This window comes from Parabacteroides sp. AM17-47 (assembly GCF_003434625.1).
Lineage (GTDB): Bacteria > Bacteroidota > Bacteroidia > Bacteroidales > Tannerellaceae > Parabacteroides > Parabacteroides distasonis.
The window spans coordinates 172,791-230,461 of record NZ_QTLI01000004.1 but is presented as its reverse complement, the minus strand read 5'-3'; the positions used below and the strand labels follow the sequence as shown (position 1 = coordinate 230,461).

The following is a 57,671-nucleotide window of genomic DNA, read 5'->3' as shown; positions in this document are numbered from 1 at the left end:
CCTTCTTCAACTGATCCTTTACTCGGTAACACCCTCCGTTATTTTTACAATCAATTGTTAAATCATTTAATAAATTCATATATCGCATATCTATCCATTCTTTTATCAATGGGGCACAAAAGTAAGTGAACTAGGGAAACTTTGCTAAAAAGACTATAACTTTACGGCAGAAAAGATAAAGAGACAACAACAAAGATTGAGAATGGACCTAAAAGAGAGACTATCAAGCCGCTGTCATATAGAGGATATCCATGAGATATTATTTTATGTACAAGGGAACCAAGAACGGAAAGCAGAGCTATACGATCTGATATTCGATCCGGATGATGCCGTTAGTTATCAAGCGTTATGGGTCTGTAGCCATTTCTCGACCAAGGAAAACGAATGGCTATATGATAAACAGGATGAGCTGATAAATGAAGTGCTTAGCTGTGAGCACTCCGGTAAACGACGCATTCTCTTGAACCTGCTTGTACGACAGCCCCAGACGAATCCCCCACGGGTAGATTTCCTGAACTTCTGCCTGGACCGGATGCTTTCAGCGAAGGAATTACCCGGTGTGCAAACGCTTTGCATGAAACTGGGATATGAGTTATGCCGCCCCATACCCGAGTTGCTACAGGAATATAAGACACTACTCGATCTGGCGGAACCCGATTTACTACAAATCTCTTTGCGAACCGTACATAAGAACATCTTAAAAAAATACGATAAAACATGAGAAAGATTTTCACACTATTCTTCTGTGCCGCCTCCTTGGCCACAGGACTAGCGCAACAAGAATCCTATTTTACCAATCCCGTGATCCACGGTGACGTAGCCGATCCTTCCATTATCCGGATCGACCAGACTTACTATATCACTGGCACCTCCTCGGAATGGGCCCCCTATTATCCGGTTTTCACCTCTACCGATTTGGTGAACTGGCAGCAAACCGGACATGTATTCGACGAGAAGCCGGAATGGACTAAATCCTCATTCTGGGCTCCGGAATGGTATCAGCATAAAGGGAAGGTATATGTCTATTATACGGCCCGGAAGCAATCGGATAACATCTCGTGCATCGGTGTCGCCGTGGCGGATTCACCTACGGGCAAGTTCAAGGATTACGGCCCGGTGGTAGAGTTTGGGAAGGAAGCGATAGACGCATTTATCTTGGAGGACAAAGGCAAACTTTACATCAGTTGGAAGGCTTATGGATTGGATAACCAACCCATAGAGTTATTGGCCTGTAAGTTGACGGACGATGGGCTTCGCCTAGACGGAAAGCCTTTCAGCCTGCTGCGTGACGATGAGCGTCAAGGTATGGAAGGTCAGCATTGGTTCAAGAAAGACGGATATTACTATATCATCTACTCCGTGAGAGGCTGTTGCGGCCCGCAGAGCGATTACGCCGTATCCGTGGCTCGCTCGAAAAAGCTGGAAGGTCCTTACGAGAAATACCAAGGAAACCCGATCTTGCACGGAAGCAAGGAGGTTCTCTCCATCGGTCACGGAACGATTACGACTACACCGGACGGACGCATGTATTACCTATGCCACGCTTACCAGCCGGGAAGCGGCTTCTACCAAGGTCGCCAACCTTACCTGCAAGAGGTGAGAATGGGCGAGGATCATTGGCCTCACTTCGTAACCGGGGAATACGCGAGCCGCACGCAACCCATGCCATTTGCCGAGTCCGCACAAGTGCCGGTATTCGATTTCTCGGATGATTTCACCGGTGCTACCTTGCGTCCCGAATGGAGTTGGAACTATCCTTACACGGATGTCAAGACCGAGATCAAGAACGGTAAACTATCTCTATCCGGAACACCGAAACCCGGCGTAAAGACCGGAGCGGCACTTTGTTTACGCCCAACCTCCCCGGATTACACGTTGGAAACAGCGATCGTAAACCGGAATGACAGTTGGAAAGGAATCACGATGTACGGAGACGCAAATAACCTAATCACCTGCGGATGCGCTGGAGACCGTTTGATATTGAAATATATCCTAGAGGGGAAAGAACATCCATTGGCCGATCTTCCTCTTCCCGCCTCGCCTTTATATCTACGGATGAAAGTGACCGACGGTACGCATAGCACGTTCTACTGGAGTAAGGACGGACAAGCATGGAACGAGATCGTCGGCGAAACTCTCTCCGCAAAAGAGACCCGGTCGTTGATCCAATGGGATCGTATCTCCCGTCCGGGATTGTATCAAGAGGGAGATCCTACGGCATCGGCCATTTACGCTTATTGTCTATTACAAAATGAATGATGGAATCTAAGTTTCACACGTTTGCCCAACCGATACAATCGATCCCCTTACCGGAACGATTCACGTATCCTTTTCACTATACACCGCATCCTCTATGCGTAATAGCGGCTGAGGAGACGCAGGCATACCTGAAAGAACGAACCGAATGGCGGGAAGAGTTACAAACCGGAAAAATGTTCGGCGTATTGGTGGTTCGTACTCCCGCCGGAGAGGTCGGCTATCTGGCCGCGTTCTCCGGTAACCTAGCGGGGAAGAATGTACATCCATTCTTCGTCCCCCCGATCTATGACCTATTACAACCGGATGGTTTCTTCCGGCAAGAGGAGGAGCGGATCAATGAGATCAATGCCCGTATCCGAACCCTGCAAGCCTCTCCAGCTCTCGAAGACGCACGGTCGAGGTTACAAAGCACGATCGAATACTGCGATTTCGTATTACAGGCCGCAAAAGACTTGATGAAAAAGAGGAAAGAGGAGCGCGACCGACTTCGGCAGTTCCCTCTCACGGAAGAAGAGACCGCACTTCTTATTAAAGAGAGCCAACACATGAAAGCCGCTCACAAGCTAACCAAGAAATCATTGCGGTCTATACTGGAGGAGGATCAAGCCAAGGTGGATCGGCTTGAGCAGGAGATCGAGCAACTGAAGCAAGAACGCAAGCGACGGTCGGCGGCCTTGCAACGCAAGTTGTTCGAACAATTCCGAATCCTGAACGCCCGGGGCGAGGTGAAGGACTTATGCGAACTGTTCGCCCCTACCTACCAAGGTGCGCCGCCTGCCGGAGCGGGTGAGTGCGCCGCCCCTAAACTCTTGCAATACGCCTACCAGCATCAGTTGGAACCGATTGCCATGGCTGAGTTCTGGTGGGGCGATTCTCCCAAGACGGAGATCCGGCACCATGGATATTATTATCCGGCTTGCAAAGGAAAATGCGAGCCGATCCTCCATCATATGCTACAGGGATTGCGGGTAGATGAAAATCCGTTATTGGCGGACTCTCACCAGGAGACGAAGCTGGATATCCTTTATGAGGATGACTATTTGTTGATCGTCAATAAACCGGCGGGTATGCTTTCCGTCCCCGGCAAGGGAGACGCGGACTCCGTCTATCACAGGCTGCATATCCTTTATCCGGATGCCACCGGCCCGATTATCGTGCATCGTCTGGATATGGCGACATCCGGCTTGCTACTCGCCGCCAAGACCAAAGAAGCGCATCAGAACCTACAAGCCCAATTCAAAAACCGAACCATCCAGAAAAGGTATATCGCCTTATTAGAGGGTGAAGTTCCCCAAGATGAGGGTGAGATCCGTCTCCCGCTATGTCCCGATCCTTTGGACAGACCTCGGCAAATCGTAAGCGAAGAATTCGGGAAACCTGCCTTTACACGCTACCGGGTATTGGAACGGACTTCCGGAAAAACCCTTATCGCCTTTTATCCCCAAACCGGACGTACCCACCAGCTACGGGTACACGCCGCCCATCCCCTAGGTCTTCATTGCCCCATCCTTGGCGACGAGCTTTACGGACGAAAGGCGGAACGGCTCTATCTGCACGCTGAATATCTAGCATTCACGCATCCTATCACTTTCGAGAGGATAGAGATACGTGCCAAGATTCCATTTTCTCAACACTAAAATTGTCTATTATATCCAATAACTAAACAGATACTAAAGATGAGAACTATCAGAAGTAAAATATTAATAGCCATGGGATGGGTAATGCTTATTAACGTCATTGTTTTAGGCTTCTTCGGCATCCCTACTGGTATACTACTGTGCGCCTTGATAGGACTAGCCTATGGAGTCTATAAACAAGATAAGCCTTTCCGTCTATATTCTTCTATCGCCCTGATTGCGACTATCGCCTTTTTCATCGTCTTCTATATACAACTTCAACATATGTAAATAACCGTATCAAATCCCTGTAATCATTATGGAAACAAATTATCAAAAGTTCTTGGCGGGCGAGTATTGCAACCATCTGGATCAAGAAGTCCTGCAAATGATCGTCCAGACGAAAAACCTACTCGCTCGTTTGAACGCAACCAATATAACCGACAGCGCTACAAGAGATGCCCTCTTACGCCAAATGCTAGGAAGCATTGGCAAGTATTCCAGCATTGATATAAATTTCCATTGCGAATGCGGGAAGCACATCTTTATTGGTGACAAGGTCATTATCAATATGAACTGTACGTTTTTAGACGATAATATTATCAAAATAGGAAATAACGTCCTCATCGCCCCCAACGTACAATTATATACGGCTACGCACCCGATAAATGCGAACGAACGCTTCGTGAATGATTGGGACGAACGATCGGGGGATTTATTTTTCAGGACAAAAGCCCTCCCCATCACCATTGAAGACAATGTTTGGATTGGTGGTGGAACGATCGTCTTACCCGGTATCACGATCGGGAGGAACAGCGTGATCGGGGCAGGCAGTGTAGTGACAAAATCCATTCCCACCTATAGCGTGGCCGTCGGTAACCCATGTAGAGTGATCAGAGAATTACCCAAAGAAGACTTATAAGAACTTGCCACCCATTAAAATCACCGGCATTTCCTAGGCGCTCCATGCCATGAGCATCCTAGGCAAAATACCTCTGTCAAGTCAAATCCGGACAGATCCGTAGTGGGATCTTTGGGAACGACCTCCCCATTCTCGTGAACATACACTAAAAGACGTTCCCCTGCCGCATTCTTTACATACATAGAAGGGATATCACACTGCGGACACCGATACTTTCTCATCATCTAATCTTTTCTTTATCTTTTTATAAACATACAAAAACGCAGGTATCAAGAATAAGTCAGCGGCAACCCAAGCCAACGGATCACCGAAGCAAACGCCCAAGAACCCAAAAGCGGGAACCGCATACAAGCTCACCAAGACACGTGCGATCATCTCTGAAACACCCGAGAGCATCGCAAGGTTGCTAAAACCTACCCCTTGTATCGCGTAACGCAAGATACACAGTAGCCCGACAGCCGGGAAGAACCAGCAAGAAATATGCAAAAACTGCTCCGTATAGTCCAGTATCTCGACCTCAGATGGAGCCACAAACAACAAGGCCAGCCAACGAGACCCCAGCATCAAGATCATCCATGTAGCGGCGGCATACGTAAGCATCATCAACGAACTCACTTTAATTCCCTGCAAAATACGCTCTGGCTTTCCCGCCCCATAATTCTGTCCGCAATACGTAGCCATGGCGATACCCAAACTCTCAAAAGCGCAAATGAAGAACATCTTGATACGGGCGGCGGAAGTAAAGGCAGCGACACAGGCCGTGCCCAAGGCGTTATTGGCGCTCTGCAACATGATACTGCCAATAGCGGTAATAGAAAATTGCAATCCCATCGGAACCCCCATCGCCAATAAGGTACGGGCCAGCCCGGCATGAAACCTTCGATCCTCAGAGGAAGTAGCCCGTAAGATCGGAAATTTCCGAAGCATATATAAATAACATAGAATGGCGGAAAGCCCTTGCGAGAAAACCGTAGCGATAGCCGCTCCCATCACACCCCATCCTAACCCCAAGATGCAGAATAAATCCAAGAAAACATTCAAGACCGTAGAGAACAGCAAGAACCAGAACGGAGTCTTGCTATCTCCCAAAGCCCGCATGATACTTGCCAACAAATTATAGAAGAATGTACAAGGAATACCGATAAAAGTAACAAACAAATATTCATAGGCCCCATCGAAGATATTCCCGGGTGTCTGCATCCCCCGCAAGATATCCCGGCAATAGAAACCGGAGATAGCGGCGATCACCACGGACATCACCGTAGCCAATTGCAACCCCACCGCCACATAACGGCGCATCGTCGCATAATCCCTCGCCCCGAACTTTTGAGCTACCGGGATGCCAAAACCAGCGCAACATCCGTTACAGAATCCCAGAATCAAGAAAATCACCGAGGTACTGGCTCCTACGGCAGCCAGCGAATTAATACCTAGAAATTTACCAACGATAGCGGCATCGATCAAAGAATAAGTCTGCTGAAGCAGATTCCCTAATAACAATGGCATCGTGAAACTGAATAGAAGAGGGAATACAGCACCCCTCGTCATCTCTTTTGAGTTTGCCATACATCTAAATTAAAAGGATAAACAAAGAGGATAGAAAAACTGATTAGTCATCGCAAAGGTAACAACCCTAAGGTAAAACGCAACTCTCTCCATCATTATTTCAAACCGGAATTCACATAAAATAACAATGCCCATCGTAAGGTCTTTACAATGGGCATCGTAAGGTGCTTAGAATGCCTATTGTAACAGGCTTACAATGGGCATCATGGTTTTCTTATTCCAACGAGAAAGAATACGGACGATCGCTATCTTGTATACCTCGCTGTTTATTAGGGGTATCACTCATTTGGTATTGGATCTTCGCGCCACCTAGCAACTGCTCGTGTGTCAAGAAATTGCGGGTGTAGGTCTTGCCGTTTACTTTCATACCCTTGATGTAACGATTTTCCCGATCGGCCTTGTCCGCTTGGATCAACACCTGCTTTCCGTTATCCAGATGGAGCTTTACGGATTTGAACAAAGGGGTACCTAATACATATTGGTCGGTACCCGGACATACGGTATAGAAGCCTAAGGCAGAGAACACATACCATGCGGAAGTCTGTCCGTTATCCTCATCGCCGCAATAGCCATCCGCCTCAGCGGTATAAAGTTTGTGCATGATCTCGCGCACCCAGTATTGGGCTTTCCAAGGCTCGCCGGAATAGTTGTATAGATACACCATATGCTGGATGGGTTGGTTGCCATGGGCGTATTGTCCCATATTCATTACTTGCATCTCACGCATCTCATGGATCATACCGCGGCTATCCATACCCAAACGACTAGGCATCTTGAAGACGGAATCCATCATGTGGTTGAATTCCTTCTTTCCTCCCATTAAGTCGATAAGACCTTGCGGGTCGTGGAAAACACAGAAACTCCAATGCCAGCTATTACCCTCGCAGAAATCACGGCTCCAGTCCGTACCTTTAAAAGAAGGGTTGAACTCGCCCTTATCAGAGCGTCCGACCATCAACTTATATTTTGGGTCGTACACATTCTTATAGTTGTTAGCCCGTTGCTTGAAGATATCGATCTCGCTTGCCGGCTTGCCTAGTTTCTTGCCCAAGGTATAAATCGTCCAGTCATTATAAGCATATTCCAAGGTACGAGCCACATTTTGTCCGATACCGATATTATTCGGTACATAACCCAGTTTATTATACTCCTCGTAAGCGACACGACCGGAAGCCGTTCTCGGCAGTTGGCTATTCGCGTCATGCTTCAAAGCTTCCCAAAGCGTCTCGATATCGTATCCTCTCAAGCCTTTGATATAAGCGTCAGCTACCACGGAAGCGGAGTTATTGCCGACCATACAATCCCGATGGCCCGGACTTGCCCATTCCGGCAAGAAACCGCTCTCTTTATAAGCGTTCACCAAACCTTCCTGCATCTTTTGGTTCATCTCCGGATACATCAGGTTCAAGAAGGGGAAAAGACAGCGGAACGTATCCCAGAAACCGGTATCGGTAAACATATAGCCCGGCAAGACCTTACCGTTATAAGGGCTATAATGCATGACTTGCCCTTTGGCGTCGATCTCATAGAAGCTACGAGGGAAAAGCAAGGAACGATACAAGCAAGAATAGAAAGTACGCAAGTTATCGATGTTCGTATCCTCTACCTCGATCTTACCTAATTCCCGGTTCCAGATTTCCTTACCTTTGGTCACTAGCTGATCGAAACCAGTATCTTCCACCTCACGCAAGTTCAACTCGGCCTGCTCGGTGCTGATGAAAGAAGAAGCCACGTTGGCATGCACCACCTCGCCGGCCTTTGTCTCAAAACCGATGATAGCGCCGGCATGGTTTGTCTTCACCTCCGACTCATCCAACTGGATCGCCCCGTTCTTAACCGTAGAGGAGAACGTGAATGGCTTATCGAATTGGATCACGAAATAATTCTTGAAGTTACGGGGAACACCGCCCGTGTTCTTCGTGGAATAACCGATGATCTTACGTTCCGCAGGCAATACCTTTATATAAGAGCCTTTATCGAAAGCGTCGATGACGATATACGCTTTCTTGGTTTCCGGGAATGTAAAGCGGAACTTAGCCGCACGTTCCGTCGGAACCAACTCGGTAGTCACGTCATGATCGGCTAGATAGACCCTATAATAATAAGGTGTAGCTACTTCCCCTTTGTGAGAGAACCAGCTAGCCCGTTTCTCCTCGTCGAAGACCAAGCCTTCGGTAGTAGGCATAATGGAGAACTGCCCGTAATCGTTCATCCACGGGCTCGGTTGATGGGTTTGCTTGAATCCCCGGATCTTATCCGCGTCGTAGCGGTAGGTCCAGCCGTTCCCCATCTCGCCGGTCTGGGGAGTCCAGAAGTTCATACCCCAAGGCATGGCCGTGGCCGGATAGGTATTTCCGGTAGATAATTCGTACTTGGATTGGGTACCGACTAACGTATTCACGTAGTCCACAGGATTCTCTACGGCGGAAAGCTGCATGCAGCAGGCTATCCCCATCGCTAAGATTCCTTGCTTGAAAAAAGATGTTTTCATGTTTATAAGAATATTAATATTGTCTGTATTGTAGAGACGGGGCGTGTCCCGTCTCATCCCTGCAAAATAGTAATTTAAGATACTATCAGTCTGTGGGAGACGGGGCACGCCCCGTCTCTACAACTTGGTGATTGTGTAGGCTGTAACGTTGGCCGCTTTCCGGACAAGTAGCGAATCCTTCGGAGTCAAATACAAGGCGATGGCCGTACTCGCTTACCCAACCGATCTGCCGCGATGGATTTCCTACGACCAGCGCATAAGCCGGAACATCCTTCGTTACCACCGCCCCGGCACCGATCATGGCATACCGCCCGACCGTATGCCCACAGATAATCGTAGCATTAGCTCCAATCGAGGCTCCCTTGCCAATCACCGTCTCCTTATACTGGTCTTTCCGAGAGATAGCGCTACGCGGATTGGTTACATTTGTAAACACGCAACTAGGCCCCAAGAACACATCATCCTCGCAAATCACCCCCGTATAAATAGACACATTGTTCTGTACCTTCACGTTATTCCCTAAGACCACGCCCGGCGATACGACTACATTCTGGCCGATATTACACGCCCTGCCAATCACGCATCCCGTCATGATATGGGAAAAATGCCAGATATGGGTTCCTTCCCCGATCTCACAACCGGCATCGATTACCGCTGTCTCGTGCGCTTGATAACTCATATCAATCCTCTTATTTATAGATTAGGAAAATAGTAGGCTTCTTGCTCAGATCGGGAACTTTACCCGCCCATTCCTTGACCGGGCGAGTATGGATATACTCATCCTCACAGGTTATATTCGAGGCGATACACAGTTTCGTAGACGGACGGCACGTACGGATCAACTCCTCGGCCAGTTTATTATTCCGGTAAGGAGTCTCGATAAACAATTGCGTCTGATGCTCGGAATAAATTCTTCCCTCCAATTTCTTGATCGTGTTCGTTCGCTCGGAAGCATCAATCGGCAGATAACCGTGAAAAGCGAAACTCTGTCCGTTAAAGCCCGATCCCATCACCGACATCAAGATAGACGAAGGCCCTACCAACGGTACCACCGGATAATCCTTCCGTTGGGCGATAGCCACTACGTCAGCACCCGGATCTGCGATCGCCGGACAACCCGCCTCCGAGATCACGCCTACGCTCTCGCCTTTCGCCAAAGGAGCCAGAAAACCAGCTACTTGTTCCGGTGAGGTATGTTTATTCAGCTCATAAAATGTCAAGTCATCGATCACGATCCCCGGCTCCACCTTTTTCAAGAAACGGCGTGCCGTACGCACGTTTTCCACGATAAAATGCCGGATAGATAAGATCACGTCACGGTTGTACTCTGGTAAAACACGGCGATGTTCCGTATCGCCCAAGGTAACTGGTATAAGGAAAAGAGATGCTCGCATACTGTTTGTTTTCCGCGAAAGTAGTACTTTTGCCGCAAACTAACAGAATAATCATGGCACTTCCTATTGATTTTATTACCCGTACACGGGCTTTACTTGGCGAGGAGTTCGATCGTTTAGAGGCAGCGTTAAACGCTGATGTTCCCGTAAGTATCCGTATCAACTCGATGAAAGGGACTCCCGCTCCCAAAGCAGGTGCTCCGGTTGCTTGGTGCGAAAGCGGTTTTTATTTGCCGGAACGGTTGTCTTTCACCTTCGATCCTCTATTCCATGCGGGGGCCTATTACGTGCAGGAAGCGTCTTCCATGTTTCTGGAACAAGCGATCAAGGCATACGTGAAAGAGCCGGTACGTTGCTTGGATTTATGCGCCGCCCCGGGTGGCAAGTCCACGCATCTGGCGAGCTTATTGCCGGATGGAAGCCTGTTAGTGAGCAATGAGGTGATCCGCAGCCGGAGTTATGTATTGGCCGAGAATATCGCTAAATGGGGCCGCCCGGACACGATCGTTATCAATAATGACCCGGAGGAGATCGGCGAGGCATTGCCTCATCTGTTCGACGTGATCGTCACCGACGTACCTTGTTCCGGTGAGGGCATGTTCCGGAAAGATACGGATAGCACAGGCGAATGGAGCGTAGATAACGTACGGCTTTGCGCCTCCCGTGGGCGGCGCATCATCCATGATATCTGGAACGCCTTGAAACCCGGAGGTATCTTGATCTACAGTACATGTACCTATAATACGGAAGAGGATGAGGAGAACATACATTATATAATAGAGGAGCTGGGAGCCGAGGCATTGCCTATCCCTACCCAAGAGGAATGGCAGATCACCGGCGCCCTCCGGTTTGAACATCCGGTTTACCGCTTCTTCCCGCATAAGACACGGGGTGAAGGCTTTTTCCTCGCCGCCCTCCGGAAAGCGGAAGGCGAGATCGAGGAGATTCGTGTCAAGTCCAAAGGGAAAAAAGAGCGAGGAAAAGCCGCTCCGTCCATCCCACAGGAGGCCCGTCTGTTCCTTTCGGATGAAACTTCGTTTTCTCTCGAATGGAACGGCAGTTTCCTTCGAGCGTATCCCAAAGCCCATTCGGATCTATTTTCACTCATCAATGCCAAGCCTTTACGGGTACTTTCCGCCGGTATTTGCCTAGGAGAAGCGAAAGGGAAAGACTTTATCCCGTCTCAAGAGCTGGCTTTAAGTACTGCCTTAACTCCCAACGCATTTCCATCCGTGGAACTGGAATGGGAAGACGCTATTAAATTCTTAAAGAAAGAGGCGCTCGTCTTACCCTCCGGCATAGATAAAGGATATGTGTTGGTACGCTACCAAAGACTTCCGCTAGGTTTTGTAAAGAACCTTGGCAACCGGGCCAATAACCTGTATCCGCAAGAGTGGCGTATACGGACGGGATATATTCCGGAGGAAATCAAACTATTTTTAGGACGATAAGACCACTATATAGGCATAAAGCCACACGTATATACGTATAAGACCACACTTACGTACGTGTAGGCCGATGCGTATATACGCATGAGGTTACGCCTATATACGTGAGAGAATCAATCCTAATCCACGAATCGCAACGTAAACAAGGCGGCCTCCATCCGGCGGATCAAGTTCGCCTTTTTTGATTCCGGGGCATAGACAAAGCTTTCCGCTACGATAACCCGCCCTTTTTTCTTGTCGAGCAGGGCATGGCTGACGAACGGGCCGCCCATCTTATCTCCTTCCATACGCCAAAGACCACGCAATACGCCGCGGTATTCGCCACGGTAGGTGATCGGCTCGTAAGAAAGCTCGAAGCGCTTCTCAGTCTTCATATAAGAATTCGGGAAAGAGCCCGGTACGTTCCGCCTCACAACAGAATCACGCATAGCGACCAGATAATCTTCGGTAAATGCCTCTTGAGCCGTATAGGGAAAACTATATACCAAGATATCAGTCCGTCCCCGATTTGCGTTATTCGAGCCCCAAAAGAAATCGGTCTCTTCCTTATAGGCCGACATATCTTCCGGCACGAACAGCGAAATACCGAAACGGGACTTCAACTTCTCATTGATCCAACTGCTATGGCTCTTAGAAAGTCCAACTATCCAACGTTCCCTTTCCACTCGATTGAAATGGTTGACCAACCGTCCTTCATTTAATAAAAGGAACTCGGTTAAAGCAGCGGTAGTCGGAGCATACAGAGTCACAACATTCTGACCGCTGGCCCATTCATCGGGACTCTCTCTTGTTCCAGCTTTCGTATACCGGTTAGGATCTACGGATACGATCAAGATATTTCGTACGTATCGTAATAAACCGGAAAAGCCCGATGGCTCCGAATAGGTGACACGCATAGATGCTTCCGCTTGAGGCAAAGCAGGAATCGGCGCTCGCAATTGTTCTTGCAGCAACTCCCCCACCTCACCATTCCATGCGTCTCGATCCATTACAACCACCACCTCGAAAGGCCATCCGGTAGCCCGCCGTAGCGAGGCCACCGGAGAGGACGAAGTCCAATCACAAGCGGAAAGCCCCACCACTAGGCTAAGGCAGATCCATAGTAGTACAGTTTGTGTTCTCATAGCATTCCTGATTATTCGTTCTTAAAAATTAAATCACACACCGCAAAAGTACAGGAAGGATCGTAAAGAGGAAAGAAATGGTACCGGACAAAACAAGCGAACATCAAACAACTAATAATCAAACATATAAACCACGCAATGGGAGATAAACGGATAATATTGCCGGACAATCACGACAAACAAAATAACTTTAAGCTTTATAATAAACGGACATAGGCATCCAAATCCGTCTTTTCATCCAAGCCTAGACGTTTTTTTAAACGGCCTTTCGATTTGGTTAACGCATCCGGAGTATTATTAAACACGGCTAGTTGCTCCTTTCGGGAGAAATTCCATTTGATCAAGCAACATATTTCCTGCTCATGGCGGGTAATACTGTATTTATTTCTCAGATCGGTTAAGAAGTTATTAAACAGAAGATCGGTCATACCAATAATCTCAGCCCATTCCTCTTTACTTGGATTCACATGGAGAGGATCATCTTTAAGGGCACATAAAAGCTTAGGTACATCCACATCTACTTTTCCGGTAGCATTGTCCAATAAGTTATTATCGCCGGAAAGAACAAGGATCTCTCTCTCCAACTGCTCCATCTTCTGGCGATAGGCCGTCAGCTCCGTCTCGATCCGGTCATAAGCCTCCGAGCGGATGACCAGAGAATCCCGTTCCCGCTCCAAGCGTACGACTTGCTCTTGATAGGAGGCTAATTGTTGTTTATAGCGATACATATTCGCTTTATTCTGCCGAATGCGAGAACGGACAGATTCATTTCTCTCCCGGATACGTCCCGTACGTACTCCCAACAAAAAGCTAAATACCACCGCCACGATCAAGGCTAAGCAACCAGCCCCCCAATCAACAAATCCCCAAAACTCCCCCATCCCGGTTACCGTATGGATTTATTTCTCAGATAATCATAGATAGCCAATTGCGAACGCACTTTTACCGGATTATCATCACACTTAAAATTATTACGTAACTCGCCATCCAAATAACAAGCTTTCACGTTGTCACTTAGCTGGATATTCAAGATATCGATTATCTCCCTCTTCAGATCCGGATCAAGGATCGGGAAAGCCGTCTCGATCCGTCGGTTCAAATTCCGACGCATCCAATCAGCCGAGGTAAGGAAAAGATCCTCCTGACCATCATTCAGAAAATACCAAACCCGGGAATGCTCCAAAAACATATCCACGATACGAGTAACCCGGATGTTAGCGCTATAAGGTTGGTTCGGTACCAGGCAACAAATCCCCCGGACAATCAGATCGATCTCTACCCCCGCCTCACTCGCATGATAGAGTTCCTCGATCATATGTTGGTCATGCAGTCCGTTCATCTTTAATATGATCCGTCCTTTTCGGCCTTCCCGCACATGCTCGATCTCCCGCCGAATCCTACCAGTCAATTCCGAGACCATATTGAAACGGGCCACCAACAAATGGCGGAAAGTAGGTTCTTTCATACGCCCTTCCAAAACAGCGAATACTTTATTGATATCCGTAATAATCTCCGTATTCGAAGTCAATAACGCCATATCCGAATAGATCTTGGCCGTCTTCTCATTGAAATTACCAGTACTCAAATAGGCGAAATCACGCCGTTTAAGTCCCTCGGACGTATCCTTCCGAAGAATGACCGCAACCTTCGCATGTACTTTCAAGCCCGGAATACTATAAATGATACGAATACCGGCCTGCTCCATACGCTCTGCCGTACTCATATTATTCTCCTCGTCGAAACGGGCTTTCAATTCCACAAATACCGTCACTTTCTTACCATTCTGGGCAGCGCTGACCAGCGTATTAATCACGGCCGAATTCTCTGCCACTCGATACTGGGTAATCTTGATCTCATCCACCTTCGGATCAAAGGCCGCCTCCATCAAAAAGCGGATCAAATAATCAAACGACTCATAAGGGAAATGCAATAAGATATCCCGCTTCTTCACGGCCTTGAATACCGACCCCATCTCATCAAGGAAAGGCACACGCATAGGCACCGGTGGCTGCTGCTCCAAATGCTTTCCTGCCGGATTCGGCAATTTCATCAAGTCCTGCAAATTATTATATCGTCCACCTAACACCAAGTCCTCCGACGTAATACCAAAGGCATCGCAAACAAAAGCCAGAAAATCACCCGGCATCGCTTGATCATACATAAAACGGCTCAAGGCTCCGATCTTGCGCTTCTTCACCTTCTTACGGATATTCTCCACGATATTCGCCCGGCTCTCATCATCCAAATAAATATCCGCATCCCGGGAAATCTTGATGCTGTAACAGCCATCAATAATATAACCGGGAAAAACATTCTGTAAATTCGCACGGATAATGTCGTCGATAAACATGATATAATATTTCCCGTCATGCTGAGGCAACTCGATAAAACGGGGAACTTTCGCATAAGGAATCTTCATCAACGCATAATGATACTCGGGTACGAAGCCCGGCTCATTCATCCGCTTGCTCCGCTTAATCATACGGATCACAAGGTAAAGCCGACGATCCCGGATGAACGTACGTATATCACCGGCTTGAATCATGACCGGCGACAGGAATGGGAAAACCTCCTCATTAAAGAAATTATGGACAAACTCTTCATGGAAAGGTTCCGGCTTCTCATTCTGGTATAAGTAAACATTCTGGCGATTCAATTCCGGCAATATCTTCTCCGAGAAAATACGGTAATAGTCCCGTTGCTGGCGGTTAACCTCCCGGGTGATAGCCGCCAAGGTCTCTTCCGCCTCAGCTGCGCTCTCCTCCGAATAATTCTTTTTCATGATTACCCCCCGGTGTTCCGCAACCCGGATCTCATAAAATTCTTCCAGATTCGAGGAATAGATAGAAAGGAACTTAATACGCTCATAAATAGGCAGCGTATCATCTTCCGCTTCCAGCAAGACACGGTAGTTAAACGACAACCAGCTTAAGTCCCGTTTAAAATATTGATATGAATTCTCCATAATATTCTTATCTTAGGCGTGTAAATATAGATACTTTCGAGCAATAAAAGAAATTGTTATGATTAAAGTTGGATTGCTTTCAGACACCCATGCGTACTGGGATGATAAGTACGCCGAATATTTTAAAGATTGCGATGAAATCTGGCATGCGGGCGATATAGGCTCCGATCTTTTGGCCGCGAAATTCGAGGCATTGAAACCTTTCAGGGCCGTATACGGAAATATAGACGGACAAGCCATTCGCCTGCAATATCCTAAAGTAGCTCATTTCAAGGTAGAAGACGTGAACGTTATGATGACTCATATCGGAGGTTATCCGGGCCGCTACAATCCCGAGATCCGCAAAGAATTATACGATACACGGCCAAATCTATTCATCTCCGGACATTCGCATATCCTGAAAGTAGTATTCGATCGAAGCTTGAAGTGTCTGCATATGAATCCGGGAGCGGCTGGAAAAAGTGGCTTTCATCAAGTACGTACCTTATTACGTTTCGTTATTGCGGGAAAGGATATCAAAGATTTGGAAGTTATAGAGCTAGGGAATCGGGCATTATAAGATGATTAGTTACCGCAACAGAAACTCTCGGCGAAAAGAATCGTATTTTGCAAATAAGCGAACTCTTTCTCAAAATATTCGCTAAACACCCCGGAGCTCAAGTTCTCCTCGATTTGTTTCGCTGTCCAAAGCTTTCCGCTACGGCGCTTACATTGATTTAATTGCTCTTCCGTACGTAAACAAATAACATAGAGAGATACCAAATGTTTCACCTTCTCGTTCTCAAATGTATAACGGATCAGGAAGCGTGGAGCAATTGATTTATCTTGCGCCAAACTTCCGAGAGTCTCTTTGACCGTGCTATCTATACTATGTCGGAAGAGCACGTAATTATGGAACGGATAATCCATCGTATCCGGAGAGACAAACTCATCCTTACTTCGTCTCACCAGATATAACATACCATTATAAACAACGGCGATACGCACGATCGGATGATAGTATTTCTTCGGTAAAGAGCGGCTGACCGAACGTGCGATACAACCGATCACCTTCCCATTGTCATTCAATACGGGAAGCCACATTTCCTTTTTCAAGCTACCTTGCATCAAGGACAAACGTATTTGCTCATAAACAATGACCAAAACACCGATTACCAATCCCAACTCCCGGTATAAAAAACGTTCGGTACGCATATTCTGCATCGTTTCCGGCAAGATACTATATAACAAGATGATGAAAAGATGCAACGTGTACAGGTTCTGTACCAACTGAGCGAGGAAATAAAATTCGTTCAAGGTAGTACGAAGCAAAGTACGTTTAAAAGAGGGACGTTTCGAATCGCGTATACGTTGTATGACCGTTCTCCTCGTGAACCCCACGATCGCTAACGCCACGACCAGTAATACTTCCGTGATAAGAGGAGAGTATATAAACAACACAGGTTCAAGCTTGAGACAAAGAAATACGGAATATAAGACCAATGTGCCCGCCGATGGCAGAAGCATAAATTGGTATACCTTATCCTTGCTCAACACCTGAAACAAAAAAATACAAACAAAACAGAAAGTAACCCCAATTATAAAAGATAATAAATAAGAAAAATAGTTATCCAAAAACATGAATAACAACAATGGCAATAAACCTATCGCCTGATTATCTAGACCTTTCTTTACTCTGTTCATTCCTTCCCCCCCTTTAGTCCACTTTTATATTAATAACAACAAAGATTGTCAAAAGTTCATGAATCATATATGCTTTTCCGCATGGTACGACGAGCGTACCAGCGGAGCGCTCTCTACTTTCTTAAAACCTTTGCCAACGGCTTGTTGTCTATAATATTCAAAGCATTCAGGAGTCACATATTCAGAGACGGGAATATTCTTGCGAGAGGGCTGTAAATACTGCCCGATTGTTAAAACAGAAACACCCGCCAGCAAAACATCATCCATTAATTCAAGCACCTCATCCTCGGTCTCGCCCAGTCCGACCATGATACCAGTCTTGGCTACCACACCCCGCTCAGCGATTCGTCGTAAAACGGATAAGCTCACGTCATACTTTGCGGCGCTACGCACTTGCGGACTGATACGGCGTACAGTCTCCATATTATGGGAGATAATCTCAGGCGCCGCATCCACGACCTGATCAACCAGATCCAATCGTCCTTGAAAATCCGGGATTAAGACTTCCACAGTCGTTTGAGGATTCACCTCTTTGATCGTACGGATCGTATTTACCCAATGAGAAGCGCCTAAGTCTGGTAAGTCATCACGATCAACGGACGTGATCACCGCATGCTTGAGATTCATTAAACGGATGCTCTCCGCTACATTCGCAGGCTCTTTCGGGTCCAACGGAAGAGGTTTACCCGTTAGCGTATTACAAAAACGACAAGAGCGAGTACAGATCTCACCACCGATCATGAATGTAGCTGTTCCCCGACTCCAACATTCACCCATATTCGGGCATTTACCACTTGTGCATATTGTGTGAAGGCAATGAGATTCAACAATACTTTTTGTCTTCGTGAATTGCTCATTTCCGCCAAGCCGGATCTTCAACCAATCCGGCTTTCTTAAATGCTGCGCCATGTCTTACAAATTATTGAATAAATAATTAGCCATCTTCGTATACAAATGGTAACGGGTATTACCACCGTATATGCTATGATTCCGATCTTTATAAACATGCATATCGAACTGCTTACCCGCTTGAACCAAAGCCTCGGCATATTCCATTGTTTGCATAAAATGAACATTATCATCGGCGGTTCCATGAACCAGCAATAACTTGCCTTGCAAGTTTTTCACCCGGCGTAACGGGGAGGTAGCCGCATAGCCCTCGAAATTCTCTTGCGGGGTACGCATGAAACGCTCCGTATAAACGGAGTCGTAATATTTCCAGTCCGTCGGAGGAGCCACGGCGATACCCACCTTAAACGTTCCGTTTCCGGTACTCAAGGCCATCAACGTGTTATAACCTCCGAAACTCCAACCCCAGATCGCAATACGATCCTTATCGATATAAGGTAACTTGCCCAACGCTTGCGCAGCCTCCACTTGGTCTCTGGATTCCAGCTCGCCCATTCTCAAATAAGTACATTTACGGAATGCCTCACCACGGGCACCGGTTCCACGACCATCCACACATACCACGATAATACCATTTGAGGCCAGATATTGCTCCCAATCGAAACCGTATTGATCCAATACTTGCTGGGAGTTAGGACCACTATATTGCGTCATCATCACCGGATATTTCTTTGACGGGTCAAAATCAGCGGGTTTTACGATCCAAGCGTTGAACTCATAATCCGAAGCCGTATGTACCTTCATAAATTCCTTCTTAGCAAAAACATATTCCTTCAGCTTACTCTTCAACGCGGCGTTATCTTGCAGAACACGTAGTTCCTTTTTGGTCTTCGTCTCATTCACCGTAATCTTCGCCGGGGTATTCGCATTGGAATAGGTATTCACGAAATAAGCGAAATTGTCACTAAAGACCGCCTTATTCATACCCTCTTCCGTAGAGAGTTTTGTCTTCACGCCTTTAGCGTCGATCTTATAGATAGAACGGCGGATCGGGCTTTCTTCGGCAGACTCGTAATAGAAAGTCTTCGTATTCTCATCCACGCCCAAGAACTTCGTGACATCCCAGTTCCCTTGAGTTACCTGACGTTGCATAACACCTGTCGGGGAATACAAATAAATATGAGAATAGCCATCTTGTTCACTCACATAGGTAAACCCATTGTTCAAGAACTGGATAGAAGTCAACCAATCAGAATCCACGTAGCATTTATTTTCCTCACGCAAGATCAAACGGAACACACCGCTCTTCGGATTTGCATAATACATATTGAATACATTCTGCTGGCGGTTCAATGTCATGATAGCCAACTGATCCGGATTCTGCGTGAAAGTAATGCGGGGAATATAGAAGTCACCTTCTACCGGGACCTTCATCTCCTTCGTGTCTTTGGTGACTACGCTATAAGAATGTACGGAAACCTTTGAATTCTTCTGCCCGGCCTTCGGATATTTATATTCGTAATACCCCGGATAAAGTCCCTCACCATACATCTGCATAGAATATTCGGGCACCTCGGACTCGTCAAAACGGACAAAGGCCAGATACTCGCTATCCGGAGACCACGCCATTAGATTTGTCACCGCAAATTCTTCCTCATACACCCAATCCGTGATGCCATTCAATATCTTATTCAACTCACCGTCCTTGGTGACTTGTACCTCCGTGTCGAAATCAAACTTACGTATCCAAATATTATTATCCCGTACATAAGCGCACATACGACCATCCGGCGAGAAAGTCGGGATCATTTGCTTACCCTTGGCATCGGAAATAGGCTTCACATAATTACGACGCACGTCATAATCATAAACCACCGCCTTAGTAGAGCGACGATAAATAGACTCCGTATCCCTCCAAACCAAGATATGATGCCCGGTACTGCTGATTGTATATCCATCAAAATCCGTAAAGGTACATTCACGAGCTTTACGGGCATTAAACAATGTATCCACAGGATTTCCCGTACGATAGGAATATTTAATGATCATACTCTTATCGGCGTTCATGGCTGTGTAGTGTTCTCCATCCGGCAAGGATCGCATCTCTCCGATAGCCGTCACTTGACGAAATTTCCCATCGGTTATTTCTTTTAAGTCAACATGCTTGCTTCCGGTTTGTGCGGCCACACTTCCGAATACGGCCAACGAAAGCAATAAACTAAAACCTAATCGTTTCATTTATACTCTTATTATTTCTGTTTGAGACGCGAAGTTAGCATAAAAAACAATACCACTAACAGAGATTCTCTATTTCCTCAGTACAACATGTAGGACAGCCATTTTTATAGCCCGAAAAATACGGCAGTACTTACTTGCCCATAGAATATATACTGCAAGTGGCAAAGGATATATACTTACTTGGCCAAGTAAGTACTGCGTTTTCCGGTTATATAAGTTATGGCACTCATTAATTTCCGCAAGACAAAGAATGACTCCACCTTGAAAAAATAGCGACAACAGCCCTTACCGGTCTATTATCGCCATTCTAACGATGAAATAATAGTTATTATGAACCATTAGTTTTTAAACAATCATAAATCACAAAGTTCTATCTTAATGTTTTACAACGACATTCAATGTCTGCGCATTTTCATCCGCAGTCTTTACATGCAAAATATAAATACCGTTCAACAAAGAAGAAACATCGATATTCAAGTTAACAACACTTTCACCTTGGCCTTTCACCGTGTTTTGATAAACACAAGTTCCCGTACTACTATACAATCCTATACTATATGTCGAAGACATGCTCAATATGGGTCGCTGCTCCGTAGCCCCCATAGCAAACGCTCCATCCTGCAAAGTCTGCATTTCCGCATTTGGCGCAATCTGTACTTGCAATGTAGAGCTTACCGGATTCCGTAAAACAGAAAGGCTATAAGTTCCTGACACATAAAGCCATCCTATTACTTGCCATTCACCCCAACCATAACTATTGTGAGCACGAGCAGAAAGATAGCAAGAACGAGGAGTGCTCGAACGATATACTTTTACACTGGATTTACTTGAGTTTTGAGCAACAACAGACCAATCACTCGGATAATCACTCTTCCATTCATATTGATCGACGTTGTAACGAGAATCACAAGAGACAGCAGCAGTAAATGATTGATCATTATCTTTTCTGAAAGTTTCAACAGATGGTTTAGGTGGTACTGTATTATACGTAGGATCCGGATAACTATAATATCTTAATCCCGAGGAATTATAGGGACAGTCGTTTATTGAATGCTCAAAAAGCGGTGATTTTCCCCATTTAGATATCAAATATCCGCTTCGAGAAGATGTTACAGCTGAATGATCATCATTTGGGAAAGATACTTTACAGTATTTACCTGACGTATTGGTGGTTTGCACGAAGCTACCATCATTCCAAAACGCATCATCCCCTGGAGTATTGATCCAAACATAACTATGCCCTTCAGAACAATACCAAGCATAGGCATGGCAATTGTAAGCGCAAGTTGCTTCTCCTTTGAATACGATTCGGTTATTATAATAACTCAACCATTCATTTTTATATTCATTTTTTTTAGAACTACTTAGCTCACCACTTGTTAATTGTAGCGCAGAAACCGCAGTGCCTTTTGGGGTATAAATAGTAGTATTGCTATATACCGCATTATCAGCAAAAGGTTGTATCGATCCACCCGCAATCAACAGGTCAATAGGATCACTATTTAATGCTTGGTTTGATTTTACAGTGGGATGCCCCAAGATCTTATTCATAAGAATCAAAGAAGATTGATAATCCGACGTAGAATATTCTACAGGATCTTCCATTTTTTGGTACAATTTCTTACGGGCTTCTCCCAACAAGTCCATACGATCAGTTTCACTCATTTTGTTGATAATCGCATCTTGAGCTAATAACAATTCAAAATAAGACCTTTTGAGAGACCAAGAAGTTTGATTGATAGCGTTGCTTTTAGGAGCCATCCTAGCTGCATCCATTTGCTTGTAAACAGATAACAACTCTACTGGTGCATCTGCTCGCTTCATCAATTCTTGTAATCCGTTAAAATTATGGATATTGATATCTATCCCGTCCTGTGGGTTATTGAATGCAGTAAAATAAAGCCAAGCAGGATAGTTCATACAAGTGATGACCAAGTCTTGAGTACTCATACTCACCAACTGGTCTTCCGGGATCTGCATAGCAGAAAAACGATCTTCTTCTGTGACTAAATTGCTCCATGTTTCCGTACCCGGTCTTACAGGGAAATTATAAACTTGCGCTTGTGATAAAACTGAAAGAACGCAAGCGATAGCGACAAATAAAAAACACTTTTTCATGGTATCATTATTTTATTGTGGTTTGTAAACCGCATGTTTATCCGTATCTTCTAAAGACAATATAAGTTTATTAAGATCTTTCTCAAACGGATACGTTTTCAGATCATTCGTATTACTACTGTGAATAGGAAACAAACTAATAGAGTCCGCATTTACATGATACGAATATGGAACAATATAAGAAGGATCAAAATTCTCATAAATAAGAGTACCACTATCCTTCCATGATTTAGAATCGGAGAAATAGAGTTTCCCCTTAGGACCGACACCAACATCATCGCTGCAACCGACAACACTAATGATTGTCATTAAAGCAACTAACTTAAACAAAAATTTCATTTTCATAGGCTTTCACTTTAAAAATGGTACAACATATATAAATTATCCCGATAATGACTCTAAAGCGTTTTTAGTAGCTTTGTAAAATAATAAAATCAACAACATTAAAATAGATCAACAAGGAACAAAGTCAAATACAGTATATCTATCTCATTAAATTTATCAACAAGACAAATATACTAAAATAGTAAAACACCAACAAAAAAAACATCAAAAAAAACAGGATTATGCTCTCGTCAAAACACGTACGTGTTTTCAGAAAAACATGTACGACTTTTTTGGAAAACACGTACGTGTTTTTCAAAAGACTTCTCTTACCTTTGCCCTATGGAAAAGACGAAACGATATTACGAATACGGCAAGTTCCTTCAGGAACGTTTTGACCATAAAGTACAGAAGATCTCCATCAACGCCGGCTTCACCTGCCCGAACCGAGACGGGGCGAAAGGATGGGGCGGCTGTACTTATTGTAATAACCAAACATTCAGTCCGGAATACTGCCATACGGAGAAAAGCGTTACCGAGCAATTAGAGGAAGGCGTACGTTTTTTTTCCCGCAAATATCCGGATATGCGGTATCTGGCCTACTTCCAAGCCTACACGAATACATACGACCGATTAGACTCTCTTATTCGCAAATATGAGGAAGCGCTTGCCTATCCCGGAGTGGAAGGATTGATTGTCGGCACTCGTCCGGACTGTATGCCGGAAGGTTTATTGGATTATTTCGCAGAGCTTTCCCAGCGAAAATTCGTCATGATTGAATATGGATTGGAAAGTACGCTTGATAAGACCTTAGTCCGCATAAACAGAGGGCATACCCACGAAGAATCGGAATCCGCTATCCGTCGTACGGCGGCAAAAGGTATTTACACCGGGGCACACCTGATACTCGGACTACCGGGAGAAAGTAGGGATGAAATATTACACCATGCGGATGTCTTATCACGCCTCCCGATCACGACACTTAAACTGCACCAATTGCAGCTAATCAAGAATACCCGCATGGCGAAAGAGTTCAAGGAAGATCCTTCTGATTTCCATTTATATACGGCTGATGAATATATCGAATTAGTGATTGACTTCATAGAACGACTGAACCCCTCTATCGTAGTAGAGAGGTTCGTATCACAATCCCCCAAAGAGCTACTGATCGCACCGGATTGGGGTTTAAAGAATTTCGAATTTACCGCTAAGGTAAATAAGCGGATCGAGGAAAGAGATACATGGCAAGGACGACTATTTCAAGTCTAAGGCGACATCACCATAAAAGGTAATAGCCTGTTTATTCACGGGTGTCACATTGATTGTCACCGAGCCATTCGGATAGACTTCCACCCGAAACATGTATACATCCTCTTTGGTCTTTACACGGAACTTGATTTCGGAACTACCTTTCTTTTCAGAGGTTTGCTCCTTCTCTGTCGCCACTTCTTTAAACGTCAAGCCCTCTCCACCACCATAAGGAGCAGAGTAAGCACGTCCAAAGTAAGGAAGATAAGACAGGATCGAGTCACCATGTATTTCCAATGAGTAGGGGGAAGTAAGATTGACGGATCTCCCGGCCATCGGTACGGCACGATCCACATCGATCTTAATACGACCGCTATCCACGATCTCCCTCACCACTCTCTCTTTTTGCTCCTTCCGCTCTTGCTTACTTTGAGCAAAAAGGGATTGCCCCGCACAAAAAAGGACAATCCCTAAAAATCCAACTAACCTTGTTAATCTCATAACCTTAATAAACTAAACACACTATTAATCACTCTATATAGTAAAGACAATCCTTCGGGTGAATAGTTTAATCTAAAAAGGTCAAATTAAGGCTGTTTATATTTCATTATCATATTAACGCAAATTATCCAAGATATAATCCTGTACGGTAAAATCTTTCCGTACGATCGTATCACCGGGCACACGTTCGTCTGTCGTGATCGCTAAATTCTCATCGCCTAAGACTTGACGGCTCAAGAAGCTCATGATATCGTATTGGTTCCGGGACATAGGGAGCCCAGAGATCTCATGCCCCGCATTCTCTACCTTATAAAAATAATAGGAAGCTTGAAGATTTTCCAGACTTTTCGCTACAGCGGATGATCCCCATAAACCGCCGAGGTTCTCCATAGCGGCTTGTTCAAAAGGAACGGTTTTATCCGCATCGCCATGGAATAGCATAATCGGACAAGGCATCTTTTCCCAATGTGGAGGAAGCACACCAGAGACCGCACCGGCATATGAGATCACACCGGCATAGTTGAAACCAGCCGGTAGCCTTTTCGCCAACTCATGTCCGTTACATAAATCATACTCTGCCTGCAATACCGTAATCGCCCCGGCACTCGAACCGCTCGCTACGATCTGCTCCACATCGATGTTCCAATCCGAGCTTTGGTTGATCACGAAACCGGTAGCATCATAAAAATCCTCTACCGCCGTATCGATCGCATGCTGCAAGGCTGCGATAAAGTCCATTGGAGAAGAGACTTTAGAAGGATCCAGATTCTTCAAGGTGGTACGATAATCCGTAGAAACGACCACAAATCCGTTTCGGGCGAGGAACTCGAAATAGGGAATATATCCTTTATCCGCCTTATCTCCCCCTTTAAACCCACCGCCAAAAGCAAAAATCATCACAGGCTTTTTTGAGGCGGGCGACATAGAAGTCAACTCATACTTGTCCAAGGACAATGTATCTGTCCCTTTTATAGAGAATACGAAATTCTCTTTTTGAACTTCCACATTCGCCACAGGTTTAGGCTGCATACAGGCGAACGAACAGACGATCCATAAAGCAAATAGCGAATACACCCAATTTCTGTTCATCTTATTTTCGTATTAGAGGTTATTTTGTTCCTTCCTTCAAACCATCCAAGAACTTATCCACTTTTTTGGCAGCGTCTTTCACGCCCGCTTTCATTTTCAATCCGGCGTATGTCGCTTGCAATTTAATGATCTCCGCTTTCTCATCAGCGTTTAACTCTTCCTCGAACTTGGCGTAAATATCCGTGGATAGATCCGAGAATTTCAGATCCGCCTTCTTCCAGTCCTTATCGGTATAATCAGCGGCCTCCATTTCCACCTTATCTACAAAATCACTAAACTCCTTCACATATGAATCCTTTGATTGGCAGGCGCTCAAAGCGAACATAACCAATAACATGAATAGTACTTTCTTCATCTTTTAATTAAAAATTAATTTGTTATACAACACAAATATATGCAAAAAGGTTAAACCCTTGTATATGTCGTATAACTTTACGTAATTTGCTATCCTATTTTCTTAATCAGATTAATAAATTTATGGAGAAAAAACATCAGTACCGAGGATTAACCAAACAAGAAGTAGAAGAGAGCAGGCGCCTTCACGGCGAGAATGTACTTACCCCGCCCAAGAAAGCTTCGTTATGGAGCCAATTCTTGGAGAAATTCGAAGATCCTATTATTCGTATATTATTAGTGGCATGGCTCTTGTCCATGATAATCGCTGGCGTACATTGCTGGGGACCTGAGGCGAAAGGTTTTACGGCCTTCTTGGAGCCGATCGGCATTTTCTTCGCAATCATGCTTGCCAGTTGCGTGGGCTTTTTCTTCGAGGTGAAAGCGAACAAGGCATTCGATATCTTGAATACAGTCAATGATGATATTTTAGTGAAGGTAATCCGTGACGGGAATATCTGCCAAATACCGAAAAAAGAGGTCGTCGTAGGCGATATCGTTGTTTTGGAGACAGGTGAGGAAATTCCCGCAGATGGACATTTGCTTGAAGCCATCTCCCTACAGATCAACGAATCCACACTAACCGGTGAACCGATTATCAGCAAGACAACAAACGAGGCGGATTTCGATACGGAAGCGACTTATCCGTCCAATGTAGTCATGCGAGGAACGACGGTCGTGGACGGACATGGCGTAATGCAAGTAGAAAAGGTGGGTGACGCTACCGGATACGGTAAGGTCTACGAAGGCTCGCAAATCGAGAGCGATGTAGAGACTCCTTTACAAATACAGTTGAAAGGCTTGGCTAGCGTGATCAGTAAAGCCGGATACACGATCGCCGGAGTGACGTTCATCGCCTTGACCGTAAAATTCCTTTTATCAGATAGTTTCCCCGGGATGCCGGCGATGGACATCATCGCCCATATCCTCAACTACTTTATGGTAGCGGTTACGTTGATCGTGGTATCCGTTCCGGAAGGATTACCGATGAGTGTCACGTTAAGTTTGGCCCTCAGCATGAACCGTATGTTGAAGACGAATAATCTTGTCCGCAAAATGCACGCCTGTGAGACCATGGGAGCGACTACCGTAATTTGTACGGACAAGACCGGAACGTTGACGCAGAACCAAATGCAAGTCTACCAAACGAATTTCTACAACCTGAAAGACCAAAAGCTTGGGGAGGATGAGTTAAGTAACCTGATCAAAGAAGGTATCTCCACGAACTCCACGGCATTCCTCGATTTCTCGGAAGAAAAGGTAAAAACCCTTGGAAACCCGACGGAGGCCGCCCTTTTACTCTGGTTGAACGGACAACACCAAAATTATCTGGAATTAAGAGAGAACGCTACGATCCTAGATCAATTGACCTTCTCTACGGAACGGAAATATATGGCTACAATCGTACAATCACCGTTACTCGGCAAGAAGGTACTTTACGTGAAAGGTGCTCCCGAAATCGTACTGGCCAACAGTAACCGGGTGGCGATAGACGGAACTTACAAACCGGTGGCGGAATGTAAAGCCGGCATCGAAAAACAATTATTGGATTACCAGAACCAAGCGATGCGTACGCTTGGCTTCGCTTACCAGATAATCGAGGATGGAATGGATGAGACCTTCTTCGTTGAGGGTCGTTTACATGATACGGATTTAACGTACCTAGGTATCGTCGCTATCTCCGATCCGGTACGTGCGGATGTGCCCCCCGCTGTTCAAAGTTGCTTGGACGCAGGTATCGACGTGAAGATCGTCACCGGAGATACACCGGGTACGGCTAAAGAAATCGGACGACAGATCGGTACGTGGAAAGCGAATGATACCGACCGGAACATTATCACGGGTCCCGCATTCGAGACGCTTAGCGACCAAGAGGCCTTGGATCGTGTCTTAGACTTGAAGATCATGTGCCGTGCCCGTCCTACGGACAAACAGCGTTTGGTACAATTATTACAGCAGAAAGGCGCCGTGGTAGCGGTTACCGGCGACGGGACAAACGATGCCCCCGCCTTGAAAGCGGCACAAGTAGGCCTCTCCATGGGTGACGGTACTTCAGTTGCCAAGGAAGCCAGCGACATTACGATTATCGACAACTCGTTCAGTAGCATTACCCGTGCGGTGATGTGGGGACGTTCCTTGTACCGGAATATCCAGAAATTCTTGTTATTCCAATTGACCATCAATGTAGCCGCTTGTTTGATCGTGCTATTGGGTTCTTTATTAGGTACGGAATCTCCTTTGACTATCACGCAGATGTTATGGGTAAACTTGATCATGGATACATTCGCTGCCGGGGCGTTGGCCTCTCTCCCACCGAATGAGCGAGTGATGAAAGATAAACCTCGCCGGAGCGGTAAGGATGGAGATTTCATTATCACCCGCCCGATGGCCTATAATATTTTCGGCGTCGGATTCGCTTTTGTCGTAATCTTGATGGGCTTGTTGTTCTATTTCCATGCGCAAGACGGTTTAACGCCGCATGATTTATCGTGGTTCTTCAGCTTCTTCGTGATGCTACAGTTCTGGAATATGTTTAACGCAAAGGCATTTATGGAAGGACGTTCCGCTTTTGCCAATTTAAAGGATAGTAAAAGTTTCTTGCTGGTCGCTTTACTGATTTTGATTGGTCAATACTTGATCGTCACTTTTGGAGGCGAGATGTTCAGCGTAATACCTTTGTCCTTGAAAGATTGGGCGATCATTATCGGATCTTCCTCTCTGGTTTTATGGATCGGTGAGTTATTCAGGTTATTCAAAAGATAAATATATATTGTACAACTTGTAGAGACAGGACACGCTCCGTCTCTACAACTGAAAATAGTACACCTATATGATATATCAACCTAGCTATAAATAGCTATTTCCTTATTCCATTTCGTTTTTTAACTTCGCATCTCAAATTATTTAAATCATGGAACATCTATTAGAATTAGCGAAAAGAAACCAAGAAAGAGCTTGGGAAGTGATCCGGCAAACCGACATTATAAATATCTGGAAATCTGTCGGGGCGGAAATAAACTTAGTAGGCTCCTTAAATATGGGACTACTCATGAAACATAAGGATATCGACTTCCATATTTACACCTCTCCCTTCCGTATATCCGACAGCTTCCAAGCGATGGCCCGACTAGCGGAGAACCCGCTCATTAAACGAATCGAATACGGAAACTCGCTCGATACGGAAGAACAATGCGTAGAGTGGCACGCATGGTTCCAAGATCCGGATAACGAACTCTGGCAAATTGATATGATCCATATCGTAAAAGGTTCCCGTTATGACGGTTATTTCGAGAAAATGGCCGAACGTATAACCGCCGTACTGACTGACGAGACCCGGCAGGCCATCTTAAAACTGAAATATGAGACACCGGATACAGTGAAAATCATGGGCGTGGAATATTACCAAGCAGTCATTCAAGACGGCGTGCGTACATATGCGGAATTAGAGGACTGGAAAAAACAACATCCAGTCACAGGCGTTATCGAATGGATTCCATAAGAACATTATTGGCCAAACCGTGAAGAATCGATCTCTTTCTTATTCTTCCGGTTCATCTTGCCCAATGTATACTTTAAGGTGAGCGATACAGAACGAGTATCCGAATAGATCGTCATATCACTCTTCTGGCTGGGATAATCAATATGCGTTTTCGCACGTAAGCCCTTTAATAAGTCCTCACCTCGTAGCATTACGCTTAATTTTTTCGGTATCGGGTTCCAGACAAGCCCTGCCGATACATTATAAATACCATCCACATCATAGATACCTTGTATCGAAGGCGCACTATAGCGAGCATTCACTTCCAGCGATAAGTTCTTCTTCTTTGATAAAGTAAACGTATTGAACAACATCAACTGCCCGAACAACTTTTTCCGATCAAACGGAATGTCGATAAATATTCCCTCATCTTGAATCAACAAGCCTGATGCCACGAACCGTGAGCTAACCGCCCCACCGATCCGAAACGGGATAACTGCCATCGCCCCGAAAGTATTATGCTTATCGAAATTAACCGATTGGTAATAGGCTCTCAACGCTTTCGTATCTTGATAATACAATTGGCGAATATAATTCACCTGATGATTGGCGAATAGTCCAAAAACATATTTCTTTTTCAAGATATAATTAGCCCTAGCCATATAAATACGTTCCGGTTCCAAATAAGGATTTCCCCGTACCTGACTATACACATTCAAATAAGAAACATTCGAGCTCATGGCCCAATACGCCGGATACTTCTTATCGCTGGAGAAATTGACTTGAAGCATATTCGATGGATCGATCGTATAACTCAAGTTCAATTGTGGATAGAGATTTACCCCAGACCATAAAGTCCATTTCCGGCCCACCGAATCAATCACCGCCTTATTATACTCCGCCGAAAGAGAAGCGCTCAACACCAGTTTCTTGCCAAAACGCTTAGAGAAACCGGCATACAATCCCGCCGTATACTCTTTTTCTTTTTGGGCAAACGTAGCTGACAGATCCTCCTGTTTATCTTGGTAGGTAAAGGAGCTATTATCCGTAAAGGATAACTGCACATTCGTGCCCGCGTTAATTTTCCATCCTTTTCCAAATACCCGTTCGAAGTTAACGAATACATTCGCCAAATGGATATTTTGCCGGGAGGTAGCCTCCACCTCTTGTTTCGTATCGGGATAATCCGAGATCATATATTGATCCCTGCGATCCTTATAATAGGTATAATCCACCCCTGCGTTCAAGTTCTTGGAATGTGCATAATTCAACCGTACATTTTGAAGATTCTTCGGGCCCGATAACTTATTATTACTTTCCGCATTCTCAATACCCACAAATAGAGTGTTCGAATATCGTTTGGAATTAGAATCCGTTATCTTGGCATAATAAGAAATATCCACCTCACGCCCCTTATCCATAAACCAACTGGCACTTGCCCCAATCGTATGGTTCATGGAACGACCTACCGCCATATTTTCTTGCAGGATCTCATAAGGACGATCCTTCACGATGGGATAGGCGTTCATATCCTCGGTTGAACGGGAATGGTTATAATTAGCGGAATAAGATAGATCCAGACTATATTTCTTTTTGGAGTAGGATAAATTCACTAATCCGGTTGGCGAGAAGTAGAAAGCTTGCTTTCCGGTCAAAGAGATATCGGCACTTAAATCCTCATTCACTTTCTTCTCCATAATGATATTTATACTACCTCCTTTTACGCCATATTTTGGAGGAGAGCTATACAAAAGCTCTATACTCTTTACTTTGCTGGCCGAGGTAGATTTCAGAAGCTCTACAATCTGGGACAATGACATTGAGCTTCTACGTCCGTTAATAATAATGTTCGTAGTAGGGACGCCGATGATACTAACGTTGTCCCCTTCTTTCACCAATCCGGGAATCTCTCCTAAAATATCAAATGCAGTATTCACCGGTTTGGCCCTGATCAAGTTAGGCACGTCGAAAGATAAGGCATCGTCCGTAACCGTAACCAAAGGACGCTCGGAAGTAACGTAGACATCCGGCAATTTTACCGTAATACTATCTTTCACCAAGATAACAGAATCCTTAGTCTGTGCATTTACAGCGACAAGAATATTCAGAAGCAACAAGAAAGGAACAATGGCAGTCTTCATAATATCAAGATTATGTTTATAATCCGCCAAATTAAAAAGAAAAAAGGAGATAAGCAACGAAGCTATCGAATATTTACGAATAAATCGTATATACACTAAAAATAAAGCAATTGCACCACACCTGCTTATACTATTAACCCGTTGGCGGAATTAAGTAACCGTGCTAAATCTTATAAAGATAAAAATCAGATCAAACCGAATGTGCCTTTAGTCTGATAATATTCATTCTACCTTATCCAAGGTAAAAGTAAAGATTAAAGTAGAACCTCCGGGGATACCGCTATAATCTCCATATCCATAACCTAGCGAAGCCGGGATAATCGCCTCCACGGTCTCATCCAGATGGATATTCAATAAGACACCGCTTAAGCCCGGGATAATGCCGTTCATAGAAAAACTTGATCTATCCAGTTTCTTTTGAAAGACTTGCCCGTCAATATACTTCCCTTCCAGATCAAGTAAATAAACCACTGAGATTGCGGAAGGTGTCGTTGTCCATTCATTCTCTTTCCGAATGATCCGGTATAAGGCGGTATCACCCCCTAGAACAACTTGCTTATATCTTAATTCACCCTTCTCATCTTTCTCTGTTTTCTTTTCCCAGATGTATTCCTTGTTTTTGTTGATATAAGCCAATTGCTCTTCCGAGAATTGAAGCTCATCATCCCCACAAGAAGTAAATCCCATCATCATGATCACTAAAAGTGACCATACATACATTGAAAGTGCTTTCATTCCGATTTCTATATAAAATTAAATTATGATTATTCTTGATTTCCGAGGCGCGAATATACAAATCCATTTTGTTATATCAACTAACTTTCCGTTCTTTGCATAAATATAGTAGTAACCAACTAATACAACATGAAACTAAATAAATTAATAGCGATCGCCACGATCAGCCTTCTGTCGGGAGGTATAAGCATGGCACAAAAAGCGTTGAATCTTGAGGATATAGTTGCCGGTAACATCATACAAACAAAAGGCATCGGAAGCATGACTTGGCTAAAAGACGGTGAACGTTATAGCCGCTTGGAAAATAATAAGCAAACCGGAGGCACGGATATCGTCGCCTATCGAGCGAAAGATAACTCCCGTGAAGTCATTATCCCCTCATCCCTATTGACGGACAAATCTACCGGAAGGCCTATCCCCGTACGTAGCGTCTCTTGGAGTGCGGATAATGAGAAAGTCTTGATTTATAACAATACCCGACGGGTATGGCGTTATGATACACGGGGTGACTATTGGGTATTAAACCTAAAGGACGGCGCTTTACGTCAATTGGGAAAAGGAATGCCGGAATCCTCCATGATGTTCGCTAAATTCTCTCCGGATGGCACACGTGTGGCCTATGTTTCCAACAATAATATATATGTAGAAGATATAGACTCCGGGAAAATCACGCAGCTAACAAAAGACGGAAGCGATACGATTGTCAACGGAACCTTCGATTGGGTATATGAGGAGGAGTTCAGTTGCCGGGATGGTTTCCGCTGGAGCCCGGACGGAAAGCATATCGCCTATTGGCAAAGCGATACGAAAGGAACGGGAGTGTTCGACATTATTAATAATGTAGACTCCATCTACGCAAAGGTAATTCATTTCCCATACCCCAAGGCAGGAACCACCAATTCAGCCGTAAAAGTAGGCTACGTTTCCTCTACCGGCGGGAACACCACTTGGATCGCCATACCCGGAGATCCCCGGAACAACTACCTGCCCCGTATGGAATTCATCCCCGAAAGCGACGAGTTGTTCATACAGCAACTAAACCGCCCGCAGAATACAAATAAGGTATGGATCGCCAAGATATCCGATAACTCGCTGAATAATATCTTCACCGATACGGATGCCGCATGGCTGGACACGAATGATAACATACAATGGTTAAAGGACAACCACTATTTCACATGGGAAAGCGAGCGTAGTGGCTGGCGGCATTTATACCGGATAAGCCGTGACGGAAAAGAGATACAACCCATCACCAAAGGTGATTTTGATTATATCTCGCCGGTCGGGACCGATCTACAAAAGGGCTGGGTCTATTTCATAGCCTCCCCGGACAATTTCACCCAACGCTACTTGTACCGGGCTAAAGCATTCGGCAATGGAGAAGTGGAGCGTGTAAGCCCCATGGAACAATCCGGACAGCACCGCTACAACATGTCACCCACCGGCAAATGGGCTATACATACGTATAGTAACGCCTCTACCCCATCCGTTATCGACATGGTTTCTTTCCCGAAACATCAATCCGTACGCATGCTTGAGGATAATGCCCAAGCCAAGGATCAATACGCCGCCTTAGGATTAAACCCGAAAGAATTTATCAAGGTCAAGTCCGGCAATCTAACCTTGGACGCATGGATGATAAAACCTGTCGATTTCGACGCATCCAAGAAATACCCGGTTATCATAGAGGTATACGGCGAGCCGGCGAGCGCCACCGTACAAGATGTATGGGGTAACGGAGATTTATGGCAACAATATATGGCGAACCAAGGCTATATCGTGGTGAGTATAGAGAACCGGGGCGCGAATACTCCTCGTGGGCGTGAATGGCGTAAATGTATTTACGGGGAAGTGGGCACTTTCTCCTCCGAGGATCAAAGCAGAGGTATTTTAGATATGGCCCGTCAATATCCGTTTATCGATGCCAGCCGGATCGGCATTACCGGATGGAGCGGCGGCGGCAGTCAAACCTTGAACTGCATGTTCCGTTATCCGAAAGTATTCCATACCGGTATAGCGATCGCTTTTGTCGCTGACCAGCGCCTATACGACACGATCTACCAAGAACGTTACATGAATACTCCGCAGAACAATCCGGAAGGCTACCGCAAAGGTTCCCCGATTACCTATGCCGAGGGACTGGAAGGTAATCTGCTGCTTATTCATGGTACGGGAGATGATAACGTGCATTACCAAAATTGCGAGATGCTGGTGAACAAGTTGATCAAGAACGGAAAGATGTTTACGCAAATCAGTTACCCGATGCGTAGCCATAGCATCAACGAAAGGGAAGGAACGACTCTTCACCTACGTAAGACAATGGCTAAATACTGGCTGGAGCATCTTCCGGCCGGTGGTAAATAGTTAATCCACGATTCAATGAAACAATTTTTATTGCGATTAGTGATCTTGGCAGGAATCAGTTTCCTGCCAACGGTGTCCAACGCCCAATTAAGGGAAAAGGCCGAAGAACTATTGTCTACGACATTAGGCAATGATCCGGAGGAACCAGTTACCCCAACCGATACGCTTTCGCTCGATGAGCAACATCGGCAGGATTCCATCAAGATGCAGGAGCTAGCCCTCCAGTTGCAAGAGATGAAACTAAACGAGATCTTACTGAAAGACGAGCTGGAAAACACGAAAAACAGCAACGCTACCGCCGACTCCCTAAAAAGGGCCGAGCAACGAAACCGTATCGATTCCCTTCGGGCACTGACTCCCGGCGTACCTGTAGTCGTAGAGGGGGATACCTTATTTCACCTTTACGCCAAGCGCGGAGGTCGCACTCCGGTTGACCGGGCTGAGGACATCCTCAATATCATGGTAAAGATCGGGACCTCGCATTCCTTGAAGAAGGATTCCATCTATATCTATGACAGCGAATACGTAACGGATATCATGTACGGAGATAAGGTTATCCTAAGTATCACCGATCAAGATGCCCTATGGCAAAATCTCAGTCGTATAGCCCTCGCAGAACAATATCAACCGATTATCCAAAACAAGATACAAGAGCTAAGGGAGCAACATAGTATCTTGCAGATAGCGAAACGGGTATTATTGTTCATCCTCGTAATTATCATCCAATATTTCCTGTTTAAGCTGACCAACTATCTGTTTAAGAAACTACGCAGGAAAATTATCTGGTTAAAGCAGAACCGACTCAGATCTATTACCATCCGGGATTATGAATTTCTCAACACACATCGCCAAGGACGCGTATTGATGTTTTTCACCAACGTAATACGATGGATCGTGTTACTAATCCAATTAACCATCAGTGTACCGATCCTTTTCGCTATCTTCCCGCAAACAGAAGATCTAGCCTTGAAGATATTCTCCTACTTGTTGGAGCCGGTAAAGATGATCTTTAAATCGGTAGCTTCCTATATTCCGAACTTGTTTATCATCTTGGTGATCTATTACTGTATCAAATACATCGTAAAAGGAATCCAATACATAGCCAACGAGATAGAGAGCGAGAACCTGAAAATATCAGGTTTTTACCCGGATTGGGCGCAACCGACGTTTAATATCATCCGTTTCCTGCTATACGCCTTTATGATCGCCATGATCTATCCTTATCTGCCGGGATCGGACTCGGGGGTATTTCAAGGCATATCCGTATTTGTCGGTTTGATCATATCGTTGGGTTCCAGTACGGTGATCGGAAATATCATCGCAGGGCTGGTCATTACTTATATGAGGCCCTTTAAATTGGGTGACCGTATCCAACTAAACGAGACGACTGGCAACGTGATCGAGAAGACTCCGTTTGTCACCCGTTTACGTACCCCTAAGAATGAGGTAGTGACCATCCCGAACTCCTTTATCATGTCCTCCCATACAACAAATTATAGCGTATCCGCACGGCAATACGGATTAATCATCCACAGCACGGTTACGATCGGCTACGACGTACCTTGGCGGCAAGTTCATCAATTATTGATCAATGCCGCCCGCCAGACCACCGGGGTATTGCCAGAGCCGAAGCCTTTCGTATTGGAGACCGAACTAAGCGATTACTATCCCTGTTATCAAATCAACGCTTATATAAAGGACGCCGATAAACTCGGGGATATCTATTCCGACCTGCATCAAAACATACAGGACGTATTCAATGAGGCTGGCGTAGAGATCATGTCACCGCACTATTTCGCCGGACGAGACGGAAGCGCTTCCACGATCCCGGCCTCTCCCTATCTGGATGACAGGGTAGAGCCTTCAAAGAAATAAATATTTCACGGTAAATAGTTAAAAATGATCCCTCACGAAACAAATCGTGGGGGATTTTATGTTATATGTCCAAACGTCACTAATAAAATAAATAATGGTAATGAAAAAGTATTTTATCGCAGTAGCGGCTATGGCATTTTTGGCCGCATGTAGCGGGAAACAAGCCCAAAAGGATGTACCCGTAGAAGTAGAGGAAGAAGAATTCGCCATAATGTCGGCGGCTCCGGACGCTCCGTCTCTGCCACTGATCCATTCTGTTAAGGCGACTCAACCGGCAAAACCCGTGAATATGAGAGATTCCTTGAAGGCTGATCCTAAAAAGGGACCGGTTATCCAAAAAAAGTATAAGGGAACCCTGACTTCTCCGGATAGCGTGAATGTAGATTATGACTTAACCTTGTATTATCAACAAGATAACGCAGACGAGGAAGGCGTATTCGAGTTGGATGCTCTTTATACCGTACCGGAAGCAGTAGCCTCAAGCACCGGAGCGGCGAAGAAAGCTCCTCAGAAAGCCATTACAACCGGTAAACAAAAAGTAAAGCACGGAGCTCCCGATGACGTTAGCGCAGTAATCTACGAGTTGATTCCTAGTGATGGCGAACCCGTCATTTATTTCCTAGTAGAAGGGGATAACTTGACCTTGATGAACGACGCGTTGCAAAAAGCGGCGGCAGATCTTAACTACACACTAAAACTTGTTCAATAATATAGGCAGCACATCTTTGTATATATAGATCACCCCGATAGTCTTACCGGATCGCCGGAAGCTATCGGGGTTTAGTTTTTATTTAAACCATCCTTAGCGGACCGATTATTTGATACCTAACTTGGCTTTGATCGCTTTAGGCAGGGCATCTTTATGAACCACGATATTCATGGTCTTATAACGGACAAATGCTTTGGAAGCATACCAAATACCGTTATACTTGTTGTTGGTTCCCCACGAGTTCTTCACCATATAATACTCGTTACCTTCTTGATCTTTGGCGATACCGTAAATCTGCATACCATGGTCGTCGGTCGTCTCATAATTATCATAAGCCAACTGGCGCTCTGCTTGCGTACACCATTTCTGAGGTTGCGGTTTTGTGTTCAGCTTCTTTTCCTCCGGTTTCAATTTCAACCAATGAGCCATATCGGAACCGCTCAACTCCTGTACCTTCTCATCATCAGGCATAACGGCCACTCCGTCACGAGTAAAACCAGATTCGCTCACGTCGGAACCCCAAGCGATCGTATACCCCGTATTAATCGCGTTATCAAAGACCTCCATAAACTCATCCAGCGGCAAGTTATACGACATACCGTGACGCCAGTTATCCTGAATCTCTAGCGGGAACTGGGTATAGAACGGATGATGCGCATAAGAAGTCAATGAGACATAATCCGAAGCCTTCAAACCTGTAGACTCGAAGAAAGATTTCGGTGTATATTCCTTCCCTTTATACGTGAATTTCTCAGGAGGAACCCCCAAGTAGATCTGATGTACGGCAGCGACCGCCTGCTTCCATAACATGGCGTTATTCTCATCAGACTGCAATTTGCGTAACTTTCCTTTGGCGATAGCGGCCACCATAGCGTCGGTCAAGGCGGAAAGCTCGGTATGGTTACTCAACGTATCGGAATACATTACGCCCGGGCGCATCTCCTCTTCCGGAACCAAGCCGAATGTTTCCATTCCATAGAGCGCGTCATAGAAAGATCCACCTTGCGAGAACGACACATCCCCATGCGTACGCACGGCAGCATCGGCACGATCCAGATAGGTGTTATATACCGTAAACATCTCGGATAAGTCATACTCACCCTTTCCCAGACGAAGCAACTCAGACTCCAAGAAAGCGTATGAGGAGTAGCACCAGCACGTGCCCGCACGATTTTGGTTCTTAACAGATGTAATCGGGTTCTCTTTCACGGTCGTGAACACGAATCCCTCCTCGCTCTCTTTCTTCTCCGTGTCCTGCGCTTGGATCGTAGCGGACAGCGTCAGAGCGAATAGCATGCTTGAAACTAGAATAGTCTTTTTCATGTAAAATTTTATATTAATATTAGTATTAAGTCCGTATCACCCGCAAATGTAAGTTTTTTATCCGTAGCTAACCCTACAAAGTCGTACGTATTTGAGATATTTTATCTAAGTTTGCCTCCTCAGGAAACATAATATATAACTAATTATCTGCAAAATGAGAATATCTATTATCGGTTCGGGTAATATCGGTGGAGCGATCGCCCGAGGTTTAGCGAAAGGAACCATGTTCAAAGCCTCTGATATCACTTGTACCGCCCAATCGGACGAGACCTTGGAGAAGATGAGAAAGATCGATCCGGACTTTATCTTGACCCATGATAACGTGGAAGCGGCACGAAACGCTGATATCATTATAATCGCCGTTAAACCTTGGCGTGTAGAAATGATTATAGATGAGATTAAGTCGGTGCTCGACTTCGAGAAACAAATGATCGTATCCGTAGCGGCTGGCGTGACTTTTGATCTGTTAAATACTTATTTGACCAAGAACACGGACTTCGATTGTCTGGCTACTCCCACGATCTTCCGGATTATGCCCAACACGGCTATCGAGGTGATGAGCAGCATGACTTTCGTCTCCGCCCGCAACGCCTCCAAGGAGCAAACGGATCTAATCATCCATATCTTCAACGAGCTTGGCAACGCCATGTTGGTAGAAGAACGGTTGATGGGCGCAGGAACAGCATTGGCTTCCAGCGGCATCGCTTTCGCCTTGCGTTATATCCGCGCGGCGATAGAAGGCGGCGTGGAATTGGGTTTCTATCCGAAACAAGCGCAAGAGATCGTGGTACATACCGTGAAAGGCGCCGTTGATTTGTTGCTCGAGAACAAAAGTAACCCGGAGATGGAAATCGATAAGGTAACGACTCCGGGCGGAATCACGATCAAGGGTCTAAATGAGATGGAACTTTCCGGTTTTACCTCTTCCGTGATCCGGGGACTGAAGGCCAGTAAATAAAAATAGGCAGACAAAGTAGTTTGCCAGCACCAATACGCCCCGAAATATGCTGACAAACTACTTTACCTGCCCTCGGCAGGTTTATGTTCTTTCCGCCTAGCCATTTCCATCTCCAACATCCGGAGTTCCCGGCTGGTCTGCCCCGCGACAGAAGTATTCTCTTCCGCACGCCGGATCAAATACGGCAGTACATCCCTTACCGAGGCGTACGGTACGTATTTGGTTACGTTATATCCCGCATGGGCTAAATTGAAGGAAATATTATCACTCATTCCCAATAGCTGCGCAAAGAAAACACGGGAGTCATCGCGGGCGATCCCCTTCTCGTCCATCAATTTCGCCAACTTATAATTACTCTCCTCATTATGAGTTCCCATAAACATCTCAAAACGATCTAAATGATCCATGGTGAAACGGACCGCCGCATCATAATTCTCGTCCGTGGCCTGCTTATCCTTACAAATCGGATCGGGATAATCCAACGCCGCCGCACGGGCACGCTCCGCTTCCATATAAGCCCCGCGCACGAATTTCACGCCGGCGATATAATCTCTCGCCACGGCGTTATCGTAGATACGACGCAGATAAGGCATCCGGTCATGACGATACATTTGCAAGGTGGCGAATACGATCGCACGTTTCTTGTTGAACTTACGCATCGCCTCATCGGTAAGCGCATCGATGGCATCTTGGAAACAATAATCCTCCGCATCCACTAAAATACGTACGTCGTTATCGTAAGCCCGTTGGCAAAGCGCCATAAAACGCTCGCGGAACTCGCGGAAATGCCGGACATCGTCTATCGTAAGCTCTTCCCGTTTCTCGGAAGCTTTGGCCAGTAACTCATCGGTCGTGATCGTGGATGGTTTGAATACGGCATAGGCCAGATTCGTATTTCCTTTCGCAAAATCTATCGAGCGCAAGGTTTCCTCGAAAGTCGCTTGTATGCCCTCCGGGGTCTGCTCGCTCTCCGCCGAATAATCGAGCGTCGATTTCACGTTGTATTTCATCAAGTGGTTGATGGCAGCGGAGCAGTCCTGCAAGGTCTCCCCCCCTACGAACTGTTTATATAAGGTAGGCTTCACCGCCCAAGCCAGCGGGAAATGTATTTTCAAGGCTATACTCGTGGCTACTTTAGCGCATTTTACCAACCAAGGATATTTTATCGTATTAAAAAGCCAATAAGCATTTTGTAGTTCTCCCCGCGACTTCGACGAGAAAGCGATCTCGGTATTATTAAAGTCTAACATATCGTATATAGATAAAGGTAACGTCATGGCGTAGAGACGGGGCGTGCCCCGTCTCCCCCCATAATCAGTTGGTTTTCTTAATTATGACAATTATTTCTCACCTAAGAACGGATACCCGTAGCTCGTCGGAGGAACCAAGCATTCCTTGATACAACGAGGATTCGTCCAGCGAATCAAGTTCAACGGGCCACCGGCCTTGTCATTCGTTCCGGACGCACGGGAACCGCCGAACGGTTGCTGGGCGATCACGGCGCCGGTCGGTTTATCATTGATATAGAAATTACCGGCCGAATAGCGCAAGGTATTGAATGCCTTATCAATCGCATAGCGATCACGGGCGAAAATAGAACCCGTCAATCCGTACGGAGAAGTACGATCACAAAGTTCCAAAGTCTCCTCATATTTAGCGTCGTCATATACGTAGATCGTAATCACCGGCCCGAAGATTTCCTCTACCATGCTCTTGAACATCGGGTCCGTGGTCTGGATAACCGTTGGCTCCACGAAATAACCAACAGATTTGTCCCCGTTACCACCAAAAAGAACCTCTGCGTCCGGAGACTGTTTTGCGTAATCGATATAACTCATGATGTTATCGAACGAAGCCTCATCGATCACGGCATTGACAAAGTTCGTGAAATCCTGCACGTCACCCATCTTGATCTCTTTCAGCATATCGCCCACGTAATCTTTCACCTCTTTCCAGAGAGAAGCCGGGATATAGGCCCGAGAACCCGCTGAGCACTTCTGCCCTTGATACTCGAACGCGCCGCGTACGATAGCGGTAGCCACATCCAACGCCGGAGCGGAAGGATGAGCGAAGATAAAGTTCTTGCCACCTGTCTCGCCTACGATTTTTGGATAAGATTTATAATGCCCCAAGTTCTCTCCGATCTGACGCCACAAAGTATTGAACGTAGAGGTAGAGCCCGTAAAATGGAACCCCGCCAAATCACGGCTGCCCGTAATCACCTTACCGATCACGCTACCCTGTCCCGGGATGAAATTCACTACGCCATCGGGCAAGCCGGCCTCTTGGAAAACCTTCATCAAGAAATAGTTCGAATGGATCGCCGTAGTAGACGGTTTCCATACCGCCACGTTGCCCATCATAGCCGGAGCCATATTCAAGTTGGAAGCGATCGACGTAAAGTTAAACGGCGTGAGCGAGAACACGAAACCTTCCAAGGCACGGTATTCCATACGATTCAATATACCCGTCTCGGAATAAGGTTGATCGGCATATACTTGACTAGCGTAGAAGGTACTGAAACGCAAGAAATCGATCAATTCGCAGGGAGCGTCGATCTCCGCTTGGAACGGATTCTTGCTCTGTCCCAACATAACCGAAGCGTTCAGGATATAACGATATTTCGTAGCCAACAACTCAGCTACACGAAGCATAATAGACGCACGTTCCACCCATGGAAGTTCTGACCATTCCTTATGCGCTTTCATGGCGGCGTCGATAGCCATTTGTACTTCTTTCTCGCCCGCCTTATGATAAGTAGCCAATACATGATGATGATCATGAGGCATAACGACCTTACCGGTATTACCCGTACGGATCTCTTTTCCGCCAATTACCAGAGGAATATCCCATTCCTCGGAACTTATCTGCGCCAACGCTTTCTTTAAGGATGCTTTTTCACTTGATCCGGGAGCATACGCTTTTACCGGCTCATTAATGGGTTTAGGAAATCTAAAAATAGCATTATCCATAATACTTCAGATTTTTTAAATGGTTATTCAATGAAACTTTCTGCTGTAAACGTAGCAAATTTATTTTAAAACAGTGGCGTATAAACGTTAATATATATCAACCAAAGATAAGCTCATTTCACGGTCTATACAATGATCTAAAAGGCCTCTCCCGAAAACAATCCGCGAAAGTTGTTTGTTACATTAACATATTAATCATCTTAAAGGAATAAAATTATGGCAATTAAAAGAGTTTGGATTGAGGAGGATTGCATCGCTTGCGGTACATGCGAGGGCATTTGCCCGGAAGTATTCACAGTTACAGATCGCTCACGTGTAAACGAAGGAGTTAATTTCGATGATTTCGAGGCGGGTATTAAAGAGGCTGCCGAAAGCTGTCCGGTCGAGGTTATCAAATACGAATAGACAAAAACACATTAACCCTTACTTTTCCTTCCTAGATAAAATCTCAGAATCATTGCGCAATCTATAATAACACGTTACCTTTGCCGGAGGTAAGGTTAATAACATTAACCTCTTACGGGAATAGAAAGAATCAAAATAAGAAATAAGAAGTAAAATGAGAAAATTAGTGTTACTGAGTTTTGTTATTGTCGCCTCTTTACAATTTTGCGGGGCGCAATCATTGGATAAGATGCAATGGTTCAACGAGCCGGAGCAATGGGAGATTAAAGACAAGTCGCTTTCCATGCAGGTCACTCCCCAAAGCGACTATTGGAGGATTTCCCATTACGGGTTTACGGTAGATGACGCTCCTTTTTATTATGCGACTTATGGGGGTGAATTCGAAGTGAAAGTCAAGATAACCGGCGATTACAAGCAGCGTTTTGACCAAGCCGGCCTAATGCTTCGTATCAATCATGAAAATTATATAAAAGCCGGTATAGAGTTCGTGGATGGTAAATACAACCTAAGCGCGGTCGTTACGCATAAGACCTCCGACTGGAGCGTTATCACCTTAGACAAAGCGATCCCTTATGTATGGATAAAAGCAGTCCGGAGATTGGACGCCGTGGAGATCTTCTACTCATTCGATGATAAGGAATACACCCTTATGCGTAACGCTTGGCTACAAGACAATATCCCCGTACAAGTCGGGTTTATGGCCGCTTGTCCCGACGGGAAAGGATTTAATGTGACATTCGAGCATTTCAAGGTAAAACACCTCCCGGATCAGCGCCGGTTAGAATGGCTAAAGAAAAATGCTGAATAAGTATTAGATGCTTATCTTTCAGACGCAGATGACACGGATTTACTATTCTTATCCGTATTATCTGCGTCATTTGTATTAAAAACAAGCCATACCTGTTAATTAGAAAAGAAAACAAGGGCTTTCACCTTCTTTTTGCTTTTTATTCCTATCTTTGGAGCGACATAATACAATAACTTCAGCAAAATGAACGAACAGATACAACAAATCGCGGAGCGTCTGGCCGGATTACGGGACGCACTGGAGATTACGCCGGAAGAAATGGCAAAGGTCTGCAACCTCACGACTGAGCAATATTTGCTGCTGGAAAGCGGCACGGTTGATATTTCCGTTAGCGTATTGCACCAGATCTCACAGGCTTATGGCGTAGAATTAACCACGTTGATGTTTGGCGACGAGCCTAAAATGAGTACGTACTTTATTACTCGTAACGGAAAAGGTGTTGCCGTAGAGCGTACGAAAGCCTATAAGTACCAATCATTGGCCGCCGGTTTCGTCGGACGTAAAGCGGACCCCTTCTTGGTAACCGTACATCCCAAACCAGAGGATGAGCCGATGTATCTCAATTCCCATCCGGGGCAAGAATACAATATGGTATTAAAAGGACGTCTGTTACTACAGATCAACAATAAAGATCTTATCTTAGAAGAAGGTGATAGTATTTATTTTAACTCAGAGCTTCCTCACGGTATGAAAGCGCTGGATGGGGAAAAGGTCAGTTTCTTGGCCGTCATTTTATAAACGATCAACAGCATGTTAGAAAGATTTATAGATAAAACGACGTTTGAGTCGCAAGAAGATTTTATTAAAAACTTCAAGATCAAGGTTCCGGAGAACTTCAACTTCGGATATGATGTGGTAGACGCTTGGGCGGAGGAAGAACCTGATAAGAAAGCGTTATGTTGGACAAACGATCATGGAGAGCATATTGATTTTACGTTTGCCGACTTGAAACGGTATACGGACCAGACGGCTTCTTATTTCCAATCCTTGGGGATCGGACATGGCGATATGGTGATGCTGATACTCAAACGCCGTTATGAGTTCTGGTTTTCTATCATCGCATTGCATAAATTAGGGGCTGTCGTGATACCGGCTACACACTTACTGACCAAGAAAGATATCGTTTATCGTGCGAATGCCGCCGATATCAAGATGATCGTTTGCGCCGGAGAGGAAGTGATAACGAAACATATCATAGAGGCTTTGCCGGACTCACCGACCGTAAAAAGTGTCGTATCCGTAGGGCCGGAAATACCGGAAGGTTTCGAGGATTTCCAACAGGGTATCCAAAACGCCGCTCCTTTCGTCCGCCCGTCTCACCCAAATAGCAATGACGATATCTCTTTGATGTATTTCACCTCCGGTACGACTGGAAACCCGAAAATGGTGGCCCACGACTTTACGTATCCACTGGGGCATATCGTGACCGGTAGTTTCTGGCACAACTTGCATAAAGACAGCCTTCACCTGACGATCGCGGATACGGGCTGGGGCAAGGCGGTTTGGGGTAAGCTATATGGGCAATGGATCGCCGGAGCGACCGTATTTGTTTACGACCACGAGAAATTCACGCCTGCTGATATGTTGCAGATGATACAGGATTACCGGATCACCTCGCTTTGCGCTCCTCCTACGATCTTCCGTTTCTTAATTCGTGAGGATATGACTAAATACGATTTATCATCCCTTCAATATTGCACGATCGCCGGCGAGGCCTTGAACCCCGCCGTGTTCGACACGTTCTATAAGTTGACCGGCATTAAATTGATGGAAGGCTTCGGCCAGACAGAGACTACGCTGACAGTCGCCACTTTCCCGTGGATGGAGCCGAAACCGGGCTCTATGGGTGTTCCCAACCCGCAGTACGATGTCGATTTATTGCGTCCGGACGGAAGCCGTGCGGAGGATGGCGAGCAAGGACAGATCGTGATACACACAACAAATGGCAAGCCTATCGGGTTATTCAAGGAATATTACCGGGACGCGGAACGTACCCGGGAAGCTTGGCACGATGGCCTGTATTACACGGGAGACGTGGCTTGGCGTGACGAGGATGGTTACTTATGGTTCGTTGGCCGCGCGGACGACGTGATCAAGAGTTCCGGCTACCGTATCGGGCCGTTCGAGGTGGAAAGTGCCTTGATGACTCACCCGGCGGTAGTGGAATGTGCTATCACCGGTGTCCCCGACGAGATCCGCGGACAGGTAGTAAAGGCCACGATCGTATTGGCGAAGGACTATAAGGATAAAGCGGGTGATGCCTTGATCAAAGAATTGCAAAATCACGTGAAACGTGTCACCGCTCCTTACAAATATCCCCGTGTTGTCGAATTCGTGGACGAACTGCCGAAAACAATCAGCGGAAAGATCCGACGGGTAGAGATCCGGGATAAAGATAATAAATAATAAATCATAACTTTCTTGAAAAGGATCGCTGTAAAAATAGGAAGTAATGTCCTGACCCGCAAGGATGGGACGCTAGATATCACCCGCATGTCCGCGTTGGTTGACCAAGTAGCGGACTTGCATCGGCAAGGTATGGAGATCGTCTTGATCTCCTCCGGTGCCGTGGCTTCCGGACGAAGCGAGATAAAGGCCGGCAAAAAGCTGGATCCCGTATCAGCCCGGCAACTGTATTCGGCGGTAGGACAGGCCAAGTTGATCAACCGGTATTACGAGTTATTCCGGGAGCATGGCATGACTTGCGGGCAAGTGCTTACTACAAAAGAGAATTTCGGGAGTCGTACGCATTACCTGAACCAGAAGCATTGCATGGAGGTAATGCTTGAAAACAAGGTGATCCCCATCGTGAATGAGAATGATACGATATCCGTAACCGAGCTGATGTTCACGGATAATGATGAGTTATCCGGCTTGATCGCTACGATGATGGGAATGGATGCCTTGGTGATTCTCAGTAATATAGACGGGATTTACAATGGAAATCCGTCGGACCCGGATAGTTCCGTGATCCGGGAAATCGAATGTGGGAAAACAGATTTGTCGGAATATGTACAGACTAGCAAATCATCCTTTGGACGCGGAGGTATGTTGACGAAATGTCATATCGCCCAAAAAGTGGCAGACGAAGGTATTGCGGTTATCATCGCCAACGGCAAAAAGGATAATATCCTTCCGATGTTATTGGCGGTGGATAGCGACACGGTCTGCACCCGTTTCATTCCGGCCTCGAAACCCGTCAGCAGCGTAAAGAAATGGATCGCCCACTCCGAGGGTTTCGCCAAAGGGGAAATACATATCAATAAAGGAGCCGAGGAAGCATTGACCGCCCCGAAAGCGACTAGCGTATTATTGGTTGGAGTAACCCGCATCGAGGGTGATTTCGAAAAAGATGATATCGTAAAGATAATGAATGAGGAAGGCGTGCAAATCGGCGTAGGCTGTACCGCCTATGACAGCGAGGAAGCACGTAAGCAAATAGGGCAACGGGATTTAAAACCGCTTATACATTATGATTATCTATATTTGGATTAAAAAGTATGAATGTAAAAGATATGCTGCGACAGGCATCGGATGCGGCTAAACAATTGATAACGCTATCGGATCAAACGATTATCGGGATCTTAAAGGAGACAGCGCAGGTTCTACGGACTCATACGGAGGAGGTACTCGCTGCGAATCGCCAAGATCTGGAACGTATGGACCCGGCAAACCCAAAATACGACCGGTTGAAACTGACAGAGGAACGGTTACAGGGTATAGCCGCCGATATGGAGAACGTATCGACATTACCTTCTCCATTAAATAAGGTCTTGAGCGAGACTACCCGCCCGAACGGAATGGTTATCCGAAAAGTAACCGTGCCTTTCGGGGTGATCGGCGTGATCTATGAGGCTCGTCCGAATGTTACCTTCGATGTTTTTTCCTTATGTTTCCGAAGCGGTAATGTTTGCGTGCTAAAGGGTGGATCGGATGCGGACTTCTCCAACCGAGCCTTGGTACGCATCATCCATTCTGTATTGGAGCGTCAGGGTATAAATCCGGCGGTATGCACTTTACTACCTCCGGATCGAGAGGCTACGGCGGAATTACTGGGAGCGGTCGGCTTGGTTGACTTAATCATTCCTCGTGGAAGCAGTTCCTTGATTCACTTCGTCCGGGAACACGCGAAAGTTCCGGTGATCGAGACTGGGGCTGGTATCTGTCATACCTATTTTGATCGCTCCGGAGATAAAGGCAAGGGACGTGAGATCGTAAATAACGCAAAGACACGGAGGGTCAGCGTATGTAATGCCTTGGATTGCTTAATCATCCACCGAGAACGTCTATCTGATCTTCCGTATATCTGTGGAAAGCTTCCGGACAGCAACGTAATCATTTATGCGGACGAACCGGCTTATGCCGCTCTATCTGAACATTATCCGGAGACGCTTTTACAACAGGCTAACGAAAACAGTTTCGGTACCGAGTTCCTCGATTACAAAATGAGTATCCGTACCGTATCCTCTTTAGACGAGGCTCTATCACATATCGCCCGGTACAGTTCAAAACATAGCGAAAGCATAATCAGCGAAGATCCGGAAACTATCCGGCGCTTCCAGCAATTGGTAGATGCCGCTTGCGTATACGCAAATGTATCTACCGCCTTTACTGATGGGGCCCAATTCGGATTCGGGGCGGAGATCGGAATCAGTACCCAAAAGCTACATGCCCGGGGACCGATGGCGCTTCCTGAATTAACGACTTATAAATACATCATAGAAGGAGACGGGCAGACGAGAATATAGGAACTCGCCTGTCTCTTTCTTCTAGAACAACACTTAAATCTAAACGAATAATGTCAACAGTAATAGATTCAAATATTTTCAATACTTTAGTTTCAAATACATTCTATTCCTGTCCTTTAGGAGGGGCTATCTATGATACGGAAGGAAATCTGATAGACTTGAATAAGGCGATGTTCGCTCATTTTTCCTTGGCGGATAAGCATGACTTTATTATAGAACATCTATTTAATAATATCGTACTAACCGATTCCTTGAAGTCATCTTTAAGAAAAGGTGACGCAATTATATGCGAAGAGCCCGTCACGTTTAAAGTAGAACCCATCTATACCGATGAACAGGGGCTTAGCGGGTATACGCTTTGGCTTACGCAGCAGGGAGAAAAAGAAACTGACAGGGAAAATAAACTATTGATGGGACAATTGAACGAGAGCCGGATATTGATGCGGCAAGCGTTGGAAGACGGTAAATTAGCCGCTTACTCATTCAGCTTCGACCGTTTCTCCACTTGCGACAAAAAGCATTGTAACCGCTGTTTTCAATTCTACGGCACGACCAATACTCTATTAGATAAAAACAGGTTTATATGTAGGGCTTTATCATCCGTACGTAAGCCCGAGGATAGTTTGGATTTCTTCTATCTGTTCAATAAAATCCGGGACGAGAAATTATCGTCTCACAACGTCACCTTCCACCTGAAGAATCAAGACGGGACTTATAAGATGTATGAAATATCGGGTAAAAGCATGGATATTGATGAAAGCGGCACCCCACATGTCATTATAGGTAGCATTATCGAAAAGGAAAACGACGAGCTAGCTATCGCGAATCATCAGAAATCCAAGGATCTTTCCCTATTGAAATCTACGTTTCTGGCAAATATGACGCACGAGATCCGGACTCCGTTAAATGCCATCGTCGGCTTCTCCGATATGTTAGGACTGGAAGATGATCCGGAAATGCGTGAACAGTATATTTCCATGATTAAAGAAAATAACACGGCTTTGCTCGAATTAATCAATGACACACTCGAGATGTCCAGAATCGAGTCCAATACGATCAATTGGTCATATGAGGATGTAAATCCGCTCGCTATCATGCACGATGTATACGAATACGCCTCTCCCCGCATATCCGAAAACGTACGGTTAATCTTGGATGATTCTCCAAACGTATCTCTTCACACGGATAAACATAAGCTTATGCTTATCTTGAAAAAACTACTTTCTAACGCCCTCCGATATACGGAGAAAGGAGAAATTCATTTCGGATACCAATCGTTGTATCCGGTCAGCGTGCAATTTTACGTGTCCGATACAGGCAACGGCATCCCGAAGGACAAACTAGGGCACATCTTCGAGCGATTCCTGCAATTGAACGAATTTGAACCGGGTACCGGATTGGGACTTTCAATCTGTAAAGGTCTGGTCACCGCCATGGGAGGTACCATTTGGGTGAACTCGGAGGAAGGGAAAGGTTCTACCTTCAGTTTCAAACTACCCATAACACCTCCGGATACGATCTCTTAAACAATTCCTTGGCCTTTCTAAAGGATAATTGACAAGTAGTCATTATCTTTGCCTTTAACAAAATATTATTGTAACAGATATGAGACATTTCACTTGCGTACAGGATTTAGGTGACTTGAAACAAGCGCTTAATGAAGCTTTCGAGATCAAGAAAGATCGTTTCCAGTTTAGTGAACTGGGAAAAAACAAGACGTTGTTGATGATATTTTTCAACTCAAGCCTACGTACCCGCTTAAGCACCCAAAAGGCTGCCATGAACTTAGGTATGAACACGATCGTTTTGGACGTTAACCAAGGTGCATGGAAGCTGGAAACAGAGCGAGGTGTTATCATGGATGGTGATAAACCGGAGCATTTGCTGGAAGCTGTTCCTGTAATGGGCTGTTACTGCGATGTGATCGGGGTCCGTTCTTTCGCACGCTTTGAGAATAAAGAAGATGATTATAACGAAAAGATATTGAGTCAGTTCATCGAGCATTCCGGCCGGCCGGTATTTAGCATGGAAGCGGCGACACGCCATCCGTTGCAAAGTTTCGCCGACTTGATCACGATAGAGGAATATAAGAAAACAGCTCGTCCGAAGGTAGTCATGACTTGGGCTCCTCATCCGAAATCATTGCCGCAAGCCGTACCAAACAGCTTTGCCGAATGGATGAACGCTACAGATTATGAGTTTGTTATCACTCATCCGGAAGGTTATGAGCTTGATCCTAGATTCGTAGGCAACGCTAAAGTGGAATACGATCAGAAGAAGGCTTTTGAAGGAGCGGATTTCATTTACGCAAAGAACTGGTCCGCTTATAAAGATCCGAATTACGGACAAGTAATCAGCACAGATCGTAGCTGGACCGTAGACGCTGAGAAAATGGCGCTTACGAATAACGCTTATTTCATGCATTGCTTGCCGGTTCGCCGCAATATGATCGTTACCGATGATGTGATAGAGAGCCCGCAAAGTATCGTAATCCCCGAGGCGGCAAACCGTGAGATCTCCGCACAAACCGTATTGAAGAAAATATTGATGGGATTATCTAATCTTTAGGATAGAGAGATAGGGTATTCTTTACGATGGGCATTCTTAGGTGTTTATAACAGGCATTCTTAACACCTAAGAATGCCCATTGTAAGCATCTAAGAATAGGCATCAAGGTTTTTCAATGTAAACGAGCCATCCCAACAATAAAAGAGTACTCCCCTACTCTTGTAGAAAAGTACTCTTTCTATGGCTGAAAACAAATCTATTAAGCCTCTCCTGTCGGACCTGCGAAGTCCTCAAAATTAGCTGTTTTGTTATTATTATTTCCTGCTTGAAGTTGCTCCCCAAATTTCTTGATATTGTCTTGCAAAGCGAATAACAAACGTTGAGCGTTATCCGGAGTTAAGATTACGCGACTTTTCACTTGTGCCTTAGGAGCTCCCGGAACCACCCGGATGAAATCTAGGATAAATTCAGAGCTTGAATGAGATATAATAGCCAAATTGGCGTAAGTTCCTTGTGCCATCTCTTCAGATAACTCGATCTGAATCTCGTTATTGGCAGGTTTGTTGTTTTCCATACTTTCTTCTTTTAAATTTATGGTGATTAAAAATTGCGAAGACAAATATACATATTTATTCTGGGTTACAAAGGGGTTGAAGACTATAAATGCAAAAACGACTACCTTCTCAGGCAGTCGTTTTCTAGTTGTGTTTTTAATTCTCAATTCTTTAGACCAATGTAAAAATACCTTTTGTGTTTGATATAATTGGTTTTGGCGTTTTAGTTAAGGTTTGTTTTGTCTAAGTGCTAATCTCTTTCACTTGAACTTTACAAAAGTAAGGGCTTTAGCAAAGACCACCAAATACTATATGTGCAATAAATAATACTATATCATCAACACTTGACACAAATCAATGTAAACATGCTTTAAATCATGTTTTAAATTATAAACCTCGAACGGGAATATTTCTCCCTGTACTCTGTAGGGGTACTCCCCCTACGCCGTTTGAATACCCGGTTGAAATTCGATAGATTATTAAAACCGCACCTGTAACATATTTCAGAAATACTGTCACTTGTATCGGTCAAACGGCATACCGCCTCGGCTACCCGGATCTCGTTCAAGTTATCGATAAATGTCTTTCCCGTCCACTTCTTCAAGAAACGCATCAATGAGGCATCGCTCATATTTGTTAACTTAGCCACTTCCGACAAGGTGATACGTTTTTGATAATTTTCGTGTAAATATAACATGATACTATCTAAACGATCGGTATCGTTATTATTATAGTTCTTTACCGTGTTCACGGCATTCAACCGACGGGCTGCTTTATCCAAAGATAGAATCTTAAGAATCTCGACCAAACGCAACAGGTTCTTGAAAGAATCCGGCTTGTTATCGTTCGACAACATTCTTAATTTATCTTGAATGCCAAGTATCATTTCCCGGCTGAAAACAAGACCACTGGAAGCGTTATCAAACATATCCTTCATGGTCTTGAAATGCCGTCTATTGATTAAGCTATCAAATAACGATTTATGAAATTGTATCGTTATCTCAAAGATCCCATTACACGGACACTTATGGTTCGAGTAAGCATGCTTCGTTCCTCCCGCGATCAACACCAAATCCAGATCATCGATTTCCTCGACCGAATCGCCAACTATCCGGATAGCACCAGCGGCATTCTCCAGATAGTTCAACTCAAACTCCATGTGTACATGTAACGGAAAATTAAACCCCGATTTCGGGCGTTGCATGACCAAGAAGCAATCTTCTGATGAAAGCGGGGTAGTTTCCTTCAATACGTCTACTTTCCCCATACACACAAAGCTTTTTTATTCGAGTATCAACGTACTGATTACCGGGCAATGGTCGGATGGGAACAGGTTATTCAACGTTTCAGTCAATACACCATGACGCAATACCTTGATATTCCCTTTCACGAAGATATAATCAATCCATTCACGCTTGTCGTAAGGGATCTTTCCAAAATCATGGAATGTCCATTCCGGGCCGTAAGTAAACCCTGCGATCGTGCGGGAATGAGTCAAATGACGAGGATCACTCGGATTAGTCAATACTTGTATCGGCTCATCAGAAGGCACGGCATTGAAATCGCCAGTCACGATTATAGGCAAATTCTCGGATAATTTCTTCGCTTGCTCCAGCACCAAAGAAGCTCCTTCATGACGAGCCACTTTCCCCATATGATCCAAGTGCGTATTCAAGAAAAAGAATTTCTTTCCCGTATTCTTATCTTTCAAGATCGCCCAAGTAGCAACACGCTCGCATGCGGCGTCCCAACCTTTCTTACCAACGGCATTTATATCTTCGGCTAACCAGAAATTACCGCTTTTCTCAACGGAGAAACGATCCTTACGATAGAAAATCGGAGCGTACTCCCCTTTCGTCTTGCCATCCTCACGACCAACACCCACATAAGCGTATTCCGGTAAACGATCAAGCAAATCATTCAGCTGATTATTCAAGACCTCTTGCGCACCGAACACATCCGCCTCATGGAATTTCACTAAATCAGCAGCGAAATCTCTTCTGAATTTCCATTGATTATCCTTATCACCCGAATTATCGTAACGGATGTTATAAGACATTACATTCATTTTCTCATCGTTGTTTTTAGCGAATAAGCAGCCAGTGGCAAATAAAGCCACCATTAAACAAAGTAAAATTCTCTTCATGATATTGATTATTATATGTTTCTTATATGTCTCAGTATTTATCTATGGTCTTTGTTACCTCGCAAAAATAAAGTTTATCCATTTATTAAGCAAATAAGGAAGAACAAAAAAGGCCGACAGATTGCTCTGCCGGCCTTTCTTTATAGTTTATTAAACGTTCCTATTCTTCATCATCTTTGTCCATGGCATTGAAATCAACCACGTTCTTGCGATTAGCGAAGATACGATCGAACTCATCCTTTGCGCCTACGATCAGCTTATCAAACTCACGCTGACCGGTACCAGCAGGAATCAAGTGACCACAGATAACGTTCTCTTTCAAACCTTCCAAACGGTCTACCTTTCCGTTGATAGCAGCCTCGTTCAATACTTTCGTCGTCTCTTGGAAAGATGCGGCGGACATAAAGCTGTTCGTCTGCAAAGCGGCACGTGTGATACCTTGAAGGATCTGGTTGGCTGTAGCCGGAATAGCGTCACGTACCTCGACCAGCTTAAGGTCACGGCGTTTCAACATACTATTCTCATCTCTCAACTTACGTGCAGTCACGATCTGTCCAGCCTGCAATGTCTGAGAATCTCCCGGATCGGTAACAACTTTCTTGCCCCAGATACGATCGTTCTCGTCCATTACCTCCAACTTATCAACAATCTGCTGCTCCAAGAAGCGAGTATCTCCCGGATCAACCACCTCTACCTTACGCATCATCTGACGAACGATAACCTCGAAGTGCTTATCGTTGATCTTCACACCCTGTAGACGGTATACATCCTGAACCTCATTCACGATATATTCCTGTACAGCCGTCGGACCTTTGATCGCCAAGATATCCGAAGGAGTGGTAGCACCGTCTGATAGCGGCATACCCGCACGGATATAGTCGTTCTCCTGAACCAATAATTGTTTAGACAGAGGAACCATATATTTCTTAACCTCACCCAACTTAGACGTTACGGTGATCTCACGGTTACCACGTTTGATCTTACCGAATCCTACCTCTCCGTCGATCTCAGATACGACAGCAGGGTTAGACGGGTTACGAGCCTCGAACAACTCGGTTACACGAGGAAGACCACCGGTGATATCACCGGCCTTACCTACGGCACGAGGGATCTTAACCAAAACCTCACCAGCTTTCACTACATCACCATTGTCTTTCACGACGTGAGCACCCAACGGCAAAGAGTAGTTCTTCAAGTAATTACCATTCTCATCCACGATATGAGCGGCCGGAGCCTTCGTCTTATCCTTAGACTCGATGATGATCTTCTCCTTCAAACCGGTAGTCTCATCACTCTCAACCTTGTAAGTTACGTTCTCTACCAAACTCTCGAACTCGATCTTACCGGAAACCTCTGATACGATTACGGCATTGAACGGGTCCCACTCGATGATCACGTCACCCTTCTTAATTGAGTCACCGTTGTTGAAGAACAACTTAGAACCATAAGGTATATTATGAGTCAACAACACGATCTTCGTGTTCGGATCAACAATGCGCATTTCAGCCAAACGGCTTACTACTACCAAATGTTTCTTTCCGCTCACCTCGTCTACCGCCTCAACAGCACGAAGCTCGTCGATCTCTAAAATACCATCATATTTAGATGTAATACTATTCTCTGTTGCGATGTTGGATGCGATACCACCGACGTGGAATGTACGCAACGTCAACTGTGTACCCGGCTCACCGATAGACTGCGCGGCAATTACACCGACAACCTCACCCTTCTGAACCATGCGGTTCGTAGCCAAGTTACGTCCATAGCACTTAGCGCAGACACCCTTCTTAGACTCACAAGTCAATACGGAACGAATCTCGACGCTCTCGATCGGAGAGTCTTGGATTGCCTTAGCGGCATCCTCACGGATTTCCTCACCGGAACGAACGATAACCTCGCCCGTAATCGGATGGATCACATCGTGAACAGATACACGACCTAAGATTCTCTCATACAAGGAAGCGATCACCTCCTCGTTATTCTTCAATTCCGTACAAACCAAGCCACGCAATGTACCACAGTCTTCCTCGTTTACGATCACGTCGTGAGAGACGTCAACCAAACGACGAGTCAAGTAACCGGCGTCGGCAGTCTTCAAAGCGGTATCAGCCAAACCTTTACGAGCACCGTGAGTAGAGATAAAGTACTCCAACACGGACAAACCTTCCTTAAAGTTAGAAAGGATCGGGTTCTCGATAATCTGACCACCTTCTGCACCACTCTTCTGCGGTTTCGCCATCAAACCACGCATACCGGACAACTGACGAATCTGCTCCTTAGAACCACGGGCACCGGAATCCATCATCATGTAGATTGAGTTGAATCCATCGTTATCCGCCGTTAATTGCTTAATCAAGATATTAGACAAGTTACTATTAACGTGTGTCCAAGTATCAATGATCTGGTTATAACGCTCGTTGTTGGTAATGAAACCCATATTATAGTTAGCCATGATCTGCTCAACCTCCTCATATCCCTTCTGAACCAACGCATCTTTTTCAGCAGGAATAAGCACATCGGCCAAGTTGAAAGACAGACCACCCTTAAATGCCATATAGTAACCCAAGTTCTTGATATCATCCAAGAACTGAGCGGTACGAGCTACGCCACAAGCCTTGATTACCCGACCGATGATGTCGCGAAGAGACTTCTTACCCAACACCTCGTTTACATAACCAATCTCTTTCGGAACAAACTCATTTACCATCAAACGACCTACAGAAGTCTCTACCATCGTCTTCACCAAGTTACCGTTCGCATCCAAATCCTCCACGTAAACATGGATCGGAGCATGGATATCCAACTTCTTCTCATTGTAAGCGATCGTAGCCTCTTCCGGACCATAGAAAGTCAAACCTTCGCCTTGTGTACCCTTGCGCAACTTGGTAATATAATACAAACCAAGCACCATATCCTGAGAAGGTACGGTAATAGGAGCACCATTCGCGGGGTTCAAGATATTGTGTGAAGCCAACATCAACATTTGAGCTTCCAAAACAGCCTCATTACCTAACGGCAAGTGAACAGCCATCTGGTCACCGTCGAAGTCGGCGTTGAATGCCGTACATGCCAACGGGTGCAACTGGATAGCCTTACCCTCGATCAATTTCGGCTGGAACGCTTGGATACCCAAACGGTGCAATGTCGGGGCACGGTTCAATAATACCGGGTGACCTTTCATTACGTACTCCAAAATATCCCAAACAACCGGTTCCTTACGGTCAACGATCTTCTTGGCAGATTTCACCGTCTTCACGATACCGCGTTCGATCAATTTACGGATAACGAAAGGCTTATAAAGCTCGGCAGCCATATTCTTCGGCAAACCGCACTCGTGCATCTTTAATTCCGGACCTACGACAATAACCGAACGAGCGGAGTAGTCAACACGCTTACCCAACAAGTTCTGACGGAAACGACCTTGTTTACCTTTCAAACTGTCGGACAAGGACTTCAACGGACGATTGGCGTCTGTCTTAACAGCGCTCGATTTACGAGAGTTGTCAAACAAAGAGTCCACGGCCTCCTGAAGCATACGTTTCTCATTACGTAAGATCACTTCCGGAGCCTTAATATCGATCAATCGTTTCAAACGGTTATTACGGATAATAACACGACGATATAAATCATTCAAGTCAGAAGTAGCGAAACGGCCACCGTCCAACGGAACCAACGGACGCAGTTCGGGAGGGATCACCGGGATCACCTTCATGATCATC

Annotated in this window: 47 protein-coding genes (1 of these 47 only partly in view); 22 read left to right on the top strand and 25 right to left on the bottom strand. The window is 45.4% G+C overall.

Annotated features, from left to right (window positions below):
* Positions 1-202 precede the first annotated feature (202 nt).
* From DW205_RS04695 to DW205_RS04675, 5 genes are read left to right on the top strand one after another with little or no spacing between them, the layout of a single operon-like run.
* Positions 203-721, top strand: coding sequence for a hypothetical protein (locus DW205_RS04695; RefSeq protein ID WP_121963062.1), 519 nt, complete (start codon positions 203-205; stop codon positions 719-721).
* Entirely contained in the window at positions 718-2,259 is a 1,542-nt protein-coding gene (locus DW205_RS04690; protein WP_121963061.1) for a family 43 glycosylhydrolase, read from the top strand. The genes DW205_RS04695 and DW205_RS04690 overlap by 4 nt, the downstream gene beginning before the upstream one ends.
* A complete protein-coding gene (locus DW205_RS04685) occupies positions 2,259-3,896 on the top strand; it encodes an RluA family pseudouridine synthase (RefSeq protein ID WP_005864251.1) in 1,638 nt (545 codons plus the stop codon). Before DW205_RS04690 ends, DW205_RS04685 begins: the two co-directional genes overlap by 1 nt.
* A gap of 39 nt (positions 3,897-3,935) precedes the next feature.
* Entirely contained in the window at positions 3,936-4,166 is a 231-nt protein-coding gene (locus DW205_RS04680; RefSeq protein ID WP_008778700.1) for a hypothetical protein, read from the top strand.
* A gap of 28 nt (positions 4,167-4,194) precedes the next feature.
* Complete coding sequence (locus DW205_RS04675) at positions 4,195-4,797, top strand: sugar O-acetyltransferase (protein WP_005854288.1); 603 nt, start codon at positions 4,195-4,197, stop codon at positions 4,795-4,797.
* Between the two features lie 20 nt (positions 4,798-4,817).
* On the opposite strand, the gene DW205_RS04670 is transcribed toward DW205_RS04675, so the two are convergent.
* The 5 genes from DW205_RS04670 to DW205_RS04650 form a co-directional block, all read right to left on the bottom strand.
* Positions 4,818-5,021, bottom strand: coding sequence for a hypothetical protein (locus DW205_RS04670; protein WP_005864247.1), 204 nt, complete (start codon positions 5,019-5,021; stop codon positions 4,818-4,820).
* Positions 4,990-6,363 (bottom strand): MATE family efflux transporter, encoded by a 1,374-nt coding sequence (locus DW205_RS04665; RefSeq protein ID WP_005864245.1) that lies wholly within the window; start codon positions 6,361-6,363, stop codon positions 4,990-4,992. The genes DW205_RS04670 and DW205_RS04665 overlap by 32 nt, the downstream gene beginning before the upstream one ends.
* Positions 6,364-6,577: 214 nt before the next feature.
* Positions 6,578-8,854, bottom strand: coding sequence for a GH92 family glycosyl hydrolase (locus DW205_RS04660; protein WP_005864243.1), 2,277 nt, complete (start codon positions 8,852-8,854; stop codon positions 6,578-6,580).
* A gap of 85 nt (positions 8,855-8,939) precedes the next feature.
* Positions 8,940-9,533, bottom strand: a complete 594-nt coding sequence (locus tag DW205_RS04655) for an acyltransferase (protein ID WP_005864242.1) — start codon at positions 9,531-9,533, stop codon at positions 8,940-8,942.
* A gap of 10 nt (positions 9,534-9,543) precedes the next feature.
* Entirely contained in the window at positions 9,544-10,248 is a 705-nt protein-coding gene (locus DW205_RS04650; protein ID WP_005864241.1) for an SAM-dependent methyltransferase, read from the bottom strand.
* A gap of 53 nt (positions 10,249-10,301) precedes the next feature.
* On the opposite strand from DW205_RS04650, the gene DW205_RS04645 reads away from it, so the two are divergent.
* Positions 10,302-11,699, top strand: coding sequence for an rRNA cytosine-C5-methyltransferase (locus DW205_RS04645; protein ID WP_005864240.1), 1,398 nt, complete (start codon positions 10,302-10,304; stop codon positions 11,697-11,699).
* Between the two features lie 116 nt (positions 11,700-11,815).
* On the opposite strand, the gene DW205_RS04640 is transcribed toward DW205_RS04645, so the two are convergent.
* The 3 genes from DW205_RS04640 to DW205_RS04630 all read right to left on the bottom strand — a co-directional run bounded on the left by DW205_RS04640 (position 11,816) and on the right by DW205_RS04630 (position 15,785).
* The gene (locus DW205_RS04640) at positions 11,816-12,820 is read right to left on the bottom strand and encodes a DUF4837 family protein (protein ID WP_005864239.1); all 1,005 of its coding nucleotides are present in this window, start codon (positions 12,818-12,820) and stop codon (positions 11,816-11,818) included.
* 197 nt (positions 12,821-13,017) lie between these two features.
* Positions 13,018-13,701 (bottom strand): hypothetical protein, encoded by a 684-nt coding sequence (locus DW205_RS04635; RefSeq protein WP_005864237.1) that lies wholly within the window; start codon positions 13,699-13,701, stop codon positions 13,018-13,020.
* 5 nt (positions 13,702-13,706) lie between these two features.
* Positions 13,707-15,785 carry an RNA degradosome polyphosphate kinase gene (locus DW205_RS04630; RefSeq protein ID WP_005864235.1) on the bottom strand — a complete coding sequence of 693 codons (2,079 nt, stop codon included), beginning with the start codon at positions 15,783-15,785 and terminating at the stop codon, positions 13,707-13,709.
* A gap of 58 nt (positions 15,786-15,843) precedes the next feature.
* Here DW205_RS04630 and DW205_RS04625 point away from each other — a divergent pair, with 58 nt between their 5' ends.
* On the top strand, positions 15,844-16,344 hold the full coding sequence (locus DW205_RS04625) for a metallophosphoesterase (RefSeq protein WP_005864233.1): 501 nt from the start codon (positions 15,844-15,846) through the stop codon (positions 16,342-16,344).
* Positions 16,345-16,349: 5 nt separating this feature from the next.
* Here DW205_RS04625 and DW205_RS04620 read toward each other — a convergent pair whose 3' ends face one another.
* The 5 genes from DW205_RS04620 to DW205_RS04600 form a co-directional block, all read right to left on the bottom strand.
* Complete coding sequence (locus DW205_RS04620; RefSeq protein ID WP_005864231.1) at positions 16,350-17,468, bottom strand: hypothetical protein; 1,119 nt, start codon at positions 17,466-17,468, stop codon at positions 16,350-16,352.
* A gap of 63 nt (positions 17,469-17,531) precedes the next feature.
* Entirely contained in the window at positions 17,532-18,377 is an 846-nt protein-coding gene (gene lipA / locus DW205_RS04615) for a lipoyl synthase (protein ID WP_005864229.1), read from the bottom strand.
* Positions 18,378-18,380: 3 nt separating this feature from the next.
* A complete protein-coding gene (locus tag DW205_RS04610; protein WP_005864227.1) occupies positions 18,381-20,555 on the bottom strand; it encodes a S9 family peptidase in 2,175 nt (724 codons plus the stop codon).
* A gap of 375 nt (positions 20,556-20,930) precedes the next feature.
* Entirely contained in the window at positions 20,931-22,673 is a 1,743-nt protein-coding gene (locus DW205_RS04605) for a T9SS type A sorting domain-containing protein (RefSeq protein ID WP_008778701.1), read from the bottom strand.
* A 12-nt stretch (positions 22,674-22,685) separates the two neighbouring features.
* Positions 22,686-23,018, bottom strand: coding sequence for a lipoprotein (locus tag DW205_RS04600; protein WP_005867279.1), 333 nt, complete (start codon positions 23,016-23,018; stop codon positions 22,686-22,688).
* Positions 23,019-23,339: 321 nt separating this feature from the next.
* Between DW205_RS04600 and DW205_RS04595 the strand changes: the two genes are divergently transcribed.
* On the top strand, positions 23,340-24,266 hold the full coding sequence (locus DW205_RS04595; RefSeq protein ID WP_005867278.1) for a TIGR01212 family radical SAM protein: 927 nt from the start codon (positions 23,340-23,342) through the stop codon (positions 24,264-24,266).
* Here the strand turns inward: DW205_RS04595 and DW205_RS04590 are convergent.
* The 3 genes from DW205_RS04590 to DW205_RS04580 form a co-directional block, all read right to left on the bottom strand.
* Positions 24,252-24,746, bottom strand: coding sequence for a DUF4251 domain-containing protein (locus DW205_RS04590; protein ID WP_005854264.1), 495 nt, complete (start codon positions 24,744-24,746; stop codon positions 24,252-24,254). The genes DW205_RS04595 and DW205_RS04590 overlap by 15 nt on opposite strands.
* Positions 24,747-24,860: 114 nt before the next feature.
* The gene (locus tag DW205_RS04585) at positions 24,861-25,835 is read right to left on the bottom strand and encodes a S9 family peptidase (protein WP_005867275.1); all 975 of its coding nucleotides are present in this window, start codon (positions 25,833-25,835) and stop codon (positions 24,861-24,863) included.
* 19 nt (positions 25,836-25,854) lie between these two features.
* Positions 25,855-26,190, bottom strand: a complete 336-nt coding sequence (locus DW205_RS04580; protein ID WP_005867274.1) for a DUF6565 domain-containing protein — start codon at positions 26,188-26,190, stop codon at positions 25,855-25,857.
* Positions 26,191-26,312: 122 nt separating this feature from the next.
* On the opposite strand from DW205_RS04580, the gene DW205_RS04575 reads away from it, so the two are divergent.
* Positions 26,313-28,991, top strand: coding sequence for a calcium-translocating P-type ATPase, PMCA-type (locus DW205_RS04575; RefSeq protein ID WP_005867270.1), 2,679 nt, complete (start codon positions 26,313-26,315; stop codon positions 28,989-28,991).
* A 148-nt stretch (positions 28,992-29,139) separates the two neighbouring features.
* On the top strand, positions 29,140-29,727 hold the full coding sequence (locus tag DW205_RS04570; protein ID WP_048927535.1) for a hypothetical protein: 588 nt from the start codon (positions 29,140-29,142) through the stop codon (positions 29,725-29,727).
* Positions 29,728-29,732: 5 nt separating this feature from the next.
* Here the strand turns inward: DW205_RS04570 and DW205_RS04565 are convergent, their stop codons facing one another.
* The gene (locus DW205_RS04565) at positions 29,733-31,847 is read right to left on the bottom strand and encodes an outer membrane beta-barrel family protein (RefSeq protein WP_005867266.1); all 2,115 of its coding nucleotides are present in this window, start codon (positions 31,845-31,847) and stop codon (positions 29,733-29,735) included.
* 222 nt (positions 31,848-32,069) lie between these two features.
* Positions 32,070-32,582: an FKBP-type peptidyl-prolyl cis-trans isomerase gene (locus DW205_RS04560; protein ID WP_005867264.1), complete on the bottom strand. Its 513-nt coding sequence runs from the start codon at positions 32,580-32,582 to the stop codon at positions 32,070-32,072.
* A gap of 129 nt (positions 32,583-32,711) precedes the next feature.
* Here DW205_RS04560 and DW205_RS04555 point away from each other — a divergent pair, with 129 nt between their 5' ends.
* The 3 genes from DW205_RS04555 (at position 32,712) to DW205_RS04545 (ending at position 37,530) form a co-directional block, all read left to right on the top strand.
* Positions 32,712-34,946, top strand: a complete 2,235-nt coding sequence (locus tag DW205_RS04555; RefSeq protein ID WP_005867262.1) for a S9 family peptidase — start codon at positions 32,712-32,714, stop codon at positions 34,944-34,946.
* A gap of 15 nt (positions 34,947-34,961) precedes the next feature.
* Positions 34,962-36,821, top strand: coding sequence for a mechanosensitive ion channel family protein (locus DW205_RS04550; RefSeq protein WP_005867260.1), 1,860 nt, complete (start codon positions 34,962-34,964; stop codon positions 36,819-36,821).
* A 100-nt stretch (positions 36,822-36,921) separates the two neighbouring features.
* On the top strand, positions 36,922-37,530 hold the full coding sequence (locus DW205_RS04545; protein WP_005867258.1) for a hypothetical protein: 609 nt from the start codon (positions 36,922-36,924) through the stop codon (positions 37,528-37,530).
* Between the two features lie 105 nt (positions 37,531-37,635).
* Here the strand turns inward: DW205_RS04545 and DW205_RS04540 are convergent, their stop codons facing one another.
* Positions 37,636-38,853, bottom strand: a complete 1,218-nt coding sequence (locus tag DW205_RS04540) for an aminopeptidase C (RefSeq protein ID WP_005867256.1) — start codon at positions 38,851-38,853, stop codon at positions 37,636-37,638.
* 154 nt (positions 38,854-39,007) lie between these two features.
* Between DW205_RS04540 and proC the strand changes: the two genes are divergently transcribed.
* Entirely contained in the window at positions 39,008-39,811 is an 804-nt protein-coding gene (gene proC / locus DW205_RS04535) for a pyrroline-5-carboxylate reductase (RefSeq protein WP_005867255.1), read from the top strand.
* Positions 39,812-39,873: 62 nt separating this feature from the next.
* On the opposite strand, the gene DW205_RS04530 is transcribed toward proC, so the two are convergent.
* Complete coding sequence (locus DW205_RS04530; protein ID WP_005867254.1) at positions 39,874-41,061, bottom strand: proline dehydrogenase family protein; 1,188 nt, start codon at positions 41,059-41,061, stop codon at positions 39,874-39,876.
* A 90-nt stretch (positions 41,062-41,151) separates the two neighbouring features.
* Positions 41,152-42,783, bottom strand: a complete 1,632-nt coding sequence (gene pruA, locus DW205_RS04525; protein WP_005854238.1) for an L-glutamate gamma-semialdehyde dehydrogenase — start codon at positions 42,781-42,783, stop codon at positions 41,152-41,154.
* Positions 42,784-42,999: 216 nt separating this feature from the next.
* Here pruA and DW205_RS04520 point away from each other — a divergent pair, with 216 nt between their 5' ends.
* From DW205_RS04520 to DW205_RS04485, 8 genes are all read left to right on the top strand, one after another.
* On the top strand, positions 43,000-43,188 hold the full coding sequence (locus DW205_RS04520; protein WP_005854237.1) for a ferredoxin: 189 nt from the start codon (positions 43,000-43,002) through the stop codon (positions 43,186-43,188).
* Positions 43,189-43,342: 154 nt separating this feature from the next.
* The gene (locus DW205_RS04515) at positions 43,343-43,996 is read left to right on the top strand and encodes a DUF1349 domain-containing protein (RefSeq protein WP_005854236.1); all 654 of its coding nucleotides are present in this window, start codon (positions 43,343-43,345) and stop codon (positions 43,994-43,996) included.
* A gap of 183 nt (positions 43,997-44,179) precedes the next feature.
* A complete protein-coding gene (locus tag DW205_RS04510) occupies positions 44,180-44,734 on the top strand; it encodes a helix-turn-helix domain-containing protein (RefSeq protein ID WP_005854235.1) in 555 nt (184 codons plus the stop codon).
* 12 nt (positions 44,735-44,746) lie between these two features.
* A complete protein-coding gene (locus tag DW205_RS04505) occupies positions 44,747-46,402 on the top strand; it encodes an AMP-binding protein (protein WP_005867253.1) in 1,656 nt (551 codons plus the stop codon).
* Positions 46,403-46,417: 15 nt separating this feature from the next.
* Positions 46,418-47,491: a glutamate 5-kinase gene (proB, locus tag DW205_RS04500; protein ID WP_005854230.1), complete on the top strand. Its 1,074-nt coding sequence runs from the start codon at positions 46,418-46,420 to the stop codon at positions 47,489-47,491.
* 5 nt (positions 47,492-47,496) lie between these two features.
* A complete protein-coding gene (locus DW205_RS04495) occupies positions 47,497-48,744 on the top strand; it encodes a glutamate-5-semialdehyde dehydrogenase (RefSeq protein WP_005867252.1) in 1,248 nt (415 codons plus the stop codon).
* Between the two features lie 50 nt (positions 48,745-48,794).
* A complete protein-coding gene (locus DW205_RS04490) occupies positions 48,795-50,270 on the top strand; it encodes a HAMP domain-containing sensor histidine kinase (protein ID WP_005867251.1) in 1,476 nt (491 codons plus the stop codon).
* A 79-nt stretch (positions 50,271-50,349) separates the two neighbouring features.
* Positions 50,350-51,312 (top strand): N-acetylornithine carbamoyltransferase, encoded by a 963-nt coding sequence (locus DW205_RS04485; protein ID WP_005867250.1) that lies wholly within the window; start codon positions 50,350-50,352, stop codon positions 51,310-51,312.
* Positions 51,313-51,511: 199 nt separating this feature from the next.
* Here DW205_RS04485 and DW205_RS04480 read toward each other — a convergent pair whose 3' ends face one another.
* From DW205_RS04480 to rpoC, 4 genes are all read right to left on the bottom strand, one after another.
* A complete protein-coding gene (locus DW205_RS04480) occupies positions 51,512-51,826 on the bottom strand; it encodes a DUF3467 domain-containing protein (RefSeq protein WP_005854225.1) in 315 nt (104 codons plus the stop codon).
* Positions 51,827-52,188: 362 nt separating this feature from the next.
* Positions 52,189-53,073 (bottom strand): AraC family transcriptional regulator, encoded by an 885-nt coding sequence (locus DW205_RS04475; RefSeq protein ID WP_005854224.1) that lies wholly within the window; start codon positions 53,071-53,073, stop codon positions 52,189-52,191.
* A 15-nt stretch (positions 53,074-53,088) separates the two neighbouring features.
* Positions 53,089-53,952 carry an endonuclease/exonuclease/phosphatase family protein gene (locus tag DW205_RS04470; RefSeq protein ID WP_005867247.1) on the bottom strand — a complete coding sequence of 288 codons (864 nt, stop codon included), beginning with the start codon at positions 53,950-53,952 and terminating at the stop codon, positions 53,089-53,091.
* Between the two features lie 160 nt (positions 53,953-54,112).
* Positions 54,113-57,671, bottom strand: partial view of a DNA-directed RNA polymerase subunit beta' gene (rpoC, locus tag DW205_RS04465; RefSeq protein ID WP_005867246.1) — the 3' portion only. The gene runs 737 nt beyond the window's last position; 3,559 of the gene's 4,296 nt are visible here — the last part of the coding sequence; its start codon lies off the right edge, out of view — the gene reads right to left on this strand; the stop codon is at positions 54,113-54,115.

Coding starts and splice junctions, on each gene's coding strand:
- DW205_RS04650 (WP_005864241.1), bottom strand. CDS start 10,248: ATGCGAGCATCTCTTTTCCTTATACCAGTTACCTTGGGCGATACGGAA.
- DW205_RS04530 (WP_005867254.1), bottom strand. CDS start 41,061: ATGTTAGACTTTAATAATACCGAGATCGCTTTCTCGTCGAAGTCGCGG.
- DW205_RS04585 (WP_005867275.1), bottom strand. CDS start 25,835: ATGAACAGAAATTGGGTGTATTCGCTATTTGCTTTATGGATCGTCTGT.
- DW205_RS04630 (WP_005864235.1), bottom strand. CDS start 15,785: ATGGAGAATTCATATCAATATTTTAAACGGGACTTAAGCTGGTTGTCG.
- DW205_RS04690 (WP_121963061.1), top strand. CDS start 718: ATGAGAAAGATTTTCACACTATTCTTCTGTGCCGCCTCCTTGGCCACA.
- DW205_RS04560 (WP_005867264.1), bottom strand. CDS start 32,582: ATGAAAGCACTTTCAATGTATGTATGGTCACTTTTAGTGATCATGATG.
- DW205_RS04675 (WP_005854288.1), top strand. CDS start 4,195: ATGGAAACAAATTATCAAAAGTTCTTGGCGGGCGAGTATTGCAACCAT.
- DW205_RS04480 (WP_005854225.1), bottom strand. CDS start 51,826: ATGGAAAACAACAAACCTGCCAATAACGAGATTCAGATCGAGTTATCT.
- DW205_RS04495 (WP_005867252.1), top strand. CDS start 47,497: ATGAATGTAAAAGATATGCTGCGACAGGCATCGGATGCGGCTAAACAA.
- DW205_RS04575 (WP_005867270.1), top strand. CDS start 26,313: ATGGAGAAAAAACATCAGTACCGAGGATTAACCAAACAAGAAGTAGAA.
- DW205_RS04635 (WP_005864237.1), bottom strand. CDS start 13,701: ATGGGGGAGTTTTGGGGATTTGTTGATTGGGGGGCTGGTTGCTTAGCC.
- DW205_RS04670 (WP_005864247.1), bottom strand. CDS start 5,021: ATGATGAGAAAGTATCGGTGTCCGCAGTGTGATATCCCTTCTATGTAT.
- DW205_RS04515 (WP_005854236.1), top strand. CDS start 43,343: ATGAGAAAATTAGTGTTACTGAGTTTTGTTATTGTCGCCTCTTTACAA.
- DW205_RS04565 (WP_005867266.1), bottom strand. CDS start 31,847: ATGAAGACTGCCATTGTTCCTTTCTTGTTGCTTCTGAATATTCTTGTC.
- DW205_RS04490 (WP_005867251.1), top strand. CDS start 48,795: ATGTCAACAGTAATAGATTCAAATATTTTCAATACTTTAGTTTCAAAT.
- DW205_RS04510 (WP_005854235.1), top strand. CDS start 44,180: ATGAACGAACAGATACAACAAATCGCGGAGCGTCTGGCCGGATTACGG.
- DW205_RS04580 (WP_005867274.1), bottom strand. CDS start 26,190: ATGAAGAAAGTACTATTCATGTTATTGGTTATGTTCGCTTTGAGCGCC.
- DW205_RS04520 (WP_005854237.1), top strand. CDS start 43,000: ATGGCAATTAAAAGAGTTTGGATTGAGGAGGATTGCATCGCTTGCGGT.
- lipA (WP_005864229.1), bottom strand. CDS start 18,377: ATGGCGCAGCATTTAAGAAAGCCGGATTGGTTGAAGATCCGGCTTGGC.
- DW205_RS04680 (WP_008778700.1), top strand. CDS start 3,936: ATGAGAACTATCAGAAGTAAAATATTAATAGCCATGGGATGGGTAATG.
- DW205_RS04550 (WP_005867260.1), top strand. CDS start 34,962: ATGAAACAATTTTTATTGCGATTAGTGATCTTGGCAGGAATCAGTTTC.
- DW205_RS04645 (WP_005864240.1), top strand. CDS start 10,302: ATGGCACTTCCTATTGATTTTATTACCCGTACACGGGCTTTACTTGGC.
- DW205_RS04610 (WP_005864227.1), bottom strand. CDS start 20,555: ATGAAACGATTAGGTTTTAGTTTATTGCTTTCGTTGGCCGTATTCGGA.
- proC (WP_005867255.1), top strand. CDS start 39,008: ATGAGAATATCTATTATCGGTTCGGGTAATATCGGTGGAGCGATCGCC.
- DW205_RS04625 (WP_005864233.1), top strand. CDS start 15,844: ATGATTAAAGTTGGATTGCTTTCAGACACCCATGCGTACTGGGATGAT.
- DW205_RS04655 (WP_005864242.1), bottom strand. CDS start 9,533: ATGAGTTATCAAGCGCACGAGACAGCGGTAATCGATGCCGGTTGTGAG.
- DW205_RS04470 (WP_005867247.1), bottom strand. CDS start 53,952: ATGAAGAGAATTTTACTTTGTTTAATGGTGGCTTTATTTGCCACTGGC.
- DW205_RS04555 (WP_005867262.1), top strand. CDS start 32,712: ATGAAACTAAATAAATTAATAGCGATCGCCACGATCAGCCTTCTGTCG.
- DW205_RS04590 (WP_005854264.1), bottom strand. CDS start 24,746: ATGAGATTAACAAGGTTAGTTGGATTTTTAGGGATTGTCCTTTTTTGT.
- DW205_RS04540 (WP_005867256.1), bottom strand. CDS start 38,853: ATGAAAAAGACTATTCTAGTTTCAAGCATGCTATTCGCTCTGACGCTG.
- DW205_RS04660 (WP_005864243.1), bottom strand. CDS start 8,854: ATGAAAACATCTTTTTTCAAGCAAGGAATCTTAGCGATGGGGATAGCC.
- DW205_RS04475 (WP_005854224.1), bottom strand. CDS start 53,073: ATGGGGAAAGTAGACGTATTGAAGGAAACTACCCCGCTTTCATCAGAA.
- DW205_RS04485 (WP_005867250.1), top strand. CDS start 50,350: ATGAGACATTTCACTTGCGTACAGGATTTAGGTGACTTGAAACAAGCG.
- DW205_RS04695 (WP_121963062.1), top strand. CDS start 203: ATGGACCTAAAAGAGAGACTATCAAGCCGCTGTCATATAGAGGATATC.
- DW205_RS04595 (WP_005867278.1), top strand. CDS start 23,340: ATGGAAAAGACGAAACGATATTACGAATACGGCAAGTTCCTTCAGGAA.
- pruA (WP_005854238.1), bottom strand. CDS start 42,783: ATGGATAATGCTATTTTTAGATTTCCTAAACCCATTAATGAGCCGGTA.
- DW205_RS04570 (WP_048927535.1), top strand. CDS start 29,140: ATGGAACATCTATTAGAATTAGCGAAAAGAAACCAAGAAAGAGCTTGG.
- DW205_RS04685 (WP_005864251.1), top strand. CDS start 2,259: ATGGAATCTAAGTTTCACACGTTTGCCCAACCGATACAATCGATCCCC.
- DW205_RS04620 (WP_005864231.1), bottom strand. CDS start 17,468: ATGAACAGAGTAAAGAAAGGTCTAGATAATCAGGCGATAGGTTTATTG.
- DW205_RS04665 (WP_005864245.1), bottom strand. CDS start 6,363: ATGGCAAACTCAAAAGAGATGACGAGGGGTGCTGTATTCCCTCTTCTA.
- DW205_RS04505 (WP_005867253.1), top strand. CDS start 44,747: ATGTTAGAAAGATTTATAGATAAAACGACGTTTGAGTCGCAAGAAGAT.
- DW205_RS04545 (WP_005867258.1), top strand. CDS start 36,922: ATGAAAAAGTATTTTATCGCAGTAGCGGCTATGGCATTTTTGGCCGCA.
- DW205_RS04640 (WP_005864239.1), bottom strand. CDS start 12,820: ATGAGAACACAAACTGTACTACTATGGATCTGCCTTAGCCTAGTGGTG.
- DW205_RS04600 (WP_005867279.1), bottom strand. CDS start 23,018: ATGAAAATGAAATTTTTGTTTAAGTTAGTTGCTTTAATGACAATCATT.
- DW205_RS04605 (WP_008778701.1), bottom strand. CDS start 22,673: ATGAAAAAGTGTTTTTTATTTGTCGCTATCGCTTGCGTTCTTTCAGTT.